Source organism: Paenibacillus sp. 79R4, from assembly GCF_013393165.1.
GTDB lineage: Bacteria > Bacillota > Bacilli > Paenibacillales > Paenibacillaceae > Fontibacillus.
Genome location: NZ_QJOT01000007.1, coordinates 1 through 57,671 on the forward strand (window position 1 = coordinate 1; position 57,671 = coordinate 57,671).

The 57,671-nt window shown below is 52.0% G+C and carries 30 protein-coding genes (1 of these 30 running past the window's edge); 27 read left to right on the forward strand and 3 right to left on the reverse strand.

Features of this window, described 5'->3' with window-relative positions:
• Positions 1-1,482: 1,482 nt before the first annotated feature.
• The 15 genes from tkt to DMN77_RS11345 all read left to right on the forward strand — a co-directional run bounded on the left by tkt (position 1,483) and on the right by DMN77_RS11345 (position 38,298).
• Positions 1,483-3,510: a transketolase gene (tkt, locus tag DMN77_RS11275; protein ID WP_179015004.1), complete on the forward strand. Its 2,028-nt coding sequence runs from the start codon at positions 1,483-1,485 to the stop codon at positions 3,508-3,510.
• Between the two features lie 36 nt (positions 3,511-3,546).
• On the forward strand, positions 3,547-3,903 hold the full coding sequence (gene ppnP / locus DMN77_RS11280) for a pyrimidine/purine nucleoside phosphorylase (protein WP_068780030.1): 357 nt from the start codon (positions 3,547-3,549) through the stop codon (positions 3,901-3,903).
• A gap of 791 nt (positions 3,904-4,694) precedes the next feature.
• Positions 4,695-5,756: a glycosyltransferase family 2 protein gene (locus DMN77_RS11285; protein ID WP_179015005.1), complete on the forward strand. Its 1,062-nt coding sequence runs from the start codon at positions 4,695-4,697 to the stop codon at positions 5,754-5,756.
• A gap of 789 nt (positions 5,757-6,545) precedes the next feature.
• Entirely contained in the window at positions 6,546-6,929 is a 384-nt protein-coding gene (gene panD, locus DMN77_RS11290; protein ID WP_068780032.1) for an aspartate 1-decarboxylase, read from the forward strand.
• Positions 6,930-6,957: 28 nt separating this feature from the next.
• Complete coding sequence (locus DMN77_RS11295; RefSeq protein ID WP_179015006.1) at positions 6,958-19,116, forward strand: non-ribosomal peptide synthetase; 12,159 nt, start codon at positions 6,958-6,960, stop codon at positions 19,114-19,116.
• A gap of 259 nt (positions 19,117-19,375) precedes the next feature.
• Positions 19,376-20,248, forward strand: coding sequence for a CPBP family intramembrane glutamic endopeptidase (locus DMN77_RS11300; RefSeq protein WP_179015007.1), 873 nt, complete (start codon positions 19,376-19,378; stop codon positions 20,246-20,248).
• A 4-nt stretch (positions 20,249-20,252) separates the two neighbouring features.
• Entirely contained in the window at positions 20,253-21,062 is an 810-nt protein-coding gene (locus DMN77_RS11305) for a CPBP family intramembrane glutamic endopeptidase (protein ID WP_179015011.1), read from the forward strand.
• Positions 21,059-21,862, forward strand: coding sequence for a CPBP family glutamic-type intramembrane protease (locus DMN77_RS11310; protein ID WP_179015013.1), 804 nt, complete (start codon positions 21,059-21,061; stop codon positions 21,860-21,862). The genes DMN77_RS11305 and DMN77_RS11310 overlap by 4 nt, the downstream gene beginning before the upstream one ends.
• A 14-nt stretch (positions 21,863-21,876) precedes the next feature.
• Positions 21,877-32,151: a non-ribosomal peptide synthetase gene (locus DMN77_RS11315; protein ID WP_179015014.1), complete on the forward strand. Its 10,275-nt coding sequence runs from the start codon at positions 21,877-21,879 to the stop codon at positions 32,149-32,151.
• Between the two features lie 33 nt (positions 32,152-32,184).
• A complete protein-coding gene (locus tag DMN77_RS11320; protein WP_179015016.1) occupies positions 32,185-33,156 on the forward strand; it encodes a cysteine peptidase family C39 domain-containing protein in 972 nt (323 codons plus the stop codon).
• Between the two features lie 38 nt (positions 33,157-33,194).
• Positions 33,195-33,911, forward strand: coding sequence for a thioesterase II family protein (locus DMN77_RS11325; protein ID WP_179015018.1), 717 nt, complete (start codon positions 33,195-33,197; stop codon positions 33,909-33,911).
• Positions 33,912-33,932: 21 nt separating this feature from the next.
• Positions 33,933-35,213, forward strand: coding sequence for an ACP S-malonyltransferase (gene fabD / locus DMN77_RS11330; RefSeq protein WP_179015021.1), 1,281 nt, complete (start codon positions 33,933-33,935; stop codon positions 35,211-35,213).
• 204 nt (positions 35,214-35,417) lie between these two features.
• Positions 35,418-36,791 (forward strand): M20/M25/M40 family metallo-hydrolase, encoded by a 1,374-nt coding sequence (locus DMN77_RS11335; protein ID WP_179015023.1) that lies wholly within the window; start codon positions 35,418-35,420, stop codon positions 36,789-36,791.
• A gap of 231 nt (positions 36,792-37,022) precedes the next feature.
• Positions 37,023-37,766 (forward strand): RraA family protein, encoded by a 744-nt coding sequence (locus tag DMN77_RS11340; RefSeq protein ID WP_179015025.1) that lies wholly within the window; start codon positions 37,023-37,025, stop codon positions 37,764-37,766.
• A 16-nt stretch (positions 37,767-37,782) separates the two neighbouring features.
• On the forward strand, positions 37,783-38,298 hold the full coding sequence (locus DMN77_RS11345) for a NanQ anomerase/TabA/YiaL family protein (RefSeq protein ID WP_179015026.1): 516 nt from the start codon (positions 37,783-37,785) through the stop codon (positions 38,296-38,298).
• Between the two features lie 24 nt (positions 38,299-38,322).
• On the opposite strand, the gene DMN77_RS11350 is transcribed toward DMN77_RS11345, so the two are convergent.
• On the reverse strand, positions 38,323-39,216 hold the full coding sequence (locus tag DMN77_RS11350; protein ID WP_068780044.1) for an AraC family transcriptional regulator: 894 nt from the start codon (positions 39,214-39,216) through the stop codon (positions 38,323-38,325).
• Between the two features lie 141 nt (positions 39,217-39,357).
• Between DMN77_RS11350 and DMN77_RS11355 the strand changes: the two genes are divergently transcribed.
• The 9 genes from DMN77_RS11355 (at position 39,358) to DMN77_RS11395 (ending at position 52,993) form a co-directional block, all read left to right on the forward strand.
• Complete coding sequence (locus DMN77_RS11355; RefSeq protein ID WP_068780045.1) at positions 39,358-40,347, forward strand: D-2-hydroxyacid dehydrogenase; 990 nt, start codon at positions 39,358-39,360, stop codon at positions 40,345-40,347.
• A gap of 33 nt (positions 40,348-40,380) precedes the next feature.
• On the forward strand, positions 40,381-41,292 hold the full coding sequence (locus DMN77_RS11360) for a dihydrodipicolinate synthase family protein (protein WP_068780046.1): 912 nt from the start codon (positions 40,381-40,383) through the stop codon (positions 41,290-41,292).
• 131 nt (positions 41,293-41,423) lie between these two features.
• Complete coding sequence (locus tag DMN77_RS11365; RefSeq protein WP_179015028.1) at positions 41,424-43,652, forward strand: helix-turn-helix domain-containing protein; 2,229 nt, start codon at positions 41,424-41,426, stop codon at positions 43,650-43,652.
• 240 nt (positions 43,653-43,892) lie between these two features.
• Entirely contained in the window at positions 43,893-44,840 is a 948-nt protein-coding gene (locus DMN77_RS11370; protein WP_068780190.1) for an ABC transporter permease, read from the forward strand.
• 22 nt (positions 44,841-44,862) lie between these two features.
• On the forward strand, positions 44,863-45,738 hold the full coding sequence (locus DMN77_RS11375; RefSeq protein WP_068780048.1) for a carbohydrate ABC transporter permease: 876 nt from the start codon (positions 44,863-44,865) through the stop codon (positions 45,736-45,738).
• A gap of 50 nt (positions 45,739-45,788) precedes the next feature.
• On the forward strand, positions 45,789-47,411 hold the full coding sequence (locus DMN77_RS11380) for an extracellular solute-binding protein (protein ID WP_068780049.1): 1,623 nt from the start codon (positions 45,789-45,791) through the stop codon (positions 47,409-47,411).
• Between the two features lie 80 nt (positions 47,412-47,491).
• Positions 47,492-48,604 carry a sialidase family protein gene (locus DMN77_RS11385; protein WP_179015029.1) on the forward strand — a complete coding sequence of 371 codons (1,113 nt, stop codon included), beginning with the start codon at positions 47,492-47,494 and terminating at the stop codon, positions 48,602-48,604.
• Positions 48,601-49,407, forward strand: coding sequence for a polysaccharide deacetylase family protein (locus DMN77_RS11390; protein ID WP_068780051.1), 807 nt, complete (start codon positions 48,601-48,603; stop codon positions 49,405-49,407). Before DMN77_RS11385 ends, DMN77_RS11390 begins: the two co-directional genes overlap by 4 nt.
• 34 nt (positions 49,408-49,441) lie before the next feature.
• On the forward strand, positions 49,442-52,993 hold the full coding sequence (locus DMN77_RS11395) for a CBM96 family carbohydrate-binding protein (protein ID WP_179015031.1): 3,552 nt from the start codon (positions 49,442-49,444) through the stop codon (positions 52,991-52,993).
• A gap of 296 nt (positions 52,994-53,289) precedes the next feature.
• Here the strand turns inward: DMN77_RS11395 and DMN77_RS11400 are convergent, their stop codons facing one another.
• Positions 53,290-54,186, reverse strand: a complete 897-nt coding sequence (locus DMN77_RS11400; protein WP_179015032.1) for an NAD(P)-dependent oxidoreductase — start codon at positions 54,184-54,186, stop codon at positions 53,290-53,292.
• Between the two features lie 551 nt (positions 54,187-54,737).
• Between DMN77_RS11400 and DMN77_RS11405 the strand changes: the two genes are divergently transcribed.
• The 3 genes from DMN77_RS11405 to DMN77_RS11415 all read left to right on the forward strand — a co-directional run bounded on the left by DMN77_RS11405 (position 54,738) and on the right by DMN77_RS11415 (position 57,434).
• Positions 54,738-56,093 (forward strand): glucose-6-phosphate isomerase, encoded by a 1,356-nt coding sequence (locus DMN77_RS11405; RefSeq protein ID WP_068780054.1) that lies wholly within the window; start codon positions 54,738-54,740, stop codon positions 56,091-56,093.
• Positions 56,094-56,199: 106 nt separating this feature from the next.
• Positions 56,200-56,832 (forward strand): YigZ family protein, encoded by a 633-nt coding sequence (locus DMN77_RS11410; protein ID WP_179015034.1) that lies wholly within the window; start codon positions 56,200-56,202, stop codon positions 56,830-56,832.
• 5 nt (positions 56,833-56,837) lie between these two features.
• Positions 56,838-57,434 (forward strand): TetR/AcrR family transcriptional regulator, encoded by a 597-nt coding sequence (locus DMN77_RS11415; RefSeq protein WP_179015035.1) that lies wholly within the window; start codon positions 56,838-56,840, stop codon positions 57,432-57,434.
• Between the two features lie 195 nt (positions 57,435-57,629).
• On the opposite strand, the gene DMN77_RS11420 is transcribed toward DMN77_RS11415, so the two are convergent.
• Positions 57,630-57,671 carry the 3' end of a secondary thiamine-phosphate synthase enzyme YjbQ gene (locus tag DMN77_RS11420; RefSeq protein ID WP_068780056.1) on the reverse strand. The gene runs 360 nt beyond the window's last position, so 42 of the gene's 402 nt are visible here — the last part of the coding sequence; the start codon falls outside the window, past its right edge; it ends in the stop codon at positions 57,630-57,632.

The window sequence follows — 57,671 nt, forward strand, 5'->3', positions numbered from 1 at the left end:
CCCACGCGAAGCGGGGCGGGCAAGAGCCCGCGCGCCCGGCGCCGCGGGCGGAAGCCCCGGCCTCTCCTCCGCAGGAGGAGGCCGGGGGGCCGCAGGCTGGCGCAGGCGAAGCCGCGCCAGCGGGGGACGCGCTTGGCCGGCTGCTTGCAGCCAAGCGGCGCGGCAAGCGCTAGCGCTGCGGCTGGATGCTCGCCGCAGCGGACAGGGAGGTCTCCAAGCCGATTTTCCGACTTGGGGACCTCCCTTTTGCATTTAGCCTATCACTAGGCACATGGACATAATTGACCGTTAGCGTTGATAGGTTTGGCAGACAGTTCCTCTAACGGACAACGATGTCCACTACAAGGAGAATATGCTGCGGAAAAGCGTAATTACTGCTTCTAATGGTCAAAAGTGCCCGTTGGAGGAGCGTATTGTTTTTTTCTCGCTCGATCAGTCATTATTGACCGATCGATAAAGCCCGACCACGAGGGCTTCAGCTTCAGATGCCTGCGTTCGGAAATACTGAAACTGTTACGTCAGGAGTTAGGAAGTACTTTGCTGTAAACAAAGGAGCAGTAGAGATACTGGTCCCTACTGTGTGGAGTTTGCTTAAAACAGTAAGACATTGCGACTGTAAGATTGGGAGACAAGCAGTCATCACCGAGTGTATCGAGTGTATATTGTATTGTCTGACGTCTGGGCAAATCCGCTAACGAAACTGTGAAACGTTATATTGCTTAAAATGGGGGCAAAATAAATCTAACGAAACACCATATCGCTATTGGAGCAAAAATCAACGGTTTGGCCTTATTTTTGAGCGAATAGCGATACCCAGTTTCGTTAAAATTAGCAGGGGCGCTTTTTGCGTAAAATAACGATTGGTAGTTTCGTTAGATTTTGATTTGCGGGGCAGGATCGTAGCCAGAGAGGGGTCACGGCCACATTTGTATCAGAATGATGCGTATCGGCCTCGCGGTCCGGCAGTCACCCACCCGAACGAAGCCCATTAAGTAGGACCCAGCAGTTGATTTGACCACAGCAATAGGAGCTTTACTCCAGAGCAGGGGCATACGTATTATGCCTGTGGTGAACTCAAACTGATCGATCCAAACATCCGGGAGTTCGAGGGAGCGGTGATCTGCATCGTTGTGTTGTAGTTACTCTTTTCCTCATATTGATCTCGCATTGATATGGAGACGGTTTCTCTTTGAGCAACATAATTAATTAAATAGCGGGAGCTTGAACTTAATGCTAGCCGGGTACATACGGGACAAAGTTAGTTTGATTTGTATGCGGGGAAGCTTTGTGAAACACAGGTTTTCGTTCCTGCGCGGTTTGCGTAATTCCCAGCTCCAGGAATGGCAATAATGGTATGGAAAAGGTATACTTGAAGTGATATAATGAATAAAGTCAAAATGATTTTTTCAAATTGAATGTTTTGTGAGAAAAGGTACGTCCAACTGTCAGTTATATCTCTTCATTAACTAAGGAGGAAACAAAATGCCAGTGTCAGACAACAACAATACGATTGAAAATCTGTCGATTACGACGATCCGTACGCTTGCGATCGATGCGATCGAAAAAGCGAAATCCGGTCATCCGGGGATGCCAATGGGCTCCGCGCCAATGGGGTATCAATTGTTCGCGAAGACGATGAATCATAACCCGGAAAACCCGACTTGGGTGAACCGCGACCGCTTTGTGCTGTCCGCAGGTCACGGCTCCATGCTGCTCTATAGCTTGCTTCATTTGAGCGGATATGATCTATCTCTTGAGGATCTTAAGCAATTCCGCCAATGGGGAAGCAAGACGCCTGGTCACCCGGAATGGGGGCATACAGCTGGTGTTGATGCTACAACCGGACCGCTTGGTCAAGGGATCTCGATGGCTGTCGGCATGGCAATGGCTGAGACTCAATTGGCTGCAACCTACAACAAGGATGATTTCAAAGTTATCGATCATTATACTTACGGCATCTGTGGCGACGGCGACTTAATGGAAGGCGTAGCTAGTGAGTCTGCTTCTCTGGCAGGCCATTTGAAGCTGGGGAAACTGATCTTCCTGTACGATTCCAACGATATTTCGCTGGATGGCAAATTGAATCTTAGCTTCTCCGAGAATGTAAGACAACGCTTTGAGGCTTATGGCTGGCAGACGCTGCTCGTTAAAGACGGCAACGATCTTGATGCGCTGGCAGCAGCGATTGAAGAAGCGAAGGCTGATACGGAGCGCCCTACCCTGATCGAAGTGAAGACGGTCATCGGCTATGGCAGCCCGAACAAGCAGGGTAAAGGCGGTCACGGCGGTACGCACGGTTCCCCGCTTGGTACTGAAGAAGCGAAGCTGACTAAGGAATTTTATAAATGGGTATATGAAGAGGACTTCTATGTTCCTGAAGAGGTGCGCGAGCATTTCGCCAAAGTGAAGGAGCATGGAATTGAAGCTAATAAAGCATGGGATGCAGCTTTTGCTAAATACAAGGCGCAATATCCTGAGCTGGCAGCTCAATTTGAAAAGGCTGTAGCTGGAGACCTGCCTGAGGGCTGGGATGCTGACCTTCCTAAATATAACGCTGAGGACAAAGCGATTTCTACACGCGTTGCTTCCGGTAAAGCCCTGAATGGACTTGTAAACCGTGTACCGCAACTGCTTGGCGGCTCCGCTGACCTTGAGAGCTCGACGATGACTCACCTGGACGGCATTGATATGTATACACCGGATACCCGTGGCGGACGCAATTTGTATTTCGGCGTACGCGAGTTCGGCATGGCAGCGGCGATGAACGGGATTATGCTGCATAGCGGATTGAAAGTATTTGGCGGTACTTTCTTCGTATTTACGGATTATCTCCGTCCTGCTGTACGTCTGGCAGCTTTGATGAAATTGCCGGTAACTTACGTACTGACTCATGACAGCATTGCGGTTGGGGAAGACGGACCAACGCATGAACCGATCGAACAATTAGCTTCCTTGCGTATCATTCCAGGTCTGACTGTAATCCGTCCGGCTGACGGTAATGAGACCTCCGCTGCTTGGGCATACGCGCTGGAGAACAAGGAAAACCCTGTAGCACTTGTCCTGACTCGTCAGAACCTGCCTATTCTGGAGAAGAGTGCTGAGCTTGCTCGTGAAGGCATCCAACGCGGCGGCTATGTCGTATCTGATGCGAAGGACGGCAAGCCAGTGGCGCAAATTATCGCGACAGGCTCTGAAGTACAGCTGGCTGTGAAGGCTCAAGCGGCTCTTGCAGAAGAAGGCATTCATGTACGCGTCATCAGCTTGCCAAGCTGGGATCTGTTCGATAAGCAAGACAAGGCTTATAAAGACTCGGTTATTTTGCCTGAGGTCAAAGCTCGCGTCGCTGTGGAAATGGCGCATCCATTCGGTTGGGAACGTTATGTGGGCGAGCAAGGCTCGATCATCGGCATTGATACCTTTGGGGCATCCGCGCCTGGCGATAAGGTTATGGCTGAATATGGCTACACCGTTGAAAACGTAGTGAAGCATGTGAAGGAACAATTGAAATAAAGAGCAAGCAGCGGTTCTGTGAGGGGAGCGGGAAGTGTGACGCAGGAGTGGAGAAATGTAACAGTTGAGAAGGCAGCCAACATTTATTTTGACGGCCGGGTAACGAGTCGTACCGCATGGCTTCATGACGGCAGTAAAATCACGCTTGGCATCATGCTTCCCGGGGAATATGAATTCCATACGAATTCGATGGAGGTCATCGATGTCATTTCCGGTGAGATGAAGTTCCTTCTCTCCGGAGAGACTTTGTGGCGAGAAATTAACGGCCGGGGAACGTTTTCTGTTCCTGCCCATTCCTCGTTCAAGGTGAAAATTCATAGTGTAACCGACTATTGCTGCTCTTTTGGCTCGGCAGCTTGTGAGAATAAACCTATAGATGGAACACAGCAATAAGGACTGACTCCATAGCGTTGAGTCAAATAAAAGCACCTTCAAAAGAAAGCTCCCATGTCGTAAGATGTGGGTGCCCATTTTGGAGGTGTTTTTGTCTTGAGACAAGAGTTGGCTATCTGTCAGCGGCGATTGGGTTAACAGTTTCGAAACCAGCCTTGGTGCGTAGTTCTCCTTATCTGCTTCTCTAGTACCAACCATTTTTTGCGCTGGCTAACAGCAACTGCGAAAGTCCCAGTTAAGCGCCTTTTTTTGGAGGCGAGATCTTTAAGAACCCGCGCGGGGTTTCACCAGTCTTTCTTCAGTTTAACCCAGAGCCTGAGTAAAAATCGTCTGGCGTACTAGAGACATGAATATTGTACTTCGCAGCCGCAGCGAATAGGGAACTGTCTTTTATCGCTTAGAAACTGCCCTGAGCTATCGCTTGGTTTCCCGCGTATCGATTATTTGGTACAATCGTAGGATTACACATCCTCTCCAATTCTTGGACAAATAAATTTAAGATTGATATGGACTAAAGAAGAAAATGAATAGGAGCCTTGGAAAGCAAAAAATGGCTTCAAGGCGACCTGTGGCGCTCTGCCTGTGTAAATGAAGAGAGGTCTTTTGCTTTTGCGTTGCGAAGGTTGAGTAAGAAGCTGGCTGCATGTCTTTCATTGAATCAGGACTTTTTGACTAATAAGCAGGGTTCGCTTAGTTCGCTGCGTGCGTTTTGGACTTGACGGCTTCCAGCTTCCACATTTACACTGACGATGGTTTACGCCATTTATTTTGTAACGATTGGAGTGAAGCGAATGGAGCAGCTGATAAGCATTGTGATGCCAACGTACAATCGGGCTCAGATCATTTCCGGCGCAATTGAGTCCATCTTGCGGCAGTCCTACGCCAATTGGGAGCTGATCGTCGTTGATGACCGAAGCATGGATCATACGGAAGAGGTGATCCGCGAGTGGATGCGCAAAGATGCGCGGATCCGCTATGTCCGCAATGAACGGGAAAAGGGACCGGGCGGTGCGCGAAACACGGGGATGCTGGAGGCGCAAGGCGATTATTTGGCGTTCCTTGATTCCGATGACGAATGGTATCCCTGTCATTTGACGGACAGCATGAGCACGCATGCGCTGACGAAGGCGGATATCAGCTTTGCGCTGTGGGTAGAACGACACGGCGATATTACCTCCTACAACTTTGAGAATAAGGTAGAGCGGTATCTGCTGAATTCAATGCGAACAACGTTCGAAACATGGAATGACGGCGAAACGATTGTTTTTGAAAAAGGCTTGTTCGAGGCATTTTTGTCGCATACGCGCAATTTTTTTCAACTGAACACGATGGTATTTCGCCGGGAGCTGTTGGACGAAGTTGGCTTGATCAACGAACACTTTTATCTGGGGGAAGATACAACCTATCTGATCCGTTTTTTCGATAAATACAGAATTGCCCTGCAAACCAAACCTCATTCCGTCTACCAAGAGTCTCCCGATAGTCTCTACTTTTTCTGCGACCGCTGGCAGCTTGATCCCGATACAATTCATCTCAACGAGGAAGTCTATAAAAAAATCGAGGGACTTAGCTTCAAGTCCATCAAAGTACGCGAGCATCTCCGGGATTTAGTGGCACAGTCCGATACCGTCAGTAATAAAGCGACACAGCTCTCCTACATCGATAACGGCATTGCAAGCAAATATTATACGCTCAGTTATTTGAACCGTTACGACCGCAAAAAAGCACTCCACTATTGCCGCCAATCCCTTCGTTACAAAGTTTCGATTTTTAATCTGTTTTTGCTCGTCAAACTGCTGTTTTCAAGCAAGAGCGGAAATGCTTTTTTGCATAGGGCTCTTAATTTCTGGTAGATCTATTCAAAAAAAAGTAAAAGAATTTCCCCCTTTATTGTAAGATTGTCTCCCTATCGCAAGTGAAGGTTTCGCACTACTATAAGGGTAGGTTTCAATAAATTTCCTATTCATGAGAAAAGTGTTTATTTCGCTACGACACTTTAATTCGTTACCGCTATACCTGATTACAAGGTATGATTTCCCCCAACACAGCCCTAATCGCCGGTATGATGGGCAGCTGTGATGTACAAGCCACGTTTGTTTCTACTGTCACAATTTTCAATCAACTGGAACCTGCATAATAGCAAAAACCTGCCTAATAAGCATAACCTCGTCCAATCACATGAGCTTCCTGGTCAGCAAGAATTCACAAAAGGCTATAAGCTTGGCCTAGTCAGTAAGAATCCACCAAAGCATGAGCTTGCCGTAATTAGCAAGAATCCACAAAGGGCATCAGTTTGCTCAATCAGTAAGATGCACAAAAAGCATAAGTCTGCCAGTCAACAAGCCCCTTACCATTAACATCGCATAAGATCACCCATTCAGCTTGCCCCACACATATGCTTGAACTTGCCTAATTCCGTATGAACAGCGGTATTGGCGCGAATTTGCTGCCGAATATTGTTGAACTTGTCTTGGTTGCCTGCTCCTACTTGTTCTTTTTCGTTAAGGCTGGAAAAACAATGTAGGTTTATTTGCACTCTGAATGTTCCTGAAAAAGAATATTTGGAAAATAACGCTAGTTATAAGAAGTTTGCAAAGTTTAGTTTTTCCAAAGACCACCCTACAAGGAGAGTGAGTGTATTCATGTTTAGAGAGATGCATAAGTCCAAAATTCATCGGGCTGTCGTGACGGAGGCCAATTTGAATTACGTAGGAAGTATAACCATCGATCAGGATATTTTGGATGCATCGAACATTCTGGAGAACGAGAAGGTGCAGGTTGTCAATATTAATAACGGGGCCAGGCTGGAGACGTATGTCATATCCGGCCCAAGCGGCTCGGGAATGGTTTGCTTAAATGGCGCTGCTGCCAGACTGGTGCAGCCGGGCGACCGGGTTATTATTATTTCTTATGCAATGATGGAGGAATCGGCAGCCCGCACGTATCGTCCGCATGTCGTCATTATGGACGAGCATAATCGCATCGTAACGGAGGAGTATCAGGAACTGCATTCTACAACGCTGTGATAAAGAACAGAACGGAGGGTTGCCGACGATGAAAACCATTCGTAATTTGTCCGGCGTATTGCTGGCGCGCAAGGAAAATAATGCGGGGATTTTATTTTGCGAAAGCGGTCATGAGCGCTATTTGTCGTACGGCCAATTACTGATATCAGCTGGAAGGGTGCTCCACGTGCTGCGCGAGCGGGGCTTGGAGCCAGGCGACTTTGCCGTTATGCAGACAGAAGATAACGAGCGGTTTATCCTTCTATTTTGGGCTTGCGTGCTCGGCGGCATTATCCCTGTACCAGTGACGGCGGCGCGTACGGACGAAGGTCGCAAAAAGCTGATTCAGATATGCAAGCAGTTGGAAGCGCCGAGATGGCTCTGCGATGAAGAGCTTTTGCCGGGAATTCAAGGCTATGCTTTGAAACACGGGGAGGCGGAGACGCTGGCCCAGCTTGGCTCCAGCAGCATGCCGATGGCGGAAGTGCTTGCAGCGGCTGTGGATGTAGACCGACCCGAGGCCGAGAACTATGACGCTGGCGAGACGGACATCGCATTCATTCAGTTTACCTCGGGCTCTACGGGAGACCCGAAGGGGGTCGTGCTGACGCATGGCAATCTTCTGTCAAATATGCGCGCCATTATCCATGGAGCGCAATCGACGGACCGGGATTCGTCGCTAAGCTGGCTGCCGCTGACGCATGATATGGGGCTTATCGGCTTTCATCTTGCGCCGCTGTTTTGCGGCATGAATCAATTGCACTTGCCGACCTCGACATTTGTGCTTCATCCGATGAAATGGCTGGAACTTGCGCATAAGCATCGGGTAACATGCCTCTCTTCGCCAAATTTCGGTTATGTGCATTTTCTGCAGCATTGGAAGCCGGAAGCAGCGGCGGCATGGGATTTGTCTTGTGTCAGGTTGATTTTTAACGGGGCAGAACCGATATCAGCCGTCTATTGCCGCGATTTTCTGGAAGCGATGAAGCCGTACGGGTTAAGGGAAAATTGTATTTTTCCAGTATACGGGCTTGCGGAAGCGAGTCTGGCTGTGACGTTTCCGGGAACGGAGGATCGCCTGAATACCGTTCAGCTTGAGCGCCAATCGCTCGCGATCGGACAACCTGTGCGAATGGCTGAGTACGGGGATTCGGCTGCGATCGAGATCGTCGAGCTGGGTTTTCCCGTGCAGGAGTGCAAGGTGCGCATTTGCGATGAAGCGGGGAATCCATCTTCAGCAGGCAGCGTAGGTTTGATTCATATTAGTGGCCGCAACGTTACAAGCGGCTACTACAAGCGGAGCGAGGCCAACAAGCAAACGATTACCCCGGATGGCTGGCTGAATACGGGAGATTTGGGTTTCTTGTTGGAAGGGCGTTTATATGTGACCGGCCGCCTGAAAGACGTCATTTTCGTCAACGGGCAAAATGTGTATCCACATGACCTGGAGGCGTTGATCAGCGGTCTGAAGGGGGCTGAACTCGGGAAAGCGGCAATCGCTGCCGTTCAGGATGCAACGACCAAACGGGATGCCATCGCAGTTTTTATTCAGCATCGCGGCAAGATCAGCGGATTTATGCCGCTGATAGCTGAGGTGAAAAAGCTGCTTAACGGATCGGCCGGCCTGGACGTTGCTTTTGTTGTCCCCGTTCGGAGAATTCCGAAAACGACCTCCGGCAAAATTCAACGTTATGTATTGGCGGAAGCGCTGCGCGAAGGTAAGTTTGCCGAATTGCTTGCCGAGCTGGCGGAGCTGGAAGCGGTGGCCCCGTGTAAGCAGCGTCATGCGGAAGATGGCGATGCTTTACGTGGGGATGACGGCTTGGGGCCGGCCACGGAGGCGGAGCAACGGATCATGTCCATCTGGCGCGAGGTGTTGAAAAAGGATGAGATAAGCCGGAAGGATGGTTTTCTCGAGCAAGGCGGCAATTCGCTCAAGGCGGCCTATGCCTCGGCCAGGCTGCAGGAGGCGTTTGGCGTTGAGCTGACGCTTACCGAATTGTTTTTGCATGATACGGTGAGTTCGCTGGCCGTTTTGCTGGAGCAAAAGGCCCAGGAAGAAGAAGGAACCACCGCCGCTGCTGCGCCGCTGGCAGCTAAAGCGGAGGAGCAAACGGTTTATCCGGCGACCTCAGCACAAAAGCGGCTGTTCATTTTAGAAGAGCTGAATCCGGGGCTGCTCAATTACCATTTGCCGTTTGCAGTCCGGGTGAAGGGTCCGCTTGATACCGAACGATTCCGCATTGCGTGGCAGGCGCTGATAGAGCGTCATCCGGCGCTGCGTACGTCTTTTTATATGGAAGAAGGCGATGTGCTGCAGCGCATCGAACAGACGGTCGAGCCGCCGCTTGCCGTCATTGACGGAAGCGGCTGGACGGCATCTGATCTGGAGCTGCGGCAACGCAGCTTCCTGCAGCCGTTTCGTCTGGAGCAAGCGCCATTGCTGCGTATGGAGCTTGTGCACCTGGAGCGCGAGTCAAGTGTGCTGCTGCTGGATATGCATCATATCATTACGGACGGAACGTCGATGGGCATTTTGATGTTCGAGCTTACGAAGTTTTATGAGGGGGACGGGCTGGAGCCGTTGTCCATTCATGCCGGGGATATCGCGCTGTGGGAGGAAGCGGGCCGCAGCGACGGCTGGCTGGAGCGTCAAAAGCTTTATTGGCGCGAACTCTTTCGGGCTGGCGTGCCGTCTCCGACGCTTCCGTCCACCCGCCCAAGGCCGCAGACGCCAAGCTATCGCGGGGCAATTGAGCGCTTCGAGCTGGAGCCGGAGCTTGCTGAATCGCTGCGGGCGATGGCTAGACGGGATGGGGTGACCTTATACACCGTGCTGCTCTCGATTTATTATGTTCTGCTTGCAAAATATACAGGCGAATCCGACCTCGTTGTTGGCACGGCAGCTGCAAGAAGGGTGCGGCCGGAGCTGCAAAGTGTAGTCGGGATGTTCGTCAACATGGTTCCAATCCGCCTGCGCGGTCAAAGTGATTTACGCTTCGACCAATGGCTGAAGCAGGTTAATGGAGAGGTGCTGGCGGCGGTTGGCAACGGGGATGTGCCTTATGAAGAGATTGCCGAGCTGGCGAATGTGAAGCGGGAATATGGGCGAAATCCGCTGTTCGATTCGGTGTTTACACTGCAAAATATGGAGCTGCCCGAATGGCGGAGCAAGGACGTCGTTTATACGCCCCAAGCGATAAATAGCGGCTCGGCCAAGTTCGACCTGACTTGGGAATGCGCGGATGACGGTGTTAGTATCGCATTTACGCTGGAATACGCGCTCGATTTGTACGATGAGCGGGCCGCTGCACAATTGACCCGGCATTATGCAGCGCTGGCCCGGGCCGTCGCCGCACAGCCGCATGCGGCGCTTGGCGAGCTTGATCCCGTCAACGCCCGGGAGCGGGAGCGACTGCTTCGGCTTGGCCGTTCATTCGCCATGCCGCCGCAGGAACTGTCACTGCACAGGCTGTTCGAACGGCAAGCGATAGAGACACCTCAGCAAATTGCCGTTGAAATGGGGGAGCAGGCGTATACCTATAGCGAGCTGAACGAACGCGCTAATCGGCTTGCTCATAAGCTTGTACGGAGCGGCGTAACGCATGGGGTGAAGGTGGCGTTGCTGCTCTTGCGCTCGCCCGATATGATTACGGCGATATTAGCTGTGCTGAAAGCGGGAGCTGTGTATGTGCCGATCGACCCGCAATATCCTGAAGAGCGGATTCTGTTTATGCTTCAGGATACAGAGGCGCGAATGATCATGGCTGCGGCTGAAACGGCGGAGATAGCTGCCCGACTTGCCGGAGACCGCATAAATGTCTTTAATATGGATGGGCTCGATACGAGTTGGCCCGGCGAGTCCGGCCATGATCTGGACATCGACGGCTCGGCGGACGATCTCGCTTATATCATGTATACCTCCGGCTCGACGGGCAAGCCAAAGGGGATTATGACCACGCATCGCAATATATCCCGAATTGCCGTTGATACCGATTATGTAAGCATTTCGAAAAACGATGCGCTGTTGCAGCTTTCCAACTATGCGTTTGACGGATCAACGTTCGATTTGTACGGAGCGCTATTGAACGGTGCGAGACTGTTGCTGGTTGGCGAGGAAGAGGTTGCTGATGTCATACGACTGGCCGAATTGATCGAGGATAAAGGCATCACCGTATTCTTTGTGACGACGGCGCTGTTCAATACGCTGGTCGATCACGGGCTGGAGTCGCTCCGCGGCCTGCGCCATATTTTATTTGGCGGAGAGCGGGCTTCCGTGCCGCATATTCGCAAAGCGCTTCACACGCTTGGACCGGGTGTACTGTTGCATGTCTATGGCCCTACGGAAACGACGGTGTTTGCTACCTGCTATCCGATCACAGAAACATGGGCCGAACTAGGAACGGGCACCGTCCCGATCGGCGCGCCGATCGCTTGTTCGGAAACGCTCGTGTTAAATAAGCAGGGCCGATTGCAACCGGATTGGGTGCCTGGCGAGCTATGGATTGCGGGTGACGGTGTTGCATCTGGTTATGTGAATTTGCCGGAGCAGACCGCTTCGAAGTTTCGGCCGCATCCGTTCCGAGAAGGCGAAATCGTGTACCGAACCGGCGATCTGGTGCGCCGTTTGCCTGACGGAAATTTGGAGTTTCTGGACCGGATTGACAGTCAGGTCAAACTGCGAGGTTACCGGATTGAATTGGGTGAAATCGAGAACAGGCTGCTGGAATGCACGGGCATCAAAGAAGCGTTTGTGACGCTGATTGAGAATAATGGAGCGCCGTATTTATGCGCTTATATCGTTGCGGTGCAAACCGAAGGGCTGGCAAGCGTACGGAGCCAACTGACAGGCAAGCTGCCGGCATTTATGATTCCCGCTGCGGTTGTACAGTTGGAGAAACTGCCGCTGAACGCGAGCGGCAAGGTGGACAAAAAACTTCTGCCTGCGCCGGAGCGCGAAGTCCCCTATGAAGCGCCCGCCACAGATACGGAGATCGCTGTTGCAGGATTGTGGCAAGAGGTACTTCATACGCAGCAGATTGGCGCGCTTGACCATTTCTTTGAGCTTGGCGGCCATTCTCTGAAGGCGGCCGCATTGACCTCGGCGATCTACAAGCATTGTCGGGTGCGCATGCCGCTTCCGGAAATTTTCAAGCTGCCGACGGTCAGAGAGCAGGCGGCCTGGATCGACAGGGCTGCCAAGGAAGCTTATGAACCTGTTGTGAGCGCGCCAAAAGCCGTATCCTATCCGCTTAGCCCACCGCAGCAGCGCATATTTTTGGCGGAAAACATAGCTGATATCGGACTTACCTACCATATTCCGCTTGCGCTTAAACTGTTGGGCACGGTGAGTGAAACGAGAATCGGGTTAGCGCTTCGGAAGTTGATCGAACGGCATGAGCCGCTGCGGACTTCCTATCATTGGAGCGATGGCATTCCGTCCCAGATCGTGCACGATTCGGCCGATTTTATGCTTCAAACGGCGGAACTCGCAGAGATGCCGCTTCCGGAATGCATGAGCGTGTTTTTCCGGCCGTTGGAGCTTGCCTCAGTGCCGCTGCTCGCCGCTTGCTATTGCCGACCCGAATCGGAAGGAGCGGAGGCCTATCTGCTGCTCAACATCCATCACATCGCGGCGGACGGCATATCGGTCAAGCTGCTGCTCGAGGAGCTGACCGCTTTGATCGACGGCGCTGAGCTTGCACCGCCGTCTCTGCATTACAAGGATTATGCCGTTTGGCAGGAGCGACAGTCCGGCTCGGAGCGGGCCAAGGCAGACCGAGCGTTTTGGACGGAGCAGCTTACAGAGCTGCCAGCGCCGCTCGATATGCCGCTGGATCGGCCGCGTGGTGATCGTCAGACGTTTGCGGGCGATACGTATACCTTCCGCATTTCGGAAGCGCTCACCGTACGGCTAAAAGAGACGGCTGCAATCGCTGGAGCGAGCATGAACAGTCTGCTTTTTGCAGCGTATGCGCTGCTGCTTAAGGGAACAGCCCATCAGTCGGAATTTGCAATCGGTTCTTTGGCGGCAGGCCGGACGCATCCGGATACAGCCCGGATGATCGGCATGTTCAATCAGTTTCTGCCGATTCATCTGCGGGTAGTAGACGGGTTGCCGATCCTGGCGTTCATTAGCGAGATTCATGGGCGTTTGCTTGCAGCATACGAGCATGGTGATATCAGCTTTGAGCATATGATGGAGGCGGCAGCCGGACATCCGCATGACCCGTCGCGAACCCCCTTGTTCGATACAATGCTGATCGTTCACAACCAGTTTGAAGATGAGAAGCTGGCGGCGCAAGGCGACGGCTGGAGCATGGAGCCCATACCCGTCAGCCACGGAACCTCCAAGCTGGATTTCAAGCTGGATTTTTTCAGCGACGGTGAAGGCGGTCTGCGGGCAGAGCTGGAGTATAATACGGGATTGTTCTATAAAGGCACGATGGAGCGATTGGCGGCGCGGCTGCTTTACATTTTGGAGCAAATGGCCGCCAGCTGCGACCTGATCTGTGGTGAGGTCGCAATAATAACGCCTGCGGAAGAAGCCGCCCTTGCGGCATGGAATGATACGGAACATCCATACCCGGCGGGGAAGACGCTGCACGGATGGTTCGCCGAGTCGGCCCGGCGCTGGAGGGACTTCCCGGCGGTGCGATCGGCCGAAGGCTCGCTAACGTACGGGGAGTTGAATGACCGCGCCGAACGTATGGCTGCCGTGCTAAGAGGCAAGGGGGTTGCGCTTGAAACGGTCGTGCCGATCGCCGCTCAGCGCTCGTTGTCCATGATGATTGCGATCCTGGCGGTGCTCAAGGCGGGAGGGGCCTATTTGCCGATTGACCCGGGGCATCCGTCCGAACGGATCCGCGGCATTTTGGAGGATAGGGAGGCCAGGCTGCTTCTGGCGGGGGCCAAGTGTATTCACACGCTTCCAGCCTTCCAAGGGGAAACGCTCGATCTGGACGCGCTTGCGGCGGCGGCCGCATTGGAGCGGCCGAAGGGCGAAGAAGAAACAGGCCAGTGGACTCAAGCCGGTCCCGAGCATTTGGCGTATGTCATTTATACGTCAGGCTCCACCGGCAAGCCTAAAGGGGTTATGGTGGAGCACCGCGCGGCAATCAATCGGCTGCACTGGATGCAAACGGCTTATCCGCTGAATGAGCGCGACGTTATTTTGCAAAAAACGCCGATAACATTTGATGTTTCCCTATGGGAGCTGTTCTGGTGGAGTTTTGCTGGCGCTTCGCTTTATTTGCTGGAACCGGGCGGGGAGAAAGAGCCCTCCACCATGCTGCGCGCGATTAAGGAGCAGGCGATCACGGTTATGCATTTTGTGCCATCTATGCTGGGGGTCTTTTGGCCCTATGTAGCGGACAGCGGCAGATTCAGCGAGCTATGCTCCTTGCGATACGTATTTGCGAGCGGTGAAGCGCTCAAGCCAACGCATACCGCAGGTTTTTACAGCCTGATAGAGCGCGGCGGCGGTCAATGTCGGCTCATTAATCTATATGGACCGACGGAAGCGACCGTCGATGTCAGCAATTACGACTGTCTGGACGCTACCGCAAGCACGATTCCGATCGGCAAGCCAATCCATAACATCCGGCTCTACATTGTGGACGAGCGGATGAGACCGCAGCCGATCGGCGTGTCCGGCGAGCTGTGCATCGCTGGGGCCGGTCTTGCCCGCGGATATCGCAACAGGCCGGACCTAACGGAGCAAAGCTTTGTTCCGAATCCGTTTGCCGCCGGAGAGAAGCTGTACCGTACCGGCGATCGGGCAAGATGGCTGCCGGACGGCAACATAGAATATTTGGGAAGGTTTGACCATCAGGTCAAGCTGCGCGGTCTCCGCATCGAATGCGGCGAGATTGAGCACGCGCTACTCTTGCAGGCCGGAGTTCATGACGCCGTGGTAATGGCGGTGGACCATGCGGGGGAGCCGGCGCTTTGCGCCTATCTCGTGACAGCAGACGGGAAAATGCCGGAGGAAGCAAGCCTTCGGGCTGAACTCAAGAAACAGCTTCCGGAGTATATGATTCCTTCGCATTTTGTCGCGATGGAAGCGTTTCCGCTAAGTCCGAGCGGTAAAGCTGACCGCAGCCGCCTGCCGCGGCCCCGGTTCGCTGAGCTGGCGGCTCGTGGGGGTGGCGAGGAGGCGGTTACGCCGACGGAGCTGTGGCTGGCCAAGCTGTGGCAGGAGGTGTTGGGTTTGGCCGCCAATGAGTTGGACGAACCTGTGGCGATCGGAAGGGAAGCTCATTTCTTCCAATTGGGCGGTCATTCCTTACGCGCTGCGCAGCTCGCAGGCTTGGTTGAGCAGCGTTATGGAGCGGCATTTGCGATGAAGGATGTGTTTGAGGCCCCCCTGCTGCAGGAAATGGCGGCCCGGATTGATAATGCGGCACCCAAGCGAGCCGCGGTGATCGACCGGGCGGCAAACCGAGCGTTTTATCCGTTGTCACTGGCACAGAACAGGCTGTATGTGCTGCAGCAGCTTTATCCTGAAAGCACGGCTTACAATCTTCCGCTCGTTCTGAACCTGACGGGCAAGCTTGATCAGGACAAGCTTCGCGAGGCGATTCAGGGGCTGATTGACCGCCATGAACCGCTGCGCACTAGCTTTGACTGGGCGGATGGCAAGCCGGTGCAGCGTATTCATAAGCGGGTTTCGCTGGAGCTCGCCGTACATGCCTTCATGGATGCGGCTGATTTGAATACTTTTGCACGGTCGTTCGTTCGTCCGTTCGATCTGCGGCAAGCTCCGCTTATGCGGGCGTTTCTGGCGACAGATGGCGAAGGCCGGCATATGCTGCTGCTGGACATTCATCATATCGTTGCCGATGGCGTGTCCATGAATGTCCTGGCCCGTGATTTCGAGCGGCTGTATCGCGGCGGCTTCTTGCAGCCGCTGGCTATTCACTATAAAGATGCCGCCGTTTGGCAGCAGGAGTGGATGGCTTCGGCAGCGAGAGAGCAGCAAGAGCAATATTGGGCGTCTCGGCTAGCCGGTACGCTTCCTGTCCTGCAACTGCCGACCGATTATCCGCGTCCACTTGAACAAAGCTTTGCAGGCGCCAAGCTTGTTCAGCCGATTCCGGCGGAGCTTGTCGAGGGGATTGCAGCGGCGGTGGCGGAATGGGACGTTACGCCATTTCATATCTGGCTTGCCGCCTATCATACGCTATTGCATCTCATGACCGGGCAAGACGACCTTATTGTCGGCACGCCGCTCGCCGGCCGCTTCCATCCTGCAACCGAGTCTCTGGTTGGCATGTTTGTCAATACGCTGCCGATTCGCAGCAGCCCATCCGGCGAACTGCCGTTCAGAGCGTTCGCCGAGCGGCTTAAAGAAACTGTAATTGCTGCGCTGGACAATGGCTTGCTCCCGGTTGAGCATATGGTGACAATGCTGGATGTGCCGCGCGATCTGAGCCGCAATCCGCTGTTTGATACGATGTTTGTCATGCAGCATATGGAGGTTGGACTAGCTGCGGCGGACGCCCTGCAATTCGAAGCGCAAGTTCCGGACCATCGCGTGGCGAAGCTGGACTTGACATTCGAGATTGCCGATCAGGGCGAAAAAGGCACAGTTTTGACAATCGAATATGCAACGTCGTTGTTTAAGGAAGACAGCGTACGCAGAATGACGGAGTGGTATCTCCGTATTGTCGGTCTTGTACTGGCCGGGCCGGAGCGGCCGCTCGGACAGATCGGACTGCAGGACGACGCAGCGGCGCAGAAGCAGAACGAAGCGTTTAATTGCACAGCCGTGCCGTATGCAAGCGGTGATACGGTCGAGGTTTACCTTGAAAGGCAAACGGCGGAAACACCTCAGTCTGTTGCGGTCGCAGCGGAGGATGGAACATTGACGTATGCGGAATTAAACGAACGGGCGAATCGGTTGGCGCAGGCGCTCAGAAAGCAAGGCGTCAAACGTGAAGAGCGCGTGGCCGTCGTGATGGATCGCAGCCTGGAGATGATCATTGCAATTTTTGGCGTACTCAAGGCAGGCGGGGCTTATGTGCCAGTTGCACCGGGCTTGCCGACGGAGCGGATTCGCTACATGCTGGGCAATTCCGGAGCCACGCTTGTTTTGACGAAAGGCAAAGCCCTGGAAGGGCTGGAGATGTTCCTGCCGTGTATGGATGTTCATGAGACGCTCGCGCAGGAGCGGGAGGGCCTCCCTGTGGAGAAGCTGCACAATTCACGCTCGCTTGCTTATGTGCTGTATACTTCGGGATCGACCGGATTACCGAAAGGCGTTATGATCGAGCATCATTCTGTCGTCAACCGGATCGGTTGGATGCAGAAGCAATACGGACTGGACGCAAGCGGAGTCATTTTGCAGAAAACGCCGATTACCTTTGACGTATCGGTTTGGGAGCTGTTTTGGTGCAGCTTCGCTGGAGCCAAGCTGGTCCTGCTGCCTCCGGGCGGTGAAAAGGACCCTGCGTTAATGATGGATGCAATCGCGCGGCATGGCGTAACAACAATGCATTTTGTGCCCTCCATGCTGCACCTGTTCCTGGAACATCCCCGTTTGCTGCGCGGCGAGGCCAGGCTGGAGAGCCTGAGCCACGTGTTCGCAAGCGGAGAAGCGCTGACTGCGGATCAGGTGCAGCGGTTCCGCGAACGGGTCGGAGTTCCGTTTGATGCCAAGCTTGTGAATCTGTACGGCCCGACCGAGGCGACGGTTGACGTATCCTATTACGATTGCTCTGACGGAGATATTCCGGCTCAGGTGCCGATTGGCAAGCCAATTAATAATATCGCGCTTTATATCGTGAGCGAAGGGGGGAAACTCCAGCCTGTCGGCATAGCCGGGGAATTATGCATAGCCGGGGTTGGTCTGGCACGGGGTTATATCGGCCGGCCCGATTTGACGGAAGAAAAATTCGTCGATAACCCGTTTGCGGCGGGCAGTCTGATGTATCGAACAGGAGACCTTGCCAAATGGCAATCGGCCGGAACGATTGAATATTTGGGCCGAATTGATCATCAGGTAAAAATAAGGGGCCAGCGCATTGAATATGGGGAAATCGAGCATGTGCTGCTCGGTCATCTGGCGGTCTCGGAAGCGGTGGTTATGAAGCGGGACGCCGCAAGCGGAAGTGAATATTTATGCGCGTACATCGTTTGCTCCGAATCTGTGGATCATCAGGAACTACGGGATTTTGCAGCGCTGCGCCTGCCGGATTATATGGTTCCGCCGGCCGTGGTCGAACTGTCAGCCATGCCCCTGTCTCCTAACGGAAAAATTGATCGGAAGGCGCTGCCGGAGCCGGAGATAGCGGCGGATAGCAGCACTCCGTTTGTCGAAGCGGCCAGCGATATCGAACTGGCGATTGCTGCCGTATGGCGCGAAATTCTGCAAAGGGATGACTTTGGCATTCATCATCGTTTCTTCGATGTTGGAGGAGAATCGCTGCTGCTGGTGCGGGCCCATCAACGACTGGAGGAGCTGTATCCCGGCGCTCTCGGCGTAACCGATTTGTTCACTTATCCGACGATCGCCTCGCCCGCGGCTTATCTGGAATCGAGAAATCGCGAGCTCGCGAGCTGGAGTTGGAGCGGTCTGCCGTTGGCTGACGACTGCACAAGCAGCGGGTATGCCGCGGAGCGTATTGGCAGCGTGTTGTTCCAACTCGATCAGGCGGTTGCGGCTGGACTTGCGGAACTTGCGGCATCCCGCTCGGTAACGGTGGAAGCCGCGGCGTATGCCGTCTATCTGTACTTCTGGCGCGGCGAGTCCGGCATGGTCCGGCTTGTGCTTCCGGCACTGATGGACAACGGGCTGATTGCTCCGAAGGAAATTGACTTTGCGGAGGTGCGTGATTTCGATACGCTGCTGCGGCATGCCGCCAGACAGGTGAGTGCGGGAGAAGCTTATGCCGCACGGCAAATCAGAAAACAGCCGCAAGCCGAAGCCGGATTTACTCTATTCCCGTTATTTGCAGGAGCAGTGCAGCATGGGTTCATGGAGCGGGAAGCGCTATTGGAACGATTCGACATTGTGCTGTATATGGATGGCGCTGACGCACCCAGTGGGGCGGAAGGGCCACAGCTTGGCGGGGTATGGATGTACGATGCCCGGCGCCTCGACAAGGAGGCCGTGCTGGATTGGGCCTCTGCTTATCTGGAGCTGCTGTCGAGCGTGGTTGGGCAATATCGCGCCGTGGCTGACAGGGCCGACTCGGGGGCTTAGCTCGAACAAGCAGGGCTGCATCTGGTCCTGACCTTGCCCCGGAGAATACATTTGATAGAGGTTGTATAAAATATCCGCTTTTGATAAGAAAACCAATCGGGGCAATTCAAGGCTGACCAAACAGGCAGCTCGCTTCCCTTTGCCCCCGGGGTTATTTAATCCGAAGTGTCTCGTAAAAATGCGCATCGGAAGCAGTAGATCCAGTACTGTAGGTCTGATTTTTAAACACGTACTGACAGAAGAAGAAAGGAGCTTTCCTGTGAAAAAAGTGTTGATCATGATAGGGAATATCGCGCTTTATCTCGGGGTCTTTTATGCGCTGCTCTACCTGCTTCGCTCTACTTACAATTACGAAGTGACATTGTCCTTCGCCAAGTTTCTGGATCGCAATCCGTCCATGTTTATGGTCGTTCTGTTCACGCTGATTACGCTTGTGTACATGCTCATCTTTCGTATCAAAGGATGGATATGGCCCCATACGGAAAAAAGTCTGTTCCGCGCGTCGGGCTTCAAGCGGCTGAGCGCCTCGCGCGTCTTGCTGATGATCGGCCTGGGGCTTGCCGGAAGCTTGTTCAGCATTGGCCTGATCGTCATTGACGATATTGCCCGGCAATTTCCGTCCATTCCCGCGCTGGTCGACGATCTGATCAGGGGGGATTCGATCTGGTACGTCATTCTGGGTGCCGGTTTGATCGGCCCGGCATTTGAAGAAATATTGTTCAGGGGCCTCATTTTCAGCGAGCTTCGCAGGGTAATGCCGGTATATGTGGCCTTGGTGCTGCAAGCCGCGGCTTACGCTTACTTCCAGCCGAGCGCAGCGCTTTCGGTCATCAGCATCGGCTCCGGCCTGATTTACGGGGCACTGTATTTGCGTACCGGATCGCTGTGGGCGCCTATTCTGGTACAGAATACGGCCATGGGCACCCTCTTTCTATTTAAATCCATCGGGTTTTACGAATGGTTTGACAAGCTGGGCGATGTTTCGCTGTATATCATTACGGCGCTCTGCCTGGCTGCGCTGATTGGAGGTTCCATTTATGTCTGGCGAACCCCTGGCAGCGGAGGCATCGGCGCACGCGCCGATCAAGCGCTGACGGCTGATCTGCCGTCGGCAGCACAAAAGGGAGGCTAACGGCATGAAGGCATGGGGAATGATGCTGGCTCGCGTGGCTGTTGTTATCGGCTTGTATTTTGCATGGTTTTTTACCGTGACGACATTATTTTTCGATTATGTGTACCCCAAAAGCGCGTGGTTTGAACAGAACACGGTCACCGTCATTATTTTGAACGATATGGTAGGGCTGCCGCTCATGCTGTTGGCCTGGAGGTTTATTTTTAAAGAAAATCTGTTCAAGGCGGCTAAGTTCCGCATGATGGGCGGTAAATCGGTAGCGATCGCTTTGTGGATCGGGCTTGGAGCAGGATTATTTACGGTAGCCTTCTCCCGGCTTCCTGTTATTGCATCGGACAAGTACCAGTTCCGTGAATTGTTTGACTACCTGAACCGTGCGGAATGGTATGTATTTCTGGTTTTTTTGATCCTCGGAAATGTTTACAAGGAGACGTTGTTCAGAGGCATTCTGATGAATGAGTTCAGACGCGTTCTCCCGGTATGGATCGCCATTATGATTCAGGGGGTGTTGTACGGGGCATTGTTCTTTTTCGGGGACATCCCGCTGTCGCTATATGGTTTTCTCGGTGCGGTCATTTTTGGGCTCTTGTATGTCTGGTTTAAATCCATCTGGGCGCCGATTGCTGCGCAGGTCGCCTGTCAGGGCAGCCAGTACTTATTATGGCATTACGGGCCGGAGACGACAGATGTTACCGTCATGTCCGTTGCTATGGCCGTAGCGGCCGCTATGATTGCGGTTGGCATCTTCCTTGCGTTTAAGCATCGCCCTTCGATCTCGGAGCCGCTGTCTTCCGAGGGGGTGACGCCGGCGTGAAGGGGCTGCGAATAGCGGGCAATACCGTCCTGTATTTGGTCATTTATGCGGCGATCGTGATGCTCGTCAATCAGGCGCTTTACAACTGGATCGGAGACTCCGGGCTAAAAGACTTTATCGCCGACAATTCCGGCATAGTGCTGATTGTATCCAATATTATCGTGCTTGCCGTCTATCTTCCGCTGCTGCGCCTGCAAAAAATCTCGCTGAAGCATTTGGGGTTTGTTCCCGCGCGCAGCGGATCGTTGCTGCTGTCGGCAGGCACGGGCATCTGGCTCGGTTTGTTTATCGCCTCGTTCACCCGTCTTCCGTGGATAAAAGCAACCTTTCCGCTCATCTCGGATTTGGTCGCTTTTGTCGCCGGCGGAAGCCTGATCATTTTTATACTCGGCAGCTTGCTGCTCGGGTCTTTGCTGGAGGAATGGCTGTTCAGAGGAATGCTGTTCCATACGCTCAGTCAACGCCTTTCGGTTCTGTGGACGGTTCTGCTCCAGGCCGTGTTGTTCGGCGCGGTATTTATGAATATTACGGTCGGCGTATTTGCTGCGCTGGGTGCGATCGTGTACGGCGCCGTTCGCGCTGGTTCGCACTCGCTTTGGGGATCGCTTACGGCCCATGTGTGCAGCACGGGCACCTTATATCTCGTGCTGCAATGGGCGGATGATTGGCCGTCCGGTACGCTTGGACTTTTAGTCCCGATCAGCGGACTTGGCATTGCGGCGCATGTATTGCTGCTGCTGCGTGGGAGCGGCCGAAGGGTGAAAAAGGAACAGACCGTTGGCGATTCTATTACTAGCTAGGAGGGAAGGGCGCCATGTTTCAACTGGATTTGCTGAATATCCAAAAAGATACATCCGGGCGGAAGGGGCGAAGTGCGGGCTCCGTCTCCAAAGTTTCCTACAAGGATATTGCGATTGTCGGAATATCAGCCAAGCTGCCGCGTGCAGAATCGCACGATGCCTTCTGGGAGCTTCTGCGGAGCGGCAAGGACCTGGTAGGCGGGTTTCCCGATTCCCGCAAAGAGGAATTGAAGCCGTATTTACGCCGTATGGAGGCGCAATACGGCTCTGTTTCCTTTTTTGACGGGGCGTATATCGAAGATATTTCAGGTTTTGATTATTCTTTTTTTCGGCTTTCACCGAAGGAAGCTTCGCTGATGAGTCCGGCGCAGCGCCTTTTCTTGCAGACGGCATGGAGCGCGCTTGAGCATGCGGGGTACGGCGGAAATGCGCTGCATGGTTCACGCACCGGCGTCTTTATCGGCTATAACGGGGACGCGCTGCATGATTACAAGCGAATCGTCGAAGCGTTGGACCCGGACGCCTTGTCTATGGCGGCACCCGGCAATCTGAGCTCCATGATACCGAGCCGGATTGCGTATTTGCTTAATTTGCGCGGACCTGCGATCAGCGTGGACACTGCCTGCTCCTCTTCGCTGGTGGCGGTGCATCTGGCATGCCAATCGATCCGCAGCGGCGAATGCGAGGCGGCGATTGCCGGCAGTGTCAAAATTAACGTGCTGCCGCTGGATATCGGCATACGGCTTGGTATCGAATCCAGCGACAACCGGGCCAGAACGTTCGACGACTCGGCGGACGGAACGGGTATCGGCGACGGCGTGGTTGCGCTGCTGTTGAAGCCGTTGTCCCGCGCACAGGAGGACGGTGACTCTGTATATGCCGTCATCAAAGGCAGCGCGATGAATCAGGATGGCGGCTCGGTGGGGATTACCGCTCCAAACGCCCTCGCGCAGGAGGATGTGATCGCCCGCGCCTGGCAGGATGCGAATATTGATCCCGAAACGGTAACGTATATTGAGGCACACGGCACGGGAACCTCGCTGGGCGATCCGATCGAAATCGATGGGCTGACGCGGGCCTTCCGCCGATATACCGATAAACGGCAATTTTGCGCTATCGGTTCGCTGAAAACAAATATCGGTCATCTCGACCATGCCGCCGGTATTGCAGGTCTGCTCAAAGCGGTCCTGTCGCTTGTCCACAAGCAGCTTCCGCCAACGCTTCATTATCGCTCGCCGAACCGCAACATTTCATTTGTCGATTCTCCCGTTTATGTCAATGACGAATTAACGTCATGGGAGACGGACGGCGAAGCAAGAAGATGCGGAGTAAGCGCGTTCGGCATGAGCGGCACCAATTGCCATGTTGTGCTGGAGGAGGCTCCCGCCGCGATGCCTTCGGGTCTTTCCGCCAGAACGGAGCTGGTGTGTTTGTCCGCGCACAGCATGACGGCGCTGGAGCAGCTTGTGCTAAGGATCAGGGATTGGGTTCTGGGGCATCGCGACGAAGAGAGGCGCAGCTTGGCCGACCTTTGCTACACTTTGGCTGTTGGCCGGGGGACCTATCGGTATCGCCTGGCGATCGCAGTAAGCAGCTGGGATGAGCTTGCTCAGACTTTGCATGCCGCGGTCGAAAGCGGCATTCCCGGCCTTGCGCTGCCGAACGTTATGTTTGGTACAGCCGATTTGGCAGCGGCCGGGAATACGCGCCAGCAACGACAGCAATCCGTTCCAAATGAACGGGAAATGAAAGCGCTGGAGCTGGGCCAACGTTATGTGGACGGATACGAGATCGACTGGACGTCCATCTACCAAGGACAACGCCGCCAACGGCTGCCGCTTCCGACATACCCGTTCGATTCCCATCGTTGCTGGGTGGAGGAGTCGCGCGCCGAAGCAGCACTTCATACGCCATTTGCGGCTTGGAGCGGATATACGCTTGGCGGCGACATTCCCGAGAAGCTTGAGCAAGAAATGAACGAGACGTTTGCCAGATGGCAAGCCGTGCTGGAACGGAGCGGTGGAACGGTGAGTCAACGCCGCGGCGGCGTTGTGTTAACCGGGGAGCGCTCCGGGCTGGAGTGGGAGCAGCATGTAGCAGATGCCTGGGGGGGACTGCTCGGTTATGATGAATTGCCCGCAAAGGCCGGGTTTTATGAGCTGGGCGGTGATTCCATTATTGCGCTTAAAATTGCAAACCGGCTCAGCGAGCATGCGGGCATCCGCATTCAGGCGGCGGATTTACTGGGACATCCCGATCTGCCTTCGTTCACGGCGCTGATCGAGCGGCGGCTCAGGGAGAGCGGCGCGGCGACAGCGCCAAGAACGGACTTCCGGCCTGATGAACAAGTGGAGGACATTGGGAACGGCGGAATCGAGGCCAACGGCCGGCATGAAGGACAAGCGGCGTCCGGCGAATGTGACGGAGCAGAGGCGTCTGGCGGGCCTGTCGGACCGCTGACCAGCCAAGCATCCGACGCTTTGTTCGGGGATATATTGGAGCCGATTCCAAAGGCGGCTCCGCAGGAGCATTATCCGGTTTCGTCGCCGCAGAAACGCATGTACTTGCAACAGCAGGCGCTGCCGGATGATCGCAGCTACAATTTGCCCGAATTGTTGTACTTGGATGGGGCAATTGATGCAGATCGGCTGGAGGCCGTCTTGCAAGCCATCGTGGAGCGTCACGAGACGCTTCGCACCACCTTCCACGTCATTGACGGAGAGATCAGGCAGCGTATTCACGCCGCTATTCCTTTCCGCCTGGTTCGCATGGAGATTGGTGAAGCGGAAGCGGACGGTGTGCTGCAAAGCTTGTTCCGGCCGTTCCAGCTGGATATGGCTCCGCTGCTGCGCGCAGCCTTGCTGAGATTGGGGCCGGAGCGCCATGTGCTGTTTCTTGATATGCATCATATTGCATCCGACGGGATGTCGGCGGGCATTCTTTTATCCGACCTGATGACTTTATATCAGGGCGGTTCATTGCCGCCTCTGACGCTGCAATACAAGGATTATGCGGCATGGCAGGAGAGCAGGCCGCACTCCGCAAATGCCGAAAGGTATTGGCGCGAGAAATGCCGGGGGGAATGGCCGCTGCTTATGCTTCCAACCGATGCTCGGCGTCCGCCGGTCAAAGGCCATCGCGGGGAAACGTTTGACGTGTACGTCGAGGCAGGTTTAACGGCGGCTGTACGCAACCTTGCGGCCGAATCGGGCACGACTCCGTTTATGGTGCTGCTATCGGCTTATTACACTTTCCTCGCCCACTATACAGGGGCCGAGGACATTGTCGTCGGCACGCCGATTGCGGGACGAAACCGGCGCGAGCTGGAAGCGATCGCGGGGATGTTTACCGGCACGCTGGCACTGCGGGCTCATCCGCGCGCGGACAAGCCGTTCAAAGCTTTTTTGTCCGAAGTGAAAGAGATGGCGACCGGAGCTTACGCCCATGCCGATTATCCATTTGAGGATCTCGTGCAATGGATGGATAGGAGGGATGCCAGCCGGAGTCCGCTGTTTGATACGATGTTCATTATGCAAAACCTGGGTATTCCCAACGCTTCATCGAAGGGGCTGTCGTATCGCCACCGGCGCTTTGAGCATGGCACAGCCAAATACGATTTGATGATTCAGGCCGTAGAGAGTGGGGCGGAATTGCGGCTTGTTGTAGAATATAGTGCCGATTTATTTCGCCGCGCCACAGTAGAACAATTCATGCGGCATTATGTGCAGCTGCTGCGCAGCTTGACGGATCGTCCCGACGCTGCGCTCGGCACAGCGGAGATGCTGACGGAGGAGGAGCGCCTGTATCTGATGGCGCTGGGAAGACGCGCAGCGAACTTTCCTCCGCCGCGCTGTCTGCATGATTGTTTCAAGCAACAGGCGCTGGCTGTTCCCGACCTGCCGGCTGTATCATGCGGCGGTGAATCCATGACCTATCGGGAGCTGGATCGCCGCACAGATGCGCTGGCGATCACCTTGCGCGCCAAAGGGGTGGGACGCGGCAGCGTAGTCGGCATCATGGCGAAGCGTTCCATCCCTATGCTGACTGCTATGCTTGCCGTTATGAAGGCCGGAGGCGCTTATATGCCTATAGATCCGCATTACCCTGAGGAGCGCATTCACTATATGCTGAAGGACAGCGGCGCGAAGCTGGTGTTTGCGGACGGCACAAGTTCCGGAGCCGCGGCTGTCATGCCAGTCTCCTTCCAGGTGCTGGACCTGGCGGATGAGACACTGTTCTCCGAAGGAGACGATGCCGCCGACGCATGGCCGCAGGACGCCGCAGATCCGATGTATGTCATCTATACCTCCGGTTCTACGGGTCAGCCGAAGGGCGTTGTTGTGCCGCATCGCAGCTTTTACAATTTCGGACATTCGCTCCGTACATTTTTCGAGGAGCAATACGGCGAGGGAGACAGATGCCTCAGCCTGACTAATATTTCGTTTGACGTCAGTGTAGCAGAGCTGTTTATGCCGCTTATGTTCGGAGCTTGCACGGTGCTTTACCCGGAGCCGAAATGGCTGGATCCCGGGCGAATTGCCGAGGTGATTGCCAAAGAGCAGATTACTTTCGCTTATTTGCCGCCGTCTTTGCTGAAAGAGGTTGCGCGGCAGCTGGAGCAATCGCCTTCCACGATTGCGTTGGACAAAATGCTCGTTGGGGTAGAGCCGATCAAAGACGAAACGCTGGAGTTATATACGAAGCTTAATCCCGGGATTCGGATTATTAACGGTTACGGTCCGACGGAAGCGACGGTGTGCTCCAATATGTACACCTACAAACCGGGCGCTTATCGCGGTGGTTATGTGCCGATAGGCGGGCCGATGCACAATGTTGAGATTTATATATTCGGCTATGGCGGCCAGCTTGCCCCGACCGGTGCCGCCGGCGAGCTGTATATTGCCGGCAGCGGCCTTGCCGACGGTTATCTCAACAGACCGGATTTGACGGCCGAGCGATTTTTACCGCATCCCTATCGCGAGGGTCACTTCATGTATCGGACCGGCGATATCGCAAAGTGGCTGCCGGACGGTAACGCGATGTATGTGGAGCGGGCCGACCAGCAGGTGAAAATCAGAGGCGTGCGGATTGAAATGAATGAGGTTCGCTCGCAATTGATTTCCCTTCCCGAGGTGGAGGATGCGGTTGTGCTCATTCGCGGGCGGGCAAACGGCGACAAGGAATTGTGCGCGTATGTGGTCGCTTCGGACAAGCTCCCTTCGCGGGAATGGCGAAGAAAGCTGAAAGACAAGCTGCCGGAAGCGATGATTCCGACCTATATCGCAGCGATTGAAGCGATACCGCTGACGCCGAACGGGAAAGTGGATCGGCGCGCCTTGCCTGAGCCGGAATCCGGGCTTCGGGAGCAAGGAAAGCCGGAGCCGCCGCGAGATGAAATGGAAGAGCGCGTCGCCGCCATTTGGGAGGAAGTGCTGGGCGATACGGTCGGGCCAATCGGTATTTACGACGACTTTTTCGAGCTTGGCGGTCATTCCTTGAAGGCTGCCGTGCTGGCGGGCAAGCTGCAGCAGGCGACGGGCAGTCTGGTTCCGCTCAGCCTGATATTCGAGCTTACTTCTATCGCGGAAATGGCCGCTTGGCTGAAGGAACGGGACAGTGCCGCTGTGGCGGCCGGGCCGATTCCAAGGGCGGAACACCGCGAGTGGTATCCGATGTCGCGCGCCCAGCGCCGCCAATATATGATGCAGATGCTGGCCGGAGACGCAGCTATGTATCATGTGCCGTTCGCGCTCCGCTTGCGGGGCAAGCTGGATACAGCGCGGCTGGAAGACGCGTTTACAGCCCTGATTGGTCGCCACGAAAGCTTGCGGACGACCTTTCATATGTCAAAGGATGAGTTCAGGCAAATGATCCATCCGCCGTATCCGTTTAAGTTGGAGGAACTGGACCTTGCAGCGTTGACCGGAGATGATGCGCTGCTGGAAGCGCCAATGGATGGTACCGAGGTGACGAGGTTGATGAAGGTTTTCCAGCGCCCGTTCTATCTGGATAAGCTGCCGTTGCTGCGGGCGGCGCTGTTGCGACTGCATGAAGGAGATCATCTGCTGCTGCTGGATATTCACCATATTATTACCGACGGCGTATCCTCCGGTTTGCTGGTGAATGAGCTGTCGCAGCTGTATGCCGGACAAGCGCTGCCGGAGCCGCGCGTGCAATACAGCGATTATGCGGTGTGGCAGGAAGCCGGATATGCAAATGCCGCTTATGCGGAGCATGAACGGTACTGGATGGAGCTCTTTGCAGGCAAGCTTTCTGTACTGGAGCTGCCGACGGATCGCCCGCGTCCCTCTCTTCCGAGCTATAAGGGCCACCGCCATACGTTCCGGCTGGATGCGCAGATAACGAGGGAGGTGCAAAAGCTGGCGCGGGAAGCAAAAACGACGATGTATACGGTGCTGTTGGGTGCATTTGCCGCGCTGCTGGCCAAATACAGCGGACAGGACGAAGTGATTGTAGGCACCCCCGCTGCCGGCAGAGAGCATGCCGATACACATGGCATGATCGGCATGTTCGTCAACACGCTGGCGCTGCGAACCAGGCCGGCAAGAGACAAGACGGTACGGGCCTATATAGCGGAGCTTCATCACCATGTCGTAGAGGCGCTTTCGCACCAGACGTATCCTTTCGAGGAGCTGGTTGAAGGGCTGAAGGTCGATACGGACAGAAGCCGCAATCCATTGTTTGACGTTATGTTTGTCTTGCAAAATATGGACCGGGTGGCGATGGAAGCAGGCGGACTTGTTTTTGGCGAAATACCGTTCGAGACGGGGACAAGCAAGTTCGATTTGACTCTGGAAGCGGTGGAGCGGGAAGCGGAAATCGAGCTTCAACTGGAATACGCAACGGATTTATTTCATGAGGAAACCGCACGGCGCATGGCGAAGAGCTATGTCGTACTCGTTCAGGAGATGTGCAGAGCGTATGATCGCACGGTGGGTGAGCTTGAGCTGATGAGTGTAAGCGAACGCGAGCAATTGCTGGCATCGTTGGCTGGAGGAGGCATGACGGTACAGACCGCGAGTAAAGAGAGGAGCAGGGGGAGGATGGAAATTCGAGTTGGGGAAGGCATGACGAACCGGCAAGCAGACGCGGCTGCGGCTTCCGCGCAAGCAACGGCGAAATGGACGGGTCTGGTTCAGGAAGTGGAGTGCCAGGCGGCGCGCACGCCGGATATGGCGGCGATTCAATTTGGTGCGGAGACAGTGACTTACGCCGAGCTGAACGAACGCGCGAACCGGCTTGCCCATTCCTTACGGGCGAAGGGGATTGGGCCCGAGCGAATTGTTGCGCTGATGGCGTCCCGCAGCCCGCAGCTGCTTGTCGGCATTTTGGGTGTTCTGAAAGCCGGAGGCGCATACGTCGCCATTGATCCCGCTTACCCCAAGGAGAGAATCGACTGGATGCTTGAGGATTGCGGCGAAGCGCTTCTGCTGACGGAAAAAGCCTATGCAGGAGTCGCAACGAGAGCTGTTGCCGAGTGGTATCTGGATGATCCGGAGCTGTATGCGGCGGACAGGGACAATCCGGAGCAGGTTCACCAGCCGGATCATCTGGCTTATGTGCTGTATACGTCGGGTTCGACCGGACGTCCCAAAGGAGTGATGATCGAGCATCGCGGGCTGGCGCATTTCATCAGTGGCTTCCGAGACCGGATTCCGTTCGAGATGGGCCAGAGCATCCTGGCGATGGCCTCGGTATCCTTTGATATTTTTGTCGTTGAAAATCTGCTTCCGCTCACGCTGGGGATGCGGATTGTGCTTGCGAGCGAAGAGGAGCGGGGCGATGCCGCCCTGCTGCAAGGCCTGATCGACACGCATGGCATCGATGTGCTGCAAATTACGCCATCGCGCTTCAAATGGTGGATGAACCAGCGAGGCGAAACGGACGGTTTGCGGCAGCTGCGTATTTTGATGATCGGGGCAGAGCCGCTGACGGCCGATATACTCGACAAGCTGCGCGCCGCCACTGGAGCCAGATTGTTTAATTTGTACGGTCCAACGGAGACGACGGTGTGGACTTCAATCCGGGAAGTGACCGAAGGCGAGGACATTTCGATCGGCACTCCGATCGAAGGTTCCGTTATGATGGTGCTTGACGAAGGACTGAAGCTGCAGCCGACAGGTGTGACGGGTGAAATTTGCATCGGCGGGCCGGGCGTCGGGCGTGGGTATCTCAGCCATCCCGAATGGGATATCGCTTTTGTGCCGAATCCGCATATGCCGGGCGGACGCATGTATCGTACGGGCGACCTTGGGCGCAGGCTTGGAAATGGGGAGCTTGCTTATGCAGGACGCCGCGATTTCCAGGTGAAAATCAGGGGTCACCGGATTGAAATCGGTGAGATCGAGCAGTTGCTGCTTCGCCATGAGCAGGTAAAGGAAACGGTTGTCACTGCGTTTCAGGAGGAGGATGGGGAGTATGCGCTTTGCGCATATATCGTCAAACACAACCCCGCGGCGGTGGAAGCAGAGCAGGACGGCACCGAGCCTTCCGGTCGGCTGACCGTGCAATTGCGTGAATATCTCGGGAACAAGCTGCCTTCTTATATGGTTCCTGCCTTCATGGTTATTCTGGATACAATTCCGCTTACGCCAACGGGCAAAATTGACAGAAGGGCGCTACCGAAGCCGGGAACGGCCAACGCTGGCATACGCGAGCTTGTTCCGCTTTCGACGGATACCGAGCGCAAGCTGGTGGAGATTTGGAAGGAGCTGCTCGGTACGGATGCGATTAGCGCCAGGGACAGCTTTTTCGAGCTGGGGGGTCATTCCCTGAAGGCAGCGGGCATGGTCAGCCGGATTGCAGAACGCTTTGGCGTCCAAATGCCGCTGCGCGATATTTTTATGAATCCTACGCTTGAAGGTTTAGCAGCCCTTCTGGACACGAGCGGAACCGTGGCGGCCGCTCGTATTCCAAGGCAGCCGGAGCGCGAGTATTACCCGATGTCGAGGGCGCAGCGCCGCCAACTTATGATGGGGCTGATCTCGGGCGAGGCAACGATGTACCATGTGCCGTTCGCCGTGCACATGCACGGCAAGCTTGATGTGGGGCGGCTGGAGGAAGCTTTTCTTGGGATTATACGCCGCCATGAATCGCTCAGAACGACATTTCATCACGAGGAGGACGAGTTCCGCCAGCGCGTGCATGCGCAGCCGGTATTTACGCTGGAGCGAGGCGCCAGGCTGAGAATGGCAGCCGGCAAGCTGCTTGCGGAAGGGGGAGACGAAGGATTGTTCGGCGGTATCAGCGCGCTGATGGAGCGATTTATCCGTCCGTTTGATCTGGGTCATCTTCCACTGTTCCGGGCCGGATTGATTCCGCTTGGCGAGGAGCGCCATCTGCTGCTGCTGGACTTTCATCATATTATTACCGATGGCGTCTCCGTCAGCGTCCTGCTGCAGGAACTGACTGCTTGGTATGGCGGCGGCGAGCTGCCGGAGCTGGATATTCAGTACCGGGATTACGCGGTATGGCCAGAAGAGCAAATGAGCAGCGAGGCATACATGGAGCATGAGCGCTACTGGCTGGAGGCGTTCGAAGGGGAGCTGCCAAAGCTTGCGCTCAAGGCGGCCTTGCCTAGGCCGGAACTGCAAAATTTCCAGGGCGGTCTGATCATCTTCAGGCTGGATGAGGAGCTGACGCTCAAGGTCAAGGCGTTTGCGCGCGAGCGCGGCACGACGTTGTATACGGTGTTGCTCGGGGCTTATTCGATGCTGCTGAGCAAATGGAGCGGCATGGAGGATATCATTATCGGCACGCCGGTAGCGGGTCGCAATCATGCGCAATTGGAAGGTCTCCTTGGTATGTTCGTCAATACGGTCGCGATTCGCAGCTTCCCCGAATCCTACCGTACAGTTGGCGATTATTTGTCCGAGCTGCATGAGGATGTATTGCGGGCGCTGGAGCACCAGAATTATCCGTTCGAGGATTTGGTGCAGAAGCTGGGTATTGAGCAGGATCGCAGCCGCAATCCGCTATTCGATACGATGTTTATTTTGCAAAATATCGATCGCGCCGCTTACCGTTCGGGCGGCATTGAATTCGACCCCAAGGAATTCGATCCGGGCGTCAGTAAATTTGATTTAACGCTTGAAGCGGCGGAGCGGGACGGCAGGATCGGCTTTGCGCTGGAATATGCGACAAGTCTTTTCGCTGAAGAGACCGTCCGGGCGCTGGCGGAGGATTATACGGCGATTTTGCGCGCGCTGGTTGAAGACGGAGCAAAGAAAAAAATCGGTGCTGTGCTTGCGGCAAGCAAGCTTAGCTGAACCCACATTCTGAGCCTAAGGAGGCGGCGAACGATGAAGTTGTCGATGGAAAGGAAACCGTTTAACGAGTTTTGGATGAATTGCATGCTCAACCAGGCTTTTTCCATTGCGGTGTCGGAGGAACCCAGCTACAGGGATGCGGCGTATTTGAATATTTATCGTTACTATCCGTGGGAGGCAGCGACGGATAAGGACTTCCGCTATCCGACAATCGATACGCTGTATTATTTAGACGACCCTGCTAGATTCCCGTTGGCGCAGGTGATCCGCTATATTGAGCCCGGGCATTTCCGCAGCAAGGAGACGGTGCTGGAGGAAATCAGGGCGATGCTGAAGGGCGGACGCAACTTAAGTGTAAACGTCGACCTGTATGATTGGCTGCCCGGCAGTATGGCCTGGAAAAGGTTCCATTGGTATCATTATTCGCTATTTAACGGATACGACCAGGAGCGCGGCATCTTTTACGTCATTGACGATACGCTTGCGGGCTACGAGGAGCACGAGGTGCCGGAGGAAAGGCTGCTCAAGGCGTATGGCAATTCGGAATACAACGTGAACCCGGACTATTTGGGGCCTGCCTTCTACGTATACAACCTGCAGGACAAGGTTCAGCCCTACGAGTTGAAGCTGGATGAGGTAGTCGATAATGCGAGGCGGCTGGCGAGGGAGCTTGACCAGTTCTCCATGGAGGGCATGTGGAATGTAGATTCTGACCCAGACAAGAAGCAAGCGCATCTCACCTATGGCCTTGTCGGCGTCAACATCATCTGCAACCGTCATATCGCTAACATGTCCTTGCTCCGTTCCTTGCGGGAAAAAAGGCTGATCGGTGAGTCGCTGTATGAGTCGCTGTCCGGTCAACTTGGCGCGGTGGGGGACGGTTGGGATCGGGTGAAAGACCGATTTGTAACAGGGGACTTCGAACGCGACAGAGAACTGGCGCTCGCGGATGCCTTGTTTGCGAAGGAAAAAGCGTTCTGGGCTACGCTTGCGGATGGTGTGTAAGGCGGATTGCGTCAACAGGTTACCCGGAGGTGGGCGTTATGACGATATCTTTAATCTGTTTGCCATATGCAGGAGGCTCTGCACAAGTGTACAAGCGCTGGATAAATCAGCTGCATCCTGGCGTGCGTCTGGTGCCGGCCGAACTGGCGGGCAGGGGAAGTCGCATAGGCGAACCGTTCTATGCGAACGTGACCGAAGCTGTGCGGGATTTGCTGCCACTGGTGCGGGAGACAGCGCTTGGCTCCGATTCTTATGCTTTATTTGGCCATAGCATGGGCAGCCTGCTGGGGTATGAGATACTGCATGCGCTGCGGGAGGAAGGATTTCCGCTGCCTGCGGCAGTCTTCCTCTCCGGCAGAGGGGCGCCGCATTGCGAGCAGGAGGAGATCCGCGTGACCTATATGCTCCCGGATGACGAATTTCTCGAGGCATTGAAGCGGCTCGGCGGCATGCCTGACGGGCTGTTCCGGCATCAGGAACTGCTCGATATGTTTATGCCGATTCTAAGAGCCGACTTCAAGCTTGTTGGCGAGTACGAGCATCGGGTACGCCCGCCGCTTCCGCTCCGGCTTGCCGTCTTAAGCGGCAAGGATGACGACTGCATCATAGGACCGCTTGAGGAATGGGGGCATTATGCGACAGGGGGCTGCGAGCTAATGCTGTTTGAAGGCGGACATTTTTTCCTGCATGAGCGGGAAGGCGATGTTGTAGCGGTGATAAACAAAATGCTGACCGAGTCGCCTGCCCCGATCTGACCTTGAGGAGCGTGATGGAAGATGCTGAACAAACATGCGATATGGTTTCCCGGTCAGGGCTCGCAGCGCGTGGGAATGGGAAAAGCGCTGAGCGCTCGGCATGCGGTTGTCAAAGCGACGCTGGAGGAAGCGAATGAAGCGCTCGGCATGCGCCTTGACAGCCTGATGTATGAAGGACCGTTGACAGAACTGACGCGGACGGAAAATGCCCAGCCTGCTATTCTTGCGCTGGGCATGGCAATGTACCGCCTCTACAGCCGGGAATGGGGATACCTCCCTGCGATGGCTGCCGGCCATAGCCTGGGCGAGATTACCGCTTTAACCTGCGCGGGGGCGATAACGTACCCGGATGCGCTCCGGCTTGTACGCTGCCGTGGCGAGCTGATGCAAGGGGCCGCTGCTGCGGGGCTCGGCGCGATGGCCGCCGTGAATGGGCCTAGTCCTGATCATGTGGCCAAAGTATGCTTGGAGATCAGCGCAGGCTGCGCCGATGGAAGCCATATTGTGGTGGTATCGAATATAAATTCAGAGCGGCAAACGGTGATTTCAGGCCATCAAGAGGCCGTCCATGAGGCGTCCGAAAGACTGTCCGTTCACGGGGCCACGGTTATTCCGCTGCAGGTAAGTGCGCCGTTCCATAGCCCGCTGATGGCGCCGGCGGCGGAGCGGTTTGCCGAAGTACTAAGCCGCGTATCGTTTGGAAAATTGGATTTTCCCGTCGTTTCCTCCTTGACGGGTCTTCCTTACGGGAATACGGCGGAGATTGCCGGGATGCTGTCAAGGGGATTAACGGACCCTGTCAATTGGCCGGCGGTCCTGGCATTTCAGATGAGCATTGGCATTGCCACCGCCGTGGAACTGGGTCCGGGCAATGTATTGAAACGGTTGGCTCGATCGGACGGACTGCGAGTATTTGCGGTTGATGACAAGGAGGATGGGGCCTATCTGATTGCTGCAAGCCAGCAATCAGATGCTTATTCGATTGAGCTGATGAATCGTTGTCTGGCTATCGCCACTTGCCTCCGCAACCGCAACTGGAACGCGGTCGAATATGAACAAGGCGTCGTTGTGCCTTACCGCAGCTTGCAGCTGTTGGTCGAGCGGCTGCGGGAAACGGGAGAGCCCGTGGCGGAGACGCATGTTCGGCAAGCGGTGGCGATGCTGAATTCGGTGTTTCGCACCAAAGGCACGCCCGCCGAAGAACGGGAGCAGCGGCTGGCCAGCCTGCAGGTTGAATTCGGCCTGAACGGCTTGCCGGGCGTTTCTACTGCCGATCGGCCATACTCGGGCAGTTTATTATAGTGCGTGTTCAAAAAGACGGTTTTCAGTACCGAAGCTTATGTTTTCGATGTGCGTTTTTTCAAAACGCTATGGTTAGATGATGAAATTCTATATCGCAAGAAAACCTACCTCTGAATCGCGGTCGCTCAGCCTTGAATTTGCCTCGATGGGTTTTCTGATCAAAAGCGACTTTTTGAACAACCTCTTATAGAAAGGTGTGGGGTCATGGGTATGCGGCTGGCCAATGACGAATCGGAACAAGATGGAGTCAAGCGGTCTACGGAGATGCCATCTCCCGTGGAAATTTTGCAGGCATTAATCCGCTTCAATACAACAAATCCGCCAGGCGAGGAAGCAGCATGCATTATGTATATCCGGCAACTGCTTGAGGATGTGGGCATTGAGACGCGAACCTATGCGCTTGATCCAACCCGGCCCAATCTGCTGGCCAGGATAAAGGGCAGCGGGGAGGCACCACCGCTGCTGCTGTACGGGCATGTCGACGTCGTTGGCACAGGCAAGCAAGCCTGGAGCCGCGACCCGTTCGGGGGCGACATCGAGGGCGGTTTCGTCTGGGGGCGGGGCGCTCTTGATATGAAAGGCGGCGTGGCGATGCTCGTATCAGCTTTCCTCCGAGCGCATGTCCACAAGCTGCCGCTGCGTGGCGATCTCATTCTGGCGATTGTTAGCGACGAGGAAGCAGGTGGCGAATACGGGGCTTCCTTTCTGGTAGATCGACATGCCGATTATTTCGCGGGTGTAAAGTTTGCAATCGGCGAATTTGGCGGCTTCGCGTTTCATGCGCTGGGGAAAACTTTTTATCCGATTATGGTGGCGGAGAAGCAGCTATGTTGGCTCAAAGCGACGATTAGAGGAGACGGAGGGCACGGCTCCATGGGCGAGCCGGGAGCCGACTGTATGGCGCAATTGGGAAACATGCTTCAATCGCTTAGCAGGAATAAACTGCCGATACATGCGGCACCGGCGGCCCGGTTGGTGATTGAAGGCATGGCCGACGCGCTGCCGCTGCTGCCGGCGCTGCTGCTGAGAGGGCTGCTGCGCCCCCGACTAGGCGGTATCGTCCTGAAGCTGCTCGGGGAAAAGTGCGGGGCGTTCGCCCCGCTTCTGCGTAATACAGTCAGTGCGACCGTCGTTCGCGGCGGCGAGAAAATCAACGTCCATCCAAGCGAAATTACGGTCGAGCTGGACGGCCGAACGCTGCCGGGCGTCACTCCGCAGCAATTTATGGACGAGCTGCGCCGATTCGCGATTCCTGATTCGATCGGGCTGGAGGTGCTGCGCCATGATCCATGCGCCGCAGCGCCCGACATGGGGATGTTCCGTTTGCTATCCGATGTGCTGAAAGAAGCGGATAAGGAGGCCGTTCCAGTGCCGCTGCTGCTGCCTGGAGGAACGGACGGAAGATTGTTTGCGAAGCTCGGTATCCAAACCTATGGTTTCCTGCCCATGCCGCTGCCCAAGGACATGCAGTTTACCCAACTGATTCATGCGGCGGATGAACGTATTCCCATAGAAGCGATTGGGTTCGGCACGGATGCGATTTACCGGGTGCTGGAGCTGTACGGAGCGCAGCCGTGATGCCTTTTAAAACGTTTTGAATACTCGCATATTTACAATTTTATTAGAGATTGAAATGCAGATGACCATTTCAATCTCTTTTTTTGCGTATTTCGTGTCTGCATATATATATAAATCAAAACCGAAGGCTCAACCGAAATTCTGAGAGGTTCCGACGAAAAAGTGCCAGTTCTTTCTACTACGCACCGCTTATAATAGAATTCAATTCGAGCAAGAGAGGATGAATTCGAGATGACACTATCTTATGCGGATCTGCTGAAGTTAAAGCGTTGGAATACGCCCACGGTTTATAACGGGTGGGAGGTGATCACGCAGAATGATATTACGCAGGGTTTTAATCTTGAGGAAAGCCATGACTTCATGCCGCATATGGGGCCTATGGTCGGCTATGCGGTTACGGTGCAATTTGAACCGAGTAATCCGGATCACCCCAAGAATCATCCGAATGCATGGAGCGAATATCGCAAGTATGTGGCCAGCGTGCCCGGACCAAAGATCGTCGTCGTGCAGGATCTGGATAAACCACGTGTGATCGGCGCGTTCTGGGGCGAGGTGAACAGCAACATCCATCGCGCATTGGGCTGTGTAGGCACCATCACGGACGGAGCGATCCGAGATATCGATGAAATGAACAACGCTGGCTTCAAAGCCATAGCCCGGAGAACATGCGTCGGTCATGCATTCAGTACACCGGTTCGCTGGGGGATCGAGGTCGAGGTATTTGGATGCAAAGTTCAGCCAGGCCAGCTTATTCATGCTGACAAGCATGGTTTTATGGTCATTCCGAAGGAAGATGAAGCCCGATTATTGGAGGCTTCGGTGTATATGGACAGCAATGAATGCAGCACGGTGATACCGGCGGCACGCAGTGCAGCAGGAATGACGGTGGAGGAACTGCTAGCGGGGATCGATGCGTCAGGTAGACAATTTGGCTTGAATGTGAAGGAAAGGTTCGGCTCCGCGGGAGAATGGTAAGAAGAAGGAGGGAATCATGATGATTCTTAGCGATTTGAGTAAATGGGAGGAAGAGAAGTGGGCATATGCCCCGATTTTGCGTATTGCGATGGATTACTTGCGTACGGCAAATTTGGAGAATGCTGGCATCGGGACGTATAGCCTTCTTGGGGATGACATGTTGTTTATGATTCAACAAGCTAATACCGTGCTTCCGCAGGAACGAAAATCGGAGCATCATGCCAAGTATATCGACGTTCAAATGGTTGTGACAGGCGAAGAGATTCATGTCGTTGCCAGACAATCCGAGCTGAACGTCCCGGTCGAGGATCAATTGTCCGACAGGGATTATGCCTTGTACAAAAAGGTCGAGAATGAATTCGAATTGCTGTTAAAGCCAGGTATGTTCGTTATTTATTTCCCTAACGACCTTCACCGGCCAGCTTGCAGCCGCACAGGTGGCATGGAGACGAAACGCGTCGTCATTAAAATAAATAAGGACCTCCTGCAAACAAACAGTGAGAATCTGAATCTCAATCATCTTCTGCTGTAGGTGCTTAACAACCGATGGCATTTATTATTTCTTTCGTCTCCCTGTACGATGATGAGATATCCGGTACGCTTTGGGAGATACTCCCTTGGTTTTCCGGAAAATCCGAGCAAAGCTGGAGTAGGAGCCGAAACCAGATTCCTCGGCAATGTCTGCGATTTGCATCTCTGTAGCATGCAACAACGAGCATGCGTGGCGGACACGAAGCTCGTGAAGCAGGTCTATGAAGTGAATGCCATATTGGCGGGCAAACAATTCGCTAAGAGATGAGGGATGAAAGCCAAACCTTTCGGATAAATCCGTAAGATTTAGAGGCTCCAGGTAATGTTCGTGAATATAACGAATGATAGGCCAAACCGAGCGAACTTGGGATGGTGAAATTTGGGACGATACAGAGGTTGATATATCCGTTATAGCCTGTAGGCTGCTTCTTGCAAACTGGGTTAAAACCCGCTGCAGATTCGCTTTTAACATCACCGTTGCAAATGGCACCGGCTTCCCGTATTCATTCCAAATCATAGTGAAGATTTGCTGCATTTCATCTAACAGGCGCCCTTCAAAATGAACGAAAGTATTCCTTGCGTCGGTGGCATTGCCTAACAGGACTTCATGTAATGAGGGATCTAATTCTCCAAGCTCCAAGATGACATCCAAGGGGAAGTTGCAAATATATAAATCGAGCGGATCGTTTGGATGGGAGACGATTTCATGTACTTGGTAGGGAAGCAGCAGTACCATGATGCCGGGTATCATGTCATGCATGGCACCATTAATGGTTTCTGTCCCTTGACCGTTAAGCACCAAGGTCAGTTCTACGAAATCGTGCCGGTGAGAAGGTGTCTTCCACTGCAGCTTTCGTTTCATATAGAAAGGGAAGCTGGCGTTCATATTAGGATATTCGAATAAATACTCCGGATACATGCGGTTGCACCTCCTATTCCAGATACTATTATTATATCAAAAACGCGAAAGTAGAATAAGGAAGACATACGAAGAGCGACGAAACGGATAAGTACTTGAGGTTTCAAGGGACTTTTTAATATCGATGGGAGGAAATCCAATATGAAAATCGTCGTGCTGGACGGATATCGACTAAATCCCGGCGATTTGAGTTGGGATGAATTAATCAAACTGGGTGAAGTAATTATATTTGATCGTACCTCTGATGATAAGATTCTGGAGCGCGCTCAAGGAGCGCAGCTGCTGCTGACCAACAAGACACCCCTGTGTGCAGCTACGATGCAGCAACTGCCGGATTTACAATATATCGGCGTCCTTGCAACAGGCTACGATGTGATTGATGTAAAAGCGTCAACCTCCCAACAAGTGGTTGTCACAAATGTGCCAAGCTATGGAACCGATTCTGTCGCTCAATTTGTTTTTGCCCAATTGTTTGAGCTCTGCCATCAGGTCGGACAACATGCAAGATCTGTACGACAGGGGGCATGGTCGGCAAACCCGGATTGGTGTTATTGGGACACGCCGTTAGTTGAACTGGCTGGTAAAACGATGGGGATTATCGGCGCGGGGCGGATAGGCATGCAGACTGCTCGAATCGCTCATGCAATTGGGATGAAAGTAATCGCTATGAATGGAAAAAAGGAAACCGATCGAGAAGTTCCTTTTGACGGCTTTCGATGGGTTGCCAGGGATCAGCTCTTCCGCGATTCAGACGTCATCAGCCTGCATTGTCCACTGACGGCAGAGACAGAATTCATGATTAATAAAACACATTTAGGTTTGATGAAGCCTAACGCGTTTCTCATTAACGTCGCCCGTGGGAAGCTGGTGAACGAGATCGATCTTGCTCATGCATTGAATGAGCGAAGAATTGCCGGAGCTGCGCTTGATGTACTTTCCACGGAGCCTCCTGCATCAGAAAATCCGTTGCTTCATGCACCCAATTGTATCATTACCCCGCATATCGCTTGGGCAACAAGGGAAGCCCGTGGCAGACTGCTGGATATAGCTGTGGATAATGTGCGATCTTTTCTGGATGGAAAGCCTCAAAACGTTGTTAATTGCGGGCAGTGTTACTCAGCGACCCAATAAACCGAAAATTGAAAGGATATAGGTGAACCCGAAATGTTGACATTAGAGCAATTTAAAGGAATTATTCCGGCGCTGATTACGCCTTATGATCATGAGGGCAGGATCAGCGAGTCAGCCACACGCAAGCTTGTTCGTCATCTGCTGGATAATCAGGTGGACGGCTTTTATTTAAGCGGAAGCACGGGTGAAGGGTTTCTTCAGACGGCACGTGAACGCGAGTCGTTTCTCGAAATCGTAGTAGACGAGGTTCAAGGCGTTGTACCTGTTATCGCGCATGTTGGAGCGATGGACACGGCTACCTGCATCGAGCTTACGAAGCACGCTGCACGATCCGGTGCAGATGCAGTATCATCAGTAGCGCCGTTTTATTACAAGCATGGTCAAGAGCAAGTGCGAGGGCATTATCTCGATATTGCTGCAGCTGCCGACATTCCGCTCATTATTTACCATTTTCCTGCGATGACGGGGGTACAATCGACCGTACGGTTTTATGAGGAGCTCTCCAAGGTAGAGAACATAATTGGGGTCAAATTTACATCCAAGGATACGTTCGAGCTTCAGCAATTGATTGAAGCCTGTGGTCCCCAATTTCGCGTGTTTAACGGACCGGATGAGTGCTTGTTGGCGGGGTTGGCGCTTGGCTGCTGCGGTGCTATTGGGAGTACATATAACATCATGCCGAAATTATTCATCGAGCTGTACCGTACATTCCAAATTGGGGATTTGATAGCGGCCCGTGCATTGCAAGCCAAAGCGAATAGTGTGATCGCGGAGCTGATAAAGTACGATTTCATCGCTTTTGAAAGGGAAGTCTTGCATTTACAAGGCATTGAAGTCGGAGCGCCGAGAAAACCGATCCAGCAATTGTCTATGGAGGAGCGGTTGCAAATCCGACAGTTTGCACAACAGTATGATTTCTTGAAGGTAGCTACCAATATCGGATGATAAATGATATAAAATAAATTTCTTATCAAGCACACCTAAGGTGTGCTACTTTTACCATATAGGAAGAATAAGGATTTCCCCACAAGGGCGATATGCGTATATTTCGACTACATATGGAAAGGTGCGTCAGGATGCGAAAACAATGGTTTTACCGATTGCTTTTGTCATATCTTCCGATATTCGTCGTAGCTTCCTCCATCGTTGTACTCATTTCCATTATGACGGTACGATTAACGATTGGGAATGAAGCTAACCGGGTAAATGAGGTAGCAACGAAGCAAATGCTTCAAAGCGTTGATGACTCGCTGCGTTCCATCGATCAATTAATCGTCAAAGAAATACTTAACAGCGTGACCTTTGATAAATTTTTCGATCCTGCGAAGGAAACGAACAAATATTTGGATTCGATTGAAATGAGTGAACGAATTCGAAATATTATTCACGCCACGCCGCTGATCGACTCGCTATATTTGTACCGTTTCAGAGATCAAATCGTGTTGACGAGAGATGAACGAATTTCGATCGATCAATTCCCGGATCGAGACTTTCTGATCGATGTCATTCATCATCATTCCAAGTCGAAATGGTCCGATTTACGAAAAGTCTCGGAAATAAATGCATATTCGAACGAAACCGTGACCCGCAACGTATTGACGCTGACCAGCAAAGTCCCGACCATTTCCGGTGGACAAGGGCTTATCGTCGTCAATGTTCGTCCATATGCGATTGAATCGATGATCGAGCAAATGGCTAACGCCCAATACAGTCATCTTGACTTTGTAGATAAAGCGAATGTTTCTATTGCTTCATTTGGAGAGCGTGAAGATGCGGCCGAGGCGAAAAAAATCCATTCCTTTTCGGTCTCTTCGGAATATACGGGATGGCGTATGTATAGTTCGGTAAACAACTCGAAGGTATATGGCTTCAGTTCGACTATTTTTTATGTTTGTTACGGTTTGTGGCTGCTTGTCATCGCATTCGGCGCATATTGGATTTATGCGATCACCCGCAAAAACTACAAACCGATCGAAGCGTTGACAGATCGTTTGGAGCGCTTTAAATCGCAAAAAAGCATAGAGCTGCTTGGAGGCGAGAAAAGAAACGATTTCGATTTTATTGAAGAGGCCATCGACCAACTGATCGATCAATTCGATGGTCAACAGCTGCTGCGGAAGGAAAATATAAAATATCGCAATACCAAGCTGCTTCTAGATCTGCTTGAAGGCAATATCGTCAATAGAGACGATGAGTTCATCGCAACCCTGTTTGAACAACATGATCAAGCACGTGTTGCTTTGGTTGAAATCGATCGTTATTCCAGCTTTATGGCGCGATATAATAAGCGTGATCAATTTTTATTGAAATACGCCATTTTACGCGTATGCCAAGAGGTCGCGGAGGAGCATCACGTTCGGGTATGGACAGAATGGATACAGGGAAACCATATGGTTGTTTTGTTTCAATCAGGCAATCCGAGCTCTAAAGTTGAAGTGATTACGCAAGAGGTATGCGAATGGATACAAGGAAACCTAGATATGACCATTACCATCGGTATCGGCTCGTTAGCACAGGAAATCCATGAAATTGCTGACTCCTATAAGACGGCTATACACGCCGTCAAAATGAAGTTCAAGTTCGGTAGCAATCGAATCATCTCCGCGGATCATATTCAGCATCTGAAGGAAGAGGAACTGATCGTACAGCCGCAATCCCTTCGTAGTATCGCCCAAACCTTTCGGCAGGGGGATTCTGGATGGACGATAAAAATTCAAGAGTTTGTACAGCAGACGTCGGAAGCCAGCCTGTCCAAAGATAGCGTTCTTAACCTGTTGAAGCTCATTTTGTTCTCCATGGATCGAGAAATGAGCGAGACGGCCTCCGATCTCAAGGCGATTTGGAAGAGAGGATTAGACTCCCTAAATGAGGGTTTGGAGCCACTAGAGACGGAGGCCGAGCTGTATCCGTATTTCTATGCACAATTGACCGCCATCTTTGATGCAATGAACAAACGTAAGGAAGAGGATTCTCAAACAGCTTTGATCTATAAAATTAAAGCTTTCTTGGATGAGCATTATGATGATACGGATCTTTCCATGACAGGAATTGGGGATCTGTTTCAAATCAACCCTAGCTTTATGAGCAGGATTTTCAAAGAAGAGATCGGAATGAATATGATGGATTACCTTGTCATGGCAAGAGTCGAGAGGGCGAAGCAGCTGCTCAAAGAAACCCGAGATACGGTTCAAAGCATCGCGGGTCAGGTTGGGTACCAGCATACGATTTCATTTATCCGTGTTTTCAAAAAGTCGACAGGACTTACGCCTGGGGAATACAGGAAAATATCGTCAGAAATTCCATGAACACGGTCCCTACAAGCGTATTTACGGATCAGTCTATACAGTAAAAAAAGGTACATTAGGCTTCACTCTACTTTCGAAGATGGCTTCGGAAGGCCGGAGTAGAGCCTTTTTTTACGTCGGATCTATTGAGAAAAAAGGTGTATATTGTGCCAGAACGCGGTTCTCCGTTATATTGGGGACACTTCAACCAACGATCCTGCATAAATGGGCAAGCAAAATGAAAATGAAGGGGTTAACAAAATGAAAATGGCAGCCGTGGCAGAGAAAAAACACATCCCTACAAACACGGAGCGAAGGAAATTATGGAAATCGAATATTCCCCTTTGGATCTTGTTCCTACCTGTATTGATCTACTTCATCGTATTCAAATATATACCGATTGGGGGGATCATCATTGCTTTCAAGGATTACAATCTCCGTGAAGGCATCTGGAACAGCCCATGGGCCGGATTTACCTATTTCGAAATGCTGTGGAGCAGCCCGGACTTTATGAGGGTGTTCCGCAACACGTTATTAATCAGCATACTTGGCTTTGTAATCGGGTTTCCTTTTCCCATCCTACTCGCCATCCTGTTAAACGAGATTCGTAGAAGATGGTACAAAAAGGTCGTACAAACCTTGGTGTATTTGCCGCATTTTTTATCGATGGTTATCATCACCGGTGTAATTGTAACGATATTTTCCTCCAGCGGAGCGATGAATGGGTTTCTGCATGCAGTGATGGGCATGGAGGAACCGTTTCCTTTCTTATATAAAATCCCGAGCTGGCTAGCCATCTATTTCGGCTCAGGCATTTGGCAGGAAGCCGGATTCTCCGCCATCATTTACTTGGCTGCATTATCCTCGCTCAGTCCTTCTTTATATGAAGCAGCCGCTATAGACGGAGCACCAAAGTGGAGACAAGTGTGGCACATTACGCTGCCGGGGATTCGCTCCACGATTATCGTGATGTTCATTCTGCAAATGGGTAAGCTGATCGATGTCGGGTTCGATAAGGTGTATATGTTGTCCAATCCGGCCGTTTCCGAGGTGGGCGATGTCATTTCGACGTTTGTGTACCGCGTGGGACTTCAGGGGGGCCAATTTAGTTTTACGGCGGCGGTCGGACTTTTCGAGTCGGTTATCGGTCTAGTCCTTGTACTGACGGCCAATACGATAGCCCGCAAATTTGACCAAGGGTTGTTCTGAATTCACGAGGGGGTACACAGGAATGAGACCTACACCAAGCGAAAAAATATTTTACGGATTCAATGCATTATTTTTGGGGCTATGGGCGTTAACCGCATTAGTTCCTCTTCTTCATATCGTATCGCTGTCGTTCAGCAGCAATCACGCGATTTTGGCCGGCAAAGTGTTTATATGGCCTGTAGAATTCAGCTTTGACTCCTACAACGCTTTGTTGAAAGGAACGCGTGTGCCCGATGCTTTTGTGAACAGCCTGATCATTACCAGCGTCGGTGTGGCACTAAATATGCTTTTTACGATATTAGCGGCGTACCCGTTATCGAAGAGGTATTTTATCGGGCGGCGTTTCATGACGATGTTGATCATCTTCACGATGCTGTTCTCCGGGGGGATTATACCTAGTTATTTATTAGTGAAGTCGCTCGGGTTGATCGATTCTTATTGGGCAATCTGGCTTCCCAGTCTTGTCAGCGCTTACAATATGCTGATTATGAAAACATTCTTTGAGAACGTTCCTGAGGAATTGCTAGATTCGGCCCGGATGGATGGATGTGGTGAATGGAGATTAGCGGTTCAAATCGTGCTGCCGTTATCCGCTCCCGTATTAGCGACCCTGGCTTTATTTTACGGGGTGAGTCACTGGAACTCGTTCATGAATGTACTCATCTATATTAATGATTCAAGTAAGTATAATCTTTCCGTTCTCATTCAGCAGATGGTTGCACAATCGAGTCTGATGAACGAGCTTCAAAATTTACAGGAAGCGGATAGGCAAATGTTGACGCCGGAATCGATTCGCTCCGCGGGAATGACCGTGATGTTAATCCCGATGATCGTCGTGTATCCGCTTCTTCAAAAGCATTTCGTGAAGGGGGTGTTGATCGGCGCAATAAAGGGATAAGATTAGCGTGATGTTTTGAGAAGAAAAAAATAGGAGGTCAAGGTAAGCAAATGAAAAGGAAGATCGTATGGAAAATTGCCATCGTCGGTATGCTTGCGATCATCGTTGCAGGGTGCGCTAAAGGGGATCAGAACGGCAGCGGAAGCACCAAGGGCGATAAATCGAAGCCACAGATTACAATCTCTGCGTACGATGCAGGCAATACACCTCCGGAAGAAGGAACGATTGAGAAGAATAGATGGGTGACCTGGATGTCCGAGAACGGCCCGGCCCAGATTAAAGTCATCGGTATACCGAGAACAGAGTCCGTTCAAAAATTCAATACATTGTTCGCCTCGGACTCCGCTCCTGATCTGATTCAGGAATTTAGCGGCGCGTTCCGCAATCAATTATATGATCAAAAATTAATTCTGCCTGTCGACGAATTCATTGAGAAATATAGTACGACTTACAAAGAGCTGCTCGAACAATATCCTGCATTAAAGAAAGCAGCTACGATGCCTGATGGGAAAATGTACGGGTTCGGACGGATTAACGGTTTGCGACCGCATAATGTGTTGATGGTCAGATCGGATTGGCTCAAAAAGCTGAACCTTTCCGTACCTCAAACGCCAGAAGAGCTTATCCTCGTCTTAAAAGCATTTCGCGATCAGGATCCGGACGGCAACGGTAAAAAAGATACCATTGCGCTTGATATGGGTTCCCGGTCCATCCAGGTCCTCGACAGTATGTTCGGCAACGTAGGCTGGACGATTTCCGATGACAAGATGGTCTGGGATTGGGAAAGGGCCAAAGCGGCTGCTGCGTTCAAGAAGCAATTATATGATGAAGGGTTAATCGACAAAGATTATTTAACGAAAAAGGGATCCGGATACATGGGACTGTATGCGCAGGAAATGATCGCCGGAAAAATCGGGATGTGGGGTACGAGTGTGCATCAATCCGATATTGAAACATTTAAAGCCCTGAAAAAAGCCGATCCGAATGCGGAGCTACAAGTCATTCCGCTTCCTGCGACTGTATTCGGGCAGTTCAGCCCGATCTTGTCCAACCCGGTTCAAATTACCGGCATGATCAATGCAAATGCCAACCATCCGGAAGCGGTTATGGAGTATGTTGATTTTATGGCATCCAAGGAAACAGGCCAGACTTTGAAATATGGAATCAAGGGTGAAGACTGGAAGGAAGGTGAGAATGGCTGCCAACAGTTCATCGATAAAGAAAAAACCGATCCGAAGATTAAATATACGGCAGCCTATACGATGCTATTTTCGCCGATTGTAGAAGGTTCTTGCGGACAGTTCCAGGCATCGTTGAATCCAAATGACCCGATTGAGAAGCAATACCTGGAGCTTATGAAGCAGGCGTACGAGATCTATTTAGACGAGAAGCATCCGATGCCTGACTTTACGCACCCGGAACATATTCCGGCCATGCCAGGGCAACTACAAACATCGTTTAACAATGCGACTAAAAATATAGGGGATATTTGGACTAAAGCTGTCATATCCGGACATTCTTACTCAATTGATCAAGCATTTCAGGATGCCAAAAGCACGTGGGATAAAAACGATGGAAAAAATATTGAAGAATGGTATGCCAAGTGGTATCAGGACAACAAAACAAAAGCCTTTTTTACGAAAGACTTTTACGAGTTCAAACTAAAATTCTAAGGGGTAACTAATGTGAATGCAGGATGGATAGGTTCGCTACTAACGTCCTGCTTTTCATTGAACAGGAGGACATGCAAACGATGAGGAATAAAGCGATCCGATACTGTACGGTGGCGGGCGCCGGACCTAATAATCCGCGCAATGATACGGCTAGTATCGTTCAGCTCAAGGACGGCAGCCTGCTTCTTGTTTGGCATAAATACGAGAATAACATCGAGGGAGGGAGCGATTTTGGTCTCTGCCGCATTCATGCCAAAATTTCGAGAGACGATGGGATCACATGGGGCGAGGAAACCCTGCTTGTGGACGTAGAGCCTGGCGACCATAATGTGCAGGCGCCCGGGGTGACCCGATTGCCTTCCGGTGAACTGCTGCTTCATTGTGTGCGCGGTCATCAAGGAGGCAGCAGCTCGACGATGTGCTTATTCCGTTCCTCAGATGAGGGGAAAACCTGGAACGATGCAGGCACCATATGGAACCGAAGTAACGGACAATGGATTCAGGGAGGCGCCAATCAGATGAACGTCTTGTCGAATGGTCGATTGCTTCTGCCATTTCACTTCGGAACGGGCCATCAGGGGAGCCAGCATAATACCGTTGCTTGCTATCTAAGCGATGATGAGGGCAACAGCTGGAGAAGGTCAAGCGGAACGGTCAACTTGCCGATGCGCGGCGCCATGGAGGCGTCGGTAGCAGAGTTGCCTTCCGGACAGCTGATCATGTCGCTTCGAACACAGCTAGGATCGGTGTTCTTGTCCTTCTCCGATGATAGCGGCGAAACATGGTCATTACCTCAAACCTCAGGACTCAGAGCCCCGGAATCATGCTCTTGCCTAAGACTTATTCCCGGCACCAACAACTTGGTTATATTTTATAATGATAGCTGCTACGATCCTGCAAGACACCATTATGGACTGCGTACCCCGTTAACCGCCGCCGTATCGAGCGATGATGGGATCACATGGATGAAATTGGGAGATATTGAGACCGGACCATTCGAATTTATGAATTTGAATTGTACGTTTACCCATTCGGGGAAAGCGCTGCTGACTTATACGAAAGTGGAGGACCCGCAAATCACCCAACAGGACATATCGCTGCCCTTCCAAAGGACGGGAATGGATCTGATGCTGGCTAATATCGAGCGGGGATGGTTTGATGACCATTGCCTTACAAAGGAGGGATTACGTTGAGAATACGATACGACCGTTTTCCTGGCGGAAGAATGAAAGCGGTCACATTAAGCTACGACGATGGTAGGGAAAATGATCGTATGCTTGTGGCCAAAATGAACGACTACGGCTTGAAAGGAGCCTTTCATCTCAACTCGGGCTTTTTTGGAAAGCCCGGTTATATTAACGCCGAAGAGGTCTCGACGCTGTATGCCGGGCAAGAAGTATCTTCCCATACGGCAGCCCATCCGCATCTGGATCTAATTCCTCCGGACCGTATGGTTATGGAGATCATGGAAGATCGAAATGCGCTGGAGGAACTTACCGGATGTCCTGTTCGCGGCATGAGCTATCCGTATGGTTCCTGGAATGAACGGGTTGTGTCGGCATTGCCCGGCCTCGGCATTGAGTATGCCCGGACGACGAACAGTACTCATACCTTTGCCATGCCGTCCGATTTCCTGCAATGGCATCCTACTTGCCATCACAAGCAAATGCTGGAGTTCGGAGAGAAGTTTCTCTCTGATACGCCGAGGCATGCACGAATGGCTCTATTCTATGTGTGGGGACATAGCTATGAGTTTGATAGAGATCGGAATTGGAACATCCTCGAACAGTTTGGTGAGTTAGTAGGACGGCACAGCGACATCTGGTATGCTACGAATTCTGAAATTATCGCTTACATGAACGCATTACGCCAGCTCCGCTGTTCCGTGTCCGGTCACATCCTACATAACCCGTCAGCTATGTCTGTGTGGATCGAAGTGGAAGAAACGGCGATCGAAATAAGACCTGGAGAGATCAAGAACCTAAATGCAGACTGATCGCTTTCAAATCTTAATAGAGGAGTGATTGTATTTGACACCTATTACATGGAAAAGATCCGTCATTCTATCTTTATTTGTTATTGTCAGCTTATTCGTGACTAGCGGAGGTTCTTCGATTTACGCGCTTGAAAACAATGATGACGTGACCCAGATTCCAATACAGGCCGATACGTATGTGAATGCAGGATCTCTTGCAAATACAAATTATGGTACGGATCCGATGCTTCAGGTGAGAACGTGGTCAAGTGATCCGAATTATACCAGGGAATCCTACATGAAATTTGACCTAAGCTCTTATTCGGGGGAAGTAGGATCGGTAACGCTAAACGTGTATGCAGCAGTAATTAATACGAACGGCAGTCCGTTGGCCTTTCAATTGTACGGGGTGGAGGACGATACGTGGACAGAGAACAGGGTAACCTGGAACGAAAAGCCGGTCATTGACCATTATTTGGCCAATGTAAATGTAGGTTTGACATGGAAATGGATTCAGGTGGACGTGACTTCCTTTGTGAAGGCACAGCTTGCCTCCGATCAGGTTGCCAGCTTCGGGTTGACCCAAGCTGCCCAAAATGGAGCGTTAATCCATATCAACAGTAAAGAAAACGCAGTCAATCAGCCTTATTTATCTCTATCAAATAGACGCGTTGATCCATCGGCGCCAAGTTGGCCCTCCGACGCAAGCGTTGTGATTGAAAATTTAGGCGAGAGCGGTTTGGATTTGAAATGGTCGGAAACGCAGTCACCAGAAAATACGGACAGTTACCAAATATTTCAAAATGGAAAGTCCAAAGCAACTGTAACAAGTGATACGTACCATATTCCGATCCAGGATTTAGATATCGGCAGTACGTACACCTTCAAGATCGAGGCCGGAAATAGTCAAGATAAGTGGAGCCATGATGGCCCGTATGTAACCGTGAACGTTCCAAAAACCGAGCTAAAGCAAATGAAAATTGGAAATGTGTTCAATGAGAATGAACCGATCCAGTTCAAAGTAGCAACACTGCTGCCTAGCGTTACGTGGTCTGCTTATGATATGCAGGGCACCAAGATGTCCGAAGGTACAGCATACAATGACCGGGGGAATGCCATTATCAACGTCCCCTACACGAAACGCGGCTACTTTAAGCTCCGGGCAACGGCGGAATCGTCAGATCAACAAACATCGGTACCATTGGAAACATCGTTTGCCGTTCTGTCGCCTTATGATTTTACGGCTGTAGCGGATTCGCCTTTCGGGATGGCGACTCATCTGCATCGGGGACAAACGAATACGATCCCGATCATTCAACAGGCAGGCGTTAAATCGGTTCGGGATGGCATCGAATGGCATGCGATCGAAAAATCAAAGGAAGTGTACACGTTCAACCCCGTGCCGGATAACTATATGGCGCAGCTCAAAGAGCAAGGTATCGATATGCTGTTTGTCTCTGGATATAACAACCCTTTTTACGACAACAATGGTACGCCATACACCGACCAAGGTCGTGAAGGTTTCGCCAACTATGCCGAAGCTTACGTAGATTCCTACAAAGATCAGCTGATCGCGATGGAGGCCTACAATGAATTTCATGGCTCGTTCGGCAAAAGAGGCAACAGTCCTGCCAACTCCCGGCCTGACTATTATTTTAAATTATTGAAAAAAACGTATGAGACGGTCAAAGCCAGCCACCCTGAATTCCCGGTCTATGGCATTGTCGCCTCTGAAGATGCAGTGAGCTGGATCGAGGAAGTGTTCAAGCTGGGCGGGCTGCAGTACATGGACGCAGTTACATTGCATCCTTACCTGTACCCGAATGAGCCGGAAAGCTTGACAGAATCCCTCGATCAAATCAAGGCATTAATTCGCCAATATAATAACGGTCAAGATAAACCGATTTGGATCACGGAATTCGGTTATCCAACCCATAAGTCCGTGAATGGCGTTGATGAAATCATACAGGCAAATTATTTGGTTCGCTACTATGTGTCGGCAATTTCAAGCGGAGTCGAAAAAATATACTGGTACGATATGGTGAATGACGGAGTTCGTAATGACTACAACGAAGATAATTTCGGCCTGCTCCGCAATGCGGCTGACCCGCTCGGCGCATTCACTCCGAAACCGGCATATGCCGCATACGCTGTGATGACAAGAGAGCTTACAAATTGGCAATTTCACGAGGAAGAGCCGTTGGAACCCGACCTCAAAAGTTACCTATTTATGGATGGTGGACAAAACAACAAGCGGGTCGTATGGTCGCTCGAACCTGTGTCGGCTGTGATCAAGACGAATCAGTCCGTTGAGATTACGGATATGATGGGTAATACGCGGACGTATGCGCCGACGAACGGTCATATTTATGTAACCTTGACGGGAGAGCCTATCTACATCAAAGGAAATATCCAAACGATAAATAAGGATGCGACATTTACCGTTTCTGGTGGAGGTGCTCTATCAGGCGAGCCTGTGACCTTTCAGGTTGAAATGAACAACACAACAGCTCAAACGCTTGACTTCATATTGGAGGTAGAAGACCAATCTTATGCGTTGAATGCTGCCCCTGGTCAGACCAAGCTGCAGTCAGTGGTTGTGAGCGGGTTAGATGAAACTGGAACACGGATCGTCAAGGGAGTTCTGAAGTCTGGCGGGCAAGCCATCGGGCTGCTGCAGTACGCCGCTGCTGTAGATTCTTCCGAAACGCTTCAAATTCGTCCGGTAATGAACGGTAACGAGCCGCTAAGTCAATCGATTAAAGTCCAAATCCGAAATCACTCAAAGATCAACGCCTTGCCTGTTCATCGTATAGATTGGCAGCTTGGTGCATTATCGGGCAATCAGGAAGTGAATCAAGTGCTGCAACCTGATTCGATAGGGACGTTTGATATCGCACTGCAAAATTTTGAACTAGGAAAAAGTTTCACGGCAAACATTAAAGTAGCTTATGGAAACAACAAAACCTATGTCTATAAAGGCAATATTGATTTCAATCCGGTTTATAGCGGAACACTTAACGTTGACGGCAATCCCGATCCGCTTATTGTTGCGAAGGCGCCGACCATCGATCTATCCAAAGGCAACGTGAAGATGAGCGGCTACCAAGGGGCCGATGATTTGAGCGGCTCCGTATGGTTGAATTACGACAACGACTATTTTTATTTGACTGCAAAAGTTAAGGATAACATTCATGCTTACCCAGCAACTGATGTGAACATGTGGAACAACGACAGCATCCAATTCGCCATTTCGAACGGTTTGCCCGGAGAGGATTCGAACTATTATGAATACGGGATTTCTCAAACAGCGGCAGGATCGCAAATTTATCGCTGGATTGGGCCGATAGGGATTGCAAAGGGATTGGTCTTAAACGGAGAGGTTCGAGTAGCAAGAGACGAAGCCCAGAAGCTGACGACTTATGAATTGGCATTGCCTTGGTCGGAATTAGCCCCAATCACGACAGAGAGTGGAGTATTCAACTTTTCATTGCTAGTGAATGATAACGACGGAAATCAGCGAAAAGGGTATATCGAATGGGGCGGCGGAATTGGGGATGGCAAAGCGCCAAGTAAATTCCGATCGATGCAATGGATTCAGGAATAGGCTGGTAACGCGAATCAACTCCGTCCCTTATGGGACGGAGTTTTTTGGCTTTTAAATACAGACGTAACCACTTGCAGCCGCAAAACCGGCTTTGTATTTTAAGGCATTTTTTATCTGTAGAAATAGCAAATCGGATCGACTGATCTTTTTCATATAGGGCAGGTTATAGACATATGTTCAAAATACGATTTTAGGGCGAATTGTGAAAACAAGTAAATAAATGAAAGGCAGGAACAGCTAACGCTGCACCTGCCTTCTTGGCATTGCTGAATGGCAGAAATCACGGGAAAGATGGATCAGATTTGCTTATCACCGATCTTCTGGCCAATCCAGGCTTCGTAAACTTTTACAACAGAGGATAAGTCCTCATCCCCATAACCTTCGGTCTGGCCAGCCTGGAACAGACTTTTGGCCAAATTTAACATGGGAGCTGGAATCCCGGAATTGTCCGTTAGAGATGAGGCCAGCTTCAAATCCTTCAGCATGAGAGAGAGTGAAAACTGGTTCGTGAAATCATGCTCGATGATTTTGCGGCCTTTGAGTTCGGCTGCTTTGCTTCCTGCTGAACCTAGCTGCACCAGTTCGAGGAAGCTGTCCACAGGCAAACCCGATTTGGCGGCGATGGCAAAACCTTCGGCAAGTGCCAGGTTGTTGATGCCGACGATCGCATTATGGGCGATTTTGGCTACGGCACCGCTGCCGTTGGGTCCCATGTACAGGATCTTCTTGCCCATAATTTCGAAAAGGTCGCGGCATTTCTCAAGGATGTCCGCATGACCTCCTATCATGAAGACAAGCGATCCGTCAATGGCGGCTGGAGAGCTTCCGGTTACAGGAGCGTCAAGGAAGCTTCCTCCCCGCTCCTGAACCTTCGCCGCCGTCTGCTTTACAAGCGCAGGGGAGATCGTGCTGCAATCGATCACGATTGCGCCGGACTGAAGCCCAGAGAGAACACCCTCGGAACCGTCGTATACGGCTTCTATCGATTGGTCATTGCTTACCATTGTAATGACGATATCGGTGGATGCCGCCGCTTCCTTAGGAGATGCGGCCTGCTTGGCACCTTGACTAACGAGAGGAGCGCACTTTGAAGCAGTACGATTGTACACTGTGACTTCATAGCCTGCTTTCAGCAAGTTTGCAGCCATTGGCGCGCCCATTGTTCCCAAGCCGATAAAACCTATTTTATTCATGATTGTCCACCTCTTTTTAAGTATCTGCAAACCTACTTGTATTTTAACATGTTGGCAGGAAGGGTGCATAATGTGCCCTTGTGTTCATACAGGTTTTACAGTATCCTATTTTTAAGTTGTTTTAGTAGTTGTTCAAAAAGCTCGCTTTGGATAAAAAAAACCGATCAAAGTCACTCAAGGCTGAGCGACAGCGATGCGAGTACAGGTTTTCTTGCGAATAGAGTTTCATTAGCCATGCTGATAACGAATAAACTCTATCTCTATCACAAAGTGAACAGGCAGCTATTTGGCATCAAATCTTGAATTTAGCCGGGCCTAAGCGAATGCCTACGAAGTTATGTTTCCTCCGGAAACATCTCAGGTGCTCATGTACCCACTTCGTATGTCTCATCCTCAAGCCCTAGCTTTATCCAACCTTCTCGGTGCTGAGAACTCGATCTTTTTGAACTTCTATTTAAGAGGTTGTCACTTTTATTTAAGAGGACTAATGACTATCATTACCTCTTGTGGATAGGCAGTGCGATAAATATATAGATGGAGGTTTGTTTCAGATGAGTAAAAAAGTAACGTTTGATTACAGTAACGCTTTGGAATTCGTAGGACAGCATGAGATTGATTATTTTGCTGAACCCATTCGTCTTGCTCATGAGCAGCTACATAAGGGTACAGGTGCAGGCTCCGATTATCTTGGCTGGATTAACCTGCCTACCGAGTATGACAAAGAGGAATTTGCCCGCATCAAGAAGGCGGCAGCCAAAATTCAAAATGATTCCGAAGTATTGATCGTAATCGGCATCGGTGGTTCTTACCTCGGCGCACGCGCTGCGATTGAATCTTTGTCGCATTCCTTCTACAACTTACTTCCTAAAGATAAACGCAAAACTCCTGAAATCTATTTTGCAGGTAACAATATTAGCTCCACTTATGTAAATCATTTGCTTGACCTGATCGATGGCAAGGATTTCTCCGTGAATGTCATCTCCAAATCCGGTACGACGACAGAGCCGGCGATTGCTTTCCGCATTTTCCGTGCAGCACTGGAGAAGAAATACGGCAAGGAAGAAGCCCGCAAGCGCATCTACGCAACGACAGACCGCGAGAAGGGTGCGCTCAAGAAGCTCTCGAACGAAGAAGGTTATGAATCCTTCGTTATTCCCGATGATGTAGGTGGTCGTTATTCCGTGCTTACTCCGGTTGGTTTGCTTCCGATTGCCGTTGCTGGCATCGATATCGATGCGATGATGCAAGGCGCAGCTGACGCAGCGAAGGAATACAGCAATCCGAACGTAGCTGAGAATGAGAGCTACCAATACGCTGCCGTGCGTAATGCATTGTACCGCAAAGGCAAAGTAACCGAAATTCTCGTCAACTACGAGCCGTCCTTGCACTACGTATCCGAGTGGTGGAAGCAGCTCTACGGCGAGAGTGAAGGTAAAGATTATAAAGGCATTTTCCCAGCGGCAGTTGATTTCTCTACAGATCTGCATTCCATGGGACAATTCATTCAAGAGGGCAACCGCAACATCTTTGAGACGGTGATTCAAGTTACTGAAGTATCGAGTCACATCGCGATCGAATCCGATCCGGACGATCTTGATGGATTGAACTTCCTCGCAGGCAAGACGATGGATTTCGTGAACAAGAAGGCGTTCCAAGGAACCTTGCTCGCCCATACCGATGGTCAGGTGCCTAACCTGGTCGTTAATGTAGAGGATATGACTCCATATTCTTTCGGTTACCTCGTATACTTCTTTGAAAAAGCTTGCGGCATCAGCGGTTACCTGTCAGGCGTAAATCCATTCGATCAGCCAGGCGTTGAAGCTTACAAGAAGAACATGTTTGCGCTTCTTGGCAAGCCGGGCTATGAGAAAGAAAAAGCAGCTCTGGAAGCAAGACTGTCCGAATAAGATTACGACGAGTTGAACACCAGAGGACATAACGCCAGAAAGCAGTTCTTTTCGGAAAAAACCGGATGGGCTGCTTTTTGGCACATTCATAAGGATGAGGATATTGATGTTGGAACGTTACAGAACAGTTAGGCAAGCAGGCGAGAAGGAAATCGTCATTCGCAAATCGCGGTTTATTGGCCATATCAAGCCGGTAGAGAGCGAGGAGGAAGCGGTCGCTTTTATTGAGGAGATCAAGAAGAAGCATTGGAACGCTACCCATAATTGCTCGGCTTATATGATCGGCGAAAGAGATGAGATCCAGAAGCAATCCGATGATGGGGAACCCAGCGGAACAGCAGGCAAGCCGATACTGGAAGTTATTAAGAATCAAAATTTGAAAAATGTGGCGATCGTCGTAACCCGTTATTTTGGCGGTATTCTGCTTGGGGCGGGGGGCCTGATCCGGGCTTATACGGATGGTGCCGTAGCAGCGATTGAGGCGGGAGAGGCGATTACTCGGGTACTGCATCAGGAAGTCCTCGTTGAGCTTGACTATACTTGGCTTGGCAAAGCAGAGAATGAGCTTCACAATCGTGGAATCCGCATGGGGCAGACCGAATTTACTGATAAAGTCACATTGCACTGCTTACCGCTCGCAGACGAGGCGGAGCAATTTATCAACTGGATGACGGATATGACTCAAGGGCAGGCAGAGATGATGGCGGGTGACAAGGTTTATTTTATTGAAGGGGAATAATGCCTATGGCAAGAAGAGCAGTAGAGCAGGAATTATCAAGGGAAAGAATTATGGATGCCGCGAGACATCTGTTTATTACGAAGGGTTATCGGGGTATTTCCATGCGGAGCATTGGGCAGCATTTGGGATATAGCCACGGCTCACTTTATTATCATTTTAAAGAGAAGGCAGAGCTGTTCTATGCGATTGTGGTGCAGGACTTCAATCATTTGACCCTGCTCTGTGAACAGGTGACGAAGCGCCCGGTAGTGGATGGACTCACGAAGACGGAGGAACTGATGCTGGAGTTTATTAAGTTTGGCCTTGACCATCCGCATCAATACGAGATTATGTTCATGCTCCGTGATGAGGAGATATTGTCCTATTGCCGTGCAGAACAGTCCAAGTGCTTCGACAAATTCAAGACAATTGTACAGCGTTTCTTGAAGGAAGAGCAGCATCCGCTGCAGCAGAATCCTTCCTTTCCGCTGACTATGTTTTTGGGGATTCACGGGTTTATTTCGTTCTACATCCAGGACCGTCTTACCTTTGATGAGATCATGCCCGCTGCAGTGGGCCATGTCAAAATGTTAAGTCAGAGCACGTACCGTTTAACGTCATAGGGCGTTTTTGTTTTCCATCCGGACTTTATCCATTTACACTATCATCGCTGTACTTCTGTATTGCATTAATCAAACAGGGCGATAAGTCGATCGTTATATAATGCTGGAGTTGTTTCATACATGTATGTTTATTCCAAAGCGTAAAGGGCCTGGGATTCCCGAAAAGGAATGCAGGCCCTCTACGTGTCTCAGTTTTCAGTCTTCTTGTATTTTAACGTAACAATGGCGCTGACGTGG

Bases quoted from the DNA above. Each gene is read 5' to 3' on its own strand.
- DMN77_RS11405 (WP_068780054.1), top strand. From the start codon at position 54,738: ATGAGTAAAAAAGTAACGTTTGATTACAGTAACGCTTTGGAATTCGTA.
- DMN77_RS11410 (WP_179015034.1), top strand. From the start codon at position 56,200: ATGTTGGAACGTTACAGAACAGTTAGGCAAGCAGGCGAGAAGGAAATC.
- DMN77_RS11320 (WP_179015016.1), top strand. From the start codon at position 32,185: ATGAAGTTGTCGATGGAAAGGAAACCGTTTAACGAGTTTTGGATGAAT.
- DMN77_RS11305 (WP_179015011.1), top strand. From the start codon at position 20,253: ATGAAGGCATGGGGAATGATGCTGGCTCGCGTGGCTGTTGTTATCGGC.
- DMN77_RS11325 (WP_179015018.1), top strand. From the start codon at position 33,195: ATGACGATATCTTTAATCTGTTTGCCATATGCAGGAGGCTCTGCACAA.
- DMN77_RS11365 (WP_179015028.1), top strand. From the start codon at position 41,424: ATGCGAAAACAATGGTTTTACCGATTGCTTTTGTCATATCTTCCGATA.
- fabD (WP_179015021.1), top strand. From the start codon at position 33,933: ATGCTGAACAAACATGCGATATGGTTTCCCGGTCAGGGCTCGCAGCGC.
- DMN77_RS11380 (WP_068780049.1), top strand. From the start codon at position 45,789: ATGAAAAGGAAGATCGTATGGAAAATTGCCATCGTCGGTATGCTTGCG.
- DMN77_RS11340 (WP_179015025.1), top strand. From the start codon at position 37,023: ATGACACTATCTTATGCGGATCTGCTGAAGTTAAAGCGTTGGAATACG.
- DMN77_RS11415 (WP_179015035.1), top strand. From the start codon at position 56,838: ATGGCAAGAAGAGCAGTAGAGCAGGAATTATCAAGGGAAAGAATTATG.
- DMN77_RS11385 (WP_179015029.1), top strand. From the start codon at position 47,492: ATGAGGAATAAAGCGATCCGATACTGTACGGTGGCGGGCGCCGGACCT.
- tkt (WP_179015004.1), top strand. From the start codon at position 1,483: ATGCCAGTGTCAGACAACAACAATACGATTGAAAATCTGTCGATTACG.
- panD (WP_068780032.1), top strand. From the start codon at position 6,546: ATGTTTAGAGAGATGCATAAGTCCAAAATTCATCGGGCTGTCGTGACG.
- DMN77_RS11360 (WP_068780046.1), top strand. From the start codon at position 40,381: ATGTTGACATTAGAGCAATTTAAAGGAATTATTCCGGCGCTGATTACG.
- DMN77_RS11285 (WP_179015005.1), top strand. From the start codon at position 4,695: ATGGAGCAGCTGATAAGCATTGTGATGCCAACGTACAATCGGGCTCAG.
- DMN77_RS11295 (WP_179015006.1), top strand. From the start codon at position 6,958: ATGAAAACCATTCGTAATTTGTCCGGCGTATTGCTGGCGCGCAAGGAA.
- DMN77_RS11370 (WP_068780190.1), top strand. From the start codon at position 43,893: ATGAAAATGGCAGCCGTGGCAGAGAAAAAACACATCCCTACAAACACG.
- DMN77_RS11350 (WP_068780044.1), bottom strand. From the start codon at position 39,216: ATGTATCCGGAGTATTTATTCGAATATCCTAATATGAACGCCAGCTTC.
- DMN77_RS11375 (WP_068780048.1), top strand. From the start codon at position 44,863: ATGAGACCTACACCAAGCGAAAAAATATTTTACGGATTCAATGCATTA.
- DMN77_RS11345 (WP_179015026.1), top strand. From the start codon at position 37,783: ATGATGATTCTTAGCGATTTGAGTAAATGGGAGGAAGAGAAGTGGGCA.
- DMN77_RS11400 (WP_179015032.1), bottom strand. From the start codon at position 54,186: ATGAATAAAATAGGTTTTATCGGCTTGGGAACAATGGGCGCGCCAATG.
- DMN77_RS11355 (WP_068780045.1), top strand. From the start codon at position 39,358: ATGAAAATCGTCGTGCTGGACGGATATCGACTAAATCCCGGCGATTTG.
- DMN77_RS11335 (WP_179015023.1), top strand. From the start codon at position 35,418: ATGGGTATGCGGCTGGCCAATGACGAATCGGAACAAGATGGAGTCAAG.
- DMN77_RS11315 (WP_179015014.1), top strand. From the start codon at position 21,877: ATGTTTCAACTGGATTTGCTGAATATCCAAAAAGATACATCCGGGCGG.